The organism is Paenibacillus turpanensis, from assembly GCF_011421635.1.
GTDB lineage: Bacteria > Bacillota > Bacilli > Paenibacillales > YIM-B00363 > Paenibacillus_AK > Paenibacillus_AK turpanensis.
Window position 1 is genome coordinate 57,672 of sequence record NZ_WTLI01000018.1, and the last position, 57,671, is coordinate 115,342.

The 57,671-nt window shown below is 52.3% G+C and carries 45 protein-coding genes and 2 riboswitches (1 of these 47 only partly in view); of the genes, 28 read left to right on the forward strand and 17 right to left on the reverse strand.

Annotation, left to right across the window (positions count from 1 at the left end):
• On the reverse strand, positions 1-317 hold the 5' portion of the coding sequence (locus GQS10_RS16640) for a TetR/AcrR family transcriptional regulator (RefSeq protein ID WP_166244220.1). It extends 262 nt beyond the left edge of the window; 317 of the gene's 579 nt are visible here — the first part of the coding sequence; it begins with the start codon at positions 315-317; the stop codon falls past the left edge of the window.
• 282 nt (positions 318-599) lie between these two features.
• Here GQS10_RS16640 and ilvA point away from each other — a divergent pair, with 282 nt between their 5' ends.
• From ilvA to GQS10_RS16685, 9 genes are all read left to right on the forward strand, one after another.
• A complete protein-coding gene (ilvA, locus tag GQS10_RS16645) occupies positions 600-1,847 on the forward strand; it encodes a threonine ammonia-lyase IlvA (protein ID WP_166244222.1) in 1,248 nt (415 codons plus the stop codon).
• Positions 1,848-1,895: 48 nt separating this feature from the next.
• Positions 1,896-2,612, forward strand: a complete 717-nt coding sequence (gene rluF / locus GQS10_RS16650; protein WP_166244224.1) for a 23S rRNA pseudouridine(2604) synthase RluF — start codon at positions 1,896-1,898, stop codon at positions 2,610-2,612.
• Positions 2,613-2,636: 24 nt separating this feature from the next.
• Positions 2,637-3,593 carry an alpha/beta fold hydrolase gene (locus GQS10_RS16655; protein ID WP_243735225.1) on the forward strand — a complete coding sequence of 319 codons (957 nt, stop codon included), beginning with the start codon at positions 2,637-2,639 and terminating at the stop codon, positions 3,591-3,593.
• A 3-nt stretch (positions 3,594-3,596) separates the two neighbouring features.
• Positions 3,597-4,322 (forward strand): DsbA family protein, encoded by a 726-nt coding sequence (locus GQS10_RS16660; RefSeq protein ID WP_166244228.1) that lies wholly within the window; start codon positions 3,597-3,599, stop codon positions 4,320-4,322.
• Between the two features lie 163 nt (positions 4,323-4,485).
• Complete coding sequence (gene modA / locus GQS10_RS16665; protein WP_424991799.1) at positions 4,486-5,328, forward strand: molybdate ABC transporter substrate-binding protein; 843 nt, start codon at positions 4,486-4,488, stop codon at positions 5,326-5,328.
• An 11-nt stretch (positions 5,329-5,339) separates the two neighbouring features.
• Complete coding sequence (gene modB / locus GQS10_RS16670; RefSeq protein WP_166244230.1) at positions 5,340-6,002, forward strand: molybdate ABC transporter permease subunit; 663 nt, start codon at positions 5,340-5,342, stop codon at positions 6,000-6,002.
• Positions 6,003-6,118: 116 nt separating this feature from the next.
• Positions 6,119-6,209: riboswitch (cyclic di-GMP riboswitch) on the forward strand.
• Positions 6,210-6,300: 91 nt separating this feature from the next.
• Positions 6,301-7,851 (forward strand): S-layer homology domain-containing protein, encoded by a 1,551-nt coding sequence (locus GQS10_RS16675; protein ID WP_166244232.1) that lies wholly within the window; start codon positions 6,301-6,303, stop codon positions 7,849-7,851.
• Between the two features lie 197 nt (positions 7,852-8,048).
• The gene (locus tag GQS10_RS16680; RefSeq protein WP_166244233.1) at positions 8,049-8,825 is read left to right on the forward strand and encodes a TerC family protein; all 777 of its coding nucleotides are present in this window, start codon (positions 8,049-8,051) and stop codon (positions 8,823-8,825) included.
• A gap of 20 nt (positions 8,826-8,845) precedes the next feature.
• On the forward strand, positions 8,846-10,141 hold the full coding sequence (locus GQS10_RS16685) for a hemolysin family protein (RefSeq protein WP_166244235.1): 1,296 nt from the start codon (positions 8,846-8,848) through the stop codon (positions 10,139-10,141).
• 114 nt (positions 10,142-10,255) lie between these two features.
• Here the strand turns inward: GQS10_RS16685 and GQS10_RS16690 are convergent, their stop codons facing one another.
• From GQS10_RS16690 to motA, 5 genes are all read right to left on the reverse strand, one after another.
• The gene (locus tag GQS10_RS16690) at positions 10,256-10,477 is read right to left on the reverse strand and encodes a DUF2905 domain-containing protein (protein ID WP_166244237.1); all 222 of its coding nucleotides are present in this window, start codon (positions 10,475-10,477) and stop codon (positions 10,256-10,258) included.
• Between the two features lie 31 nt (positions 10,478-10,508).
• Complete coding sequence (locus GQS10_RS16695) at positions 10,509-11,729, reverse strand: AbrB family transcriptional regulator (protein ID WP_166244239.1); 1,221 nt, start codon at positions 11,727-11,729, stop codon at positions 10,509-10,511.
• Positions 11,730-11,756: 27 nt separating this feature from the next.
• Entirely contained in the window at positions 11,757-12,326 is a 570-nt protein-coding gene (locus GQS10_RS16700; RefSeq protein WP_166244241.1) for a carbonic anhydrase, read from the reverse strand.
• A 165-nt stretch (positions 12,327-12,491) separates the two neighbouring features.
• Complete coding sequence (gene motB, locus GQS10_RS16705) at positions 12,492-13,307, reverse strand: flagellar motor protein MotB (RefSeq protein WP_166244243.1); 816 nt, start codon at positions 13,305-13,307, stop codon at positions 12,492-12,494.
• The gene (gene motA / locus GQS10_RS16710; RefSeq protein WP_166244245.1) at positions 13,282-14,091 is read right to left on the reverse strand and encodes a flagellar motor stator protein MotA; all 810 of its coding nucleotides are present in this window, start codon (positions 14,089-14,091) and stop codon (positions 13,282-13,284) included. Before motA ends, motB begins: the two co-directional genes overlap by 26 nt.
• Before the next feature lie 240 nt (positions 14,092-14,331).
• Between motA and GQS10_RS16715 the strand changes: the two genes are divergently transcribed.
• Both GQS10_RS16715 and GQS10_RS16720 read left to right on the forward strand, forming a co-directional pair.
• Positions 14,332-15,522: an EAL domain-containing protein gene (locus GQS10_RS16715; RefSeq protein WP_166244247.1), complete on the forward strand. Its 1,191-nt coding sequence runs from the start codon at positions 14,332-14,334 to the stop codon at positions 15,520-15,522.
• A 14-nt stretch (positions 15,523-15,536) separates the two neighbouring features.
• Positions 15,537-15,830: a 4a-hydroxytetrahydrobiopterin dehydratase gene (locus GQS10_RS16720; RefSeq protein WP_166244249.1), complete on the forward strand. Its 294-nt coding sequence runs from the start codon at positions 15,537-15,539 to the stop codon at positions 15,828-15,830.
• Between the two features lie 19 nt (positions 15,831-15,849).
• On the opposite strand, the gene GQS10_RS16725 is transcribed toward GQS10_RS16720, so the two are convergent.
• Positions 15,850-18,399: a GGDEF and EAL domain-containing protein gene (locus GQS10_RS16725; protein WP_166244251.1), complete on the reverse strand. Its 2,550-nt coding sequence runs from the start codon at positions 18,397-18,399 to the stop codon at positions 15,850-15,852.
• A 98-nt stretch (positions 18,400-18,497) separates the two neighbouring features.
• Positions 18,498-18,998: a GNAT family N-acetyltransferase gene (locus GQS10_RS16730; protein WP_166244328.1), complete on the reverse strand. Its 501-nt coding sequence runs from the start codon at positions 18,996-18,998 to the stop codon at positions 18,498-18,500.
• A 91-nt stretch (positions 18,999-19,089) separates the two neighbouring features.
• Between GQS10_RS16730 and GQS10_RS16735 the strand changes: the two genes are divergently transcribed.
• The 3 genes from GQS10_RS16735 (at position 19,090) to GQS10_RS16745 (ending at position 23,687) form a co-directional block, all read left to right on the forward strand.
• Positions 19,090-19,923: a sulfurtransferase gene (locus tag GQS10_RS16735; protein WP_341805089.1), complete on the forward strand. Its 834-nt coding sequence runs from the start codon at positions 19,090-19,092 to the stop codon at positions 19,921-19,923.
• A 320-nt stretch (positions 19,924-20,243) separates the two neighbouring features.
• The gene (locus GQS10_RS16740; protein ID WP_166244253.1) at positions 20,244-21,983 is read left to right on the forward strand and encodes a methyl-accepting chemotaxis protein; all 1,740 of its coding nucleotides are present in this window, start codon (positions 20,244-20,246) and stop codon (positions 21,981-21,983) included.
• 249 nt (positions 21,984-22,232) lie between these two features.
• Entirely contained in the window at positions 22,233-23,687 is a 1,455-nt protein-coding gene (locus GQS10_RS16745) for a family 43 glycosylhydrolase (RefSeq protein ID WP_166244255.1), read from the forward strand.
• Positions 23,688-23,696: 9 nt separating this feature from the next.
• Here GQS10_RS16745 and glf read toward each other — a convergent pair whose 3' ends face one another.
• The gene (glf, locus tag GQS10_RS16750) at positions 23,697-24,797 is read right to left on the reverse strand and encodes a UDP-galactopyranose mutase (RefSeq protein ID WP_166244257.1); all 1,101 of its coding nucleotides are present in this window, start codon (positions 24,795-24,797) and stop codon (positions 23,697-23,699) included.
• Between the two features lie 154 nt (positions 24,798-24,951).
• On the opposite strand from glf, the gene GQS10_RS16755 reads away from it, so the two are divergent.
• The 6 genes from GQS10_RS16755 (at position 24,952) to GQS10_RS16780 (ending at position 35,811) form a co-directional block, all read left to right on the forward strand.
• On the forward strand, positions 24,952-25,833 hold the full coding sequence (locus GQS10_RS16755; RefSeq protein WP_166244259.1) for a LysR family transcriptional regulator: 882 nt from the start codon (positions 24,952-24,954) through the stop codon (positions 25,831-25,833).
• Between the two features lie 265 nt (positions 25,834-26,098).
• Positions 26,099-28,960 (forward strand): glycoside hydrolase family 3 protein, encoded by a 2,862-nt coding sequence (locus GQS10_RS16760; protein WP_166244261.1) that lies wholly within the window; start codon positions 26,099-26,101, stop codon positions 28,958-28,960.
• Positions 28,961-29,040: 80 nt separating this feature from the next.
• A complete protein-coding gene (locus tag GQS10_RS16765; protein WP_166244263.1) occupies positions 29,041-31,461 on the forward strand; it encodes a beta-glucosidase family protein in 2,421 nt (806 codons plus the stop codon).
• A gap of 34 nt (positions 31,462-31,495) precedes the next feature.
• A complete protein-coding gene (locus GQS10_RS16770) occupies positions 31,496-32,113 on the forward strand; it encodes a hypothetical protein (protein ID WP_243735222.1) in 618 nt (205 codons plus the stop codon).
• A gap of 13 nt (positions 32,114-32,126) precedes the next feature.
• Positions 32,127-33,143 carry a glycosyltransferase family 2 protein gene (locus tag GQS10_RS16775; protein ID WP_166244265.1) on the forward strand — a complete coding sequence of 339 codons (1,017 nt, stop codon included), beginning with the start codon at positions 32,127-32,129 and terminating at the stop codon, positions 33,141-33,143.
• Positions 33,144-33,375: 232 nt separating this feature from the next.
• The gene (locus GQS10_RS16780) at positions 33,376-35,811 is read left to right on the forward strand and encodes a beta-glucosidase family protein (RefSeq protein ID WP_166244267.1); all 2,436 of its coding nucleotides are present in this window, start codon (positions 33,376-33,378) and stop codon (positions 35,809-35,811) included.
• A 107-nt stretch (positions 35,812-35,918) separates the two neighbouring features.
• Here GQS10_RS16780 and GQS10_RS16785 read toward each other — a convergent pair whose 3' ends face one another.
• The 4 genes from GQS10_RS16785 to GQS10_RS16800 form a co-directional block, all read right to left on the reverse strand.
• A complete protein-coding gene (locus tag GQS10_RS16785) occupies positions 35,919-37,289 on the reverse strand; it encodes an FAD-binding domain-containing protein (RefSeq protein WP_166244334.1) in 1,371 nt (456 codons plus the stop codon).
• Between the two features lie 167 nt (positions 37,290-37,456).
• On the reverse strand, positions 37,457-37,936 hold the full coding sequence (locus GQS10_RS16790; protein ID WP_207952316.1) for a C40 family peptidase: 480 nt from the start codon (positions 37,934-37,936) through the stop codon (positions 37,457-37,459).
• 5 nt (positions 37,937-37,941) lie between these two features.
• Positions 37,942-38,075: riboswitch (cyclic di-AMP (ydaO/yuaA leader) on the reverse strand.
• A 407-nt stretch (positions 38,076-38,482) separates the two neighbouring features.
• Positions 38,483-39,295, reverse strand: coding sequence for a hypothetical protein (locus GQS10_RS16795; protein ID WP_166244270.1), 813 nt, complete (start codon positions 39,293-39,295; stop codon positions 38,483-38,485).
• A gap of 14 nt (positions 39,296-39,309) precedes the next feature.
• Complete coding sequence (locus GQS10_RS16800) at positions 39,310-41,394, reverse strand: M1 family metallopeptidase (protein ID WP_166244272.1); 2,085 nt, start codon at positions 41,392-41,394, stop codon at positions 39,310-39,312.
• Between the two features lie 145 nt (positions 41,395-41,539).
• Here GQS10_RS16800 and GQS10_RS16805 point away from each other — a divergent pair, with 145 nt between their 5' ends.
• Positions 41,540-42,046 (forward strand): YwhD family protein, encoded by a 507-nt coding sequence (locus GQS10_RS16805; RefSeq protein ID WP_166244274.1) that lies wholly within the window; start codon positions 41,540-41,542, stop codon positions 42,044-42,046.
• 206 nt (positions 42,047-42,252) lie between these two features.
• Here GQS10_RS16805 and GQS10_RS16810 read toward each other — a convergent pair whose 3' ends face one another.
• Positions 42,253-44,316: a transglycosylase domain-containing protein gene (locus tag GQS10_RS16810; RefSeq protein ID WP_166244275.1), complete on the reverse strand. Its 2,064-nt coding sequence runs from the start codon at positions 44,314-44,316 to the stop codon at positions 42,253-42,255.
• A 218-nt stretch (positions 44,317-44,534) separates the two neighbouring features.
• On the opposite strand from GQS10_RS16810, the gene speE reads away from it, so the two are divergent.
• Both speE and speB read left to right on the forward strand, forming a co-directional pair.
• Complete coding sequence (gene speE / locus GQS10_RS16815) at positions 44,535-45,368, forward strand: polyamine aminopropyltransferase (RefSeq protein ID WP_166244277.1); 834 nt, start codon at positions 44,535-44,537, stop codon at positions 45,366-45,368.
• 7 nt (positions 45,369-45,375) lie between these two features.
• A complete protein-coding gene (speB, locus tag GQS10_RS16820) occupies positions 45,376-46,245 on the forward strand; it encodes an agmatinase (RefSeq protein ID WP_166244279.1) in 870 nt (289 codons plus the stop codon).
• 133 nt (positions 46,246-46,378) lie between these two features.
• Here the strand turns inward: speB and GQS10_RS16825 are convergent, their stop codons facing one another.
• Positions 46,379-47,236, reverse strand: coding sequence for an AraC family transcriptional regulator (locus GQS10_RS16825; RefSeq protein ID WP_166244281.1), 858 nt, complete (start codon positions 47,234-47,236; stop codon positions 46,379-46,381).
• A 140-nt stretch (positions 47,237-47,376) separates the two neighbouring features.
• On the opposite strand from GQS10_RS16825, the gene GQS10_RS16830 reads away from it, so the two are divergent.
• The 3 genes from GQS10_RS16830 (at position 47,377) to argS (ending at position 53,390) form a co-directional block, all read left to right on the forward strand.
• Positions 47,377-49,401, forward strand: a complete 2,025-nt coding sequence (locus tag GQS10_RS16830) for a beta-galactosidase (RefSeq protein WP_166244283.1) — start codon at positions 47,377-47,379, stop codon at positions 49,399-49,401.
• 1,874 nt (positions 49,402-51,275) lie between these two features.
• Positions 51,276-51,695 carry a YwiB family protein gene (locus GQS10_RS16835; RefSeq protein ID WP_166244285.1) on the forward strand — a complete coding sequence of 140 codons (420 nt, stop codon included), beginning with the start codon at positions 51,276-51,278 and terminating at the stop codon, positions 51,693-51,695.
• 3 nt (positions 51,696-51,698) lie between these two features.
• A complete protein-coding gene (gene argS, locus GQS10_RS16840) occupies positions 51,699-53,390 on the forward strand; it encodes an arginine--tRNA ligase (RefSeq protein ID WP_166244287.1) in 1,692 nt (563 codons plus the stop codon).
• On the opposite strand, the gene GQS10_RS16845 is transcribed toward argS, so the two are convergent.
• Both GQS10_RS16845 and GQS10_RS16850 read right to left on the reverse strand, forming a co-directional pair.
• A complete protein-coding gene (locus GQS10_RS16845; protein ID WP_166244129.1) occupies positions 53,368-53,580 on the reverse strand; it encodes a hypothetical protein in 213 nt (70 codons plus the stop codon). The two genes, argS and GQS10_RS16845, sit on opposite strands and share 23 nt — an antisense overlap.
• Before the next feature lie 62 nt (positions 53,581-53,642).
• A complete protein-coding gene (locus GQS10_RS16850; protein WP_424991800.1) occupies positions 53,643-54,788 on the reverse strand; it encodes a S8 family peptidase in 1,146 nt (381 codons plus the stop codon).
• Positions 54,789-55,175: 387 nt separating this feature from the next.
• Between GQS10_RS16850 and rpoE the strand changes: the two genes are divergently transcribed.
• Both rpoE and GQS10_RS16860 read left to right on the forward strand, forming a co-directional pair.
• The gene (gene rpoE / locus GQS10_RS16855; protein ID WP_166244291.1) at positions 55,176-55,748 is read left to right on the forward strand and encodes a DNA-directed RNA polymerase subunit delta; all 573 of its coding nucleotides are present in this window, start codon (positions 55,176-55,178) and stop codon (positions 55,746-55,748) included.
• A gap of 281 nt (positions 55,749-56,029) precedes the next feature.
• Positions 56,030-57,652: a CTP synthase gene (locus GQS10_RS16860; RefSeq protein ID WP_166244293.1), complete on the forward strand. Its 1,623-nt coding sequence runs from the start codon at positions 56,030-56,032 to the stop codon at positions 57,650-57,652.
• The last annotated feature ends 19 nt before the right edge of the window (positions 57,653-57,671 follow it).

Sequence of the window (57,671 nt, forward strand, 5' to 3'; positions counted from 1 at the left end):
TGGAACATCGCGCGGGTCAGCACCCGGTTCCAGCTGTGCTGGGGGAACATATCCATCATCAGGGAGCGGAGGCGGGGTGTAATCGGTCCCGGTGTTTCGATCAGCTTGCCGATTTCGTGGGAGAAGAACAACCCTTGAATTTCAAAGAAAACCTGCTCTTTATTTTGAAAATAATTAAAAAACGTGCCTTTCGCCACACCGGCTTTATCGGTGATTTCGGAAACGGCCGTCTCTTCATATCCTTTTGTTTTAAACAATTCCTCAGCAGCCTCGATTAGGCGGCGCCTAGTCTCTTTCTTTTTCTCTTCGCGGGTCAACCGGCCCAACCTCCTGTCTATCCATAAAAAACCAAACACTCCGTTATGTATGATGATATCGTAGGGAAAAATCCATATATGTGATATTTCGCACGACGGTCGAAAGCTTTACGAGCCCTCAAAGTCTTTTACTAGTTTAACATAAAATTAATATCCGGTGATGGTCGTTCTTTATGAAAACGGTTGCTGCGGCATCGGCAGGTTCTCCCCGTTGTATCGGTGTCTTCTATTCGACAAAGTGTGATAAGATACGGAGATAGGAACTATATTGGGGGGCTGGAGATGGCTCGAATCGCAATAGAAGACATTTTGCATGCCGCGCGCATGTTAAATACAGTAGTTGAAAAAACACCGCTGCAGAAGAGCACTCTTTTGTCCAAAAAGTATCAATGCGAGCTTTATATTAAAAGAGAAGATTTGCAGGTTGTCCGTTCGTTCAAAATTCGCGGTGCGTACAACTGCATCAAGAGCCTTTCGCAGGAGGAGCTCGATCGCGGTGTCATTTGTGCAAGTGCGGGAAACCATGCGCAGGGGGTAGCGTATTCCTGCAAGTCGCTCGGCATCAAGGGGAAAATCTTTATGCCCAGCACGACGCCGCGGCAAAAAATTTCGCAGGTGGAGCTGTTTGGCGGAGAATGGATTGAAATTGTGCTGACGGGCGACACTTATGACGACTCATATCAGCAGGCTCGCAAGCATGCGGAAGAGTATGGCCTGACGTTTATTCACCCGTTTGACGACAAACGGACCATCGCCGGGCAGGGCACGGTCGGCTTGGAAATCATGAACGACATTCCAGGCAATCTCGATTACGTGTTTGCGTCCATCGGCGGTGGCGGGCTAGTTTCGGGGATCGGCTCTTATATCAAGTCCATCTCACCGGCTACAAAGCTGATCGGGGTGGAACCCGCAGGCGCTCCCGGCATGAAAACCTCGATTGAAGCAGGCAAGGTTTCGCCGCTGCAAACGATCGACGGCTTCGTAGACGGTGCGGCCGTGAAGCAGGTTGGGGAGCTGACCTTGGAGATTTGCCGCGAGGTGCTCGATGAAATTGCCATCGTGCCCGAAGGGAAAGCGTGCACGACGATTTTGGAGCTCTACAATAACAATGCGATCGTCGTCGAGCCGGCGGGGGCGCTGCCGATTGCCGCACTCGATTTTTATAAAGAGCAGCTGGTCGGCAAAACGGTCGTCTGTGTCATTAGCGGCGGCAACAACGATATTGACCGGATGCAGGATATTAAAGAGCGTTCGCTTATTTATGAAGGACTGAAGCATTATTTTATCGTCAATTTCCCGCAGCGGGCGGGAGCGCTTCGCGAATTTTTGGAGAAGGTGCTCGGCCCGAACGACGATATTACGCGTTTTGAATATACGAAGAAAAATAATCGCGATAACGGCCCGGCGTTGGTCGGCATCGAGCTGAAAAATCCGAACGATTATGAATCGCTGATCGAACGAATGGAGCAGTATCATTTTTCGTTTATCGAGATTAATAAGGACCCGAATCTTTTTAATTTGCTTATCTAAAAAGGGGACTGGTTAGGCGGCCCCTGAGTTTACGGAGGTGCACGATTCGTGCGGATCAATAAGTTTTTGGGCGAAACGGGAGCGTGCTCCCGGAGAGAAGCCGATCGGCTGGTGGAAGCGGGGCGCGTCACCATTAATGGCGTGAAGGCGGAAATCGGCATGCAGGTCGAGGAAGGCGATGACGTGCGGATCGACGGCAATCCGGTTGGACGCAAGGCGGAGTTCGTTTATATTATTCTGAATAAACCGGTTGGCATTGAGTGTACCACCGACCCGGAGAAAAAGGATAATATCGTTGATTTTGTCGGGCACAAGGAGCGGGTTTTTCCGATCGGCCGGCTCGATAAGGACTCCGAAGGGCTGATTATGCTGACAAGCGACGGCGATATTGTAAACAAGATTTTGCGCTCGGAGAATAATCATGAGAAAGAGTACATTGTTACGGTTGATAAGCCGGTAACGGATGCCTTCCTTCGGGGGATGGCGAGCGGGGTGAAAATTCTCGGAACGGTGACCAAGCGCTGCGAGGTTACGCGGGTTAACGAGTACACGTTCCGCATTGTGCTGACGCAGGGACTGAACCGGCAAATTCGACGGATGTGCAAGGCGTTTGGCTACCGTGTTTTTCGGCTGCAGCGCATTCGCATCATGAATATCCAACTGGGCACGCTGCCGAAGGGCAAATGGCGGGATGTGACCGAGGAGGAGCTGACGGAGCTGCTCCGGTTATGTGAAGGGAGCACGAAAACCGCCTCCCAAACGTAGAAAAGGGGGATTTTCTTGGCATCGATGAGAGAATCGCGATTCACGTTGGAGAGCCGGGGACCGAAGGTCGTCGGCTACCGCTGGGAGCCTGCCGCGCAGGACAGGGCGCCGAGGGCCGCCGTCCTGATTTCGCACGGCATGGCGGAGCATGCGGGGCGCTACCGGCGCTTCGGAGAGGCGCTTGCCGCCGAAGGCTATGCCGTGTACGCCCATGACCATCGGGGGCATGGGGAGACGGCGGGCAGCCTTACGGCGATGGGCGTGCTCGGCGAGGACGGCTTTGCCGGCATGGTCGACGACATGGCCCTGCTGAGCGGGCTGATTCGCCGGGAAACGGCGGATGCGCCGTTGTTTTTGTTCGCCCACAGTATGGGTACGATTGTGGGCCAGTGGTTTGCCCAGCAGCATGGCGAAGCGCTCGCTGGGGCGATTTTCTCCGGCGCGGTGGCGCATCCCGGGCGCATGCTCGCGCCGGGTCTTGCGCTTGCGCGGCTGGAGGAGGCGCTGCGGCCGCATAAGCCAAGCCGCATGATGACGGCGCTGACGTTCGGGCCGTACAATGCGGCCTTCCGGCCGGTGCGCACGCCGTTCGACTGGCTCACCCGGGATGAGGCCGAGGTGCGCCAGTTTATGGAGGACCCGCTGTGCGGCGTGGTGCTGCCGGCGGAGTTTTACGCGCGGATGCTCGAGGCCATCCGCACGGTTTACAGCGAGCAGGCGATGCGCAAGACGCCGCGGGAGCTGCCGATGCTTTTCGTCTCCGGCGACCGCGATCCGACCGGCGCCTTTGGCCGCGGCATCCAGCGGCTGGCGGAGCAGTACCGCCATGCCGGCGTGCGCTCGGTGGATGTGAAGCTGTACCCGGAGGCGCGGCATGAGCTGCTCAATGAGCTGAACCGGGAGGAAGTGACCCGGGACCTCATAGCATGGATGAATGCGAGACGTAATACGATAATGAATTGTGTCGAAATGGAGGGGTAATCCGTGAAAGTAGAAATTTGGTCGGACTTTGCTTGTCCGTTTTGTTATATCGGCAAACGCCGTTTTGAGGCTGCTCTAAAGCAGTTTCCTCAGGGCGAGGAGGTAGAGGTCGTTTATCGCAGCTTCGAGCTGGATCCGAACGCGCCCTTGAAGGTGGATTACGACGTCCACCAGATGCTTGCCGCCAAGTACGGCATGACTCGGGAACGGGCGATTGAAATGAACCAAAGCATGACGGACCAGGCCGCGGAGCTTGGGCTTACGTACAATATGGATACGCTCGTCGTGACGAATACGTTCGATGCGCATCGCTTGTCCCAATACGCCGCAGCGAAGGGCAAGCTCATCCCGATGACCGAGCGGCTGCTGAAGGCGTATTTCACGGACTCGCTGAACCTTGGCGACCGCGAAATACTTGCCGATCTTGCTGCGGAGGTAGGCCTTGAACGGGATGAAGCGGCTCAAATGCTGGAGAGCGATGCATTTTCGAATGACGTTCGTGACGATGAGCAGGAAGGGGCACAGCTTGGTATCCGCGGCGTCCCTTTCTTTGTCATCGACCGCAAATACGGCGTATCGGGAGCGCAGCCGAGTGAGGTGTTCCTTCAGGCGCTGCAGAAAGCGTGGGAAGAGTCTCGTCCGCTCACCATGCTGAATGAGGAGAATGGAGAGCTGGCGAACGAAGCTTGTGAAGACGGGGTGTGCCAACCTCCGGCGCGGAAACCATAGTCAGGGATCGAAGACCTGCTTGGCTGTAAAATGCCGGGCGGGTCTTTTTCTGTTTTGTCATCATTTTTTCAAATACAAGATTAGTTTTTTATATGACGGGTGAAGCGGGATATAGGTATAATGAGTACAACATATTACGACTCCATCTCAATCGTACGGAAAGGTGAAGCTTGTGCACAAAGATACCTATCGAGTGTTTGGGTTGTTCCTCCTAGCCATGGTTTTGCTGCTTTCCGGTTGCGGCTCGCAGCAGTCTCCTGAGCTATCCGAAAGGGCTCGCCCTGAATCGGCTGAAGCAGCAGCAGGGGAAACCGTGGAACTGACCATCTCAGCGGCAGCGAGCGTAACGGATGCACTGCTTGAGATCGAAAAAGCCTACGAATCCAAGAACCAACGGATTCAGTTAAATTTAAACTTCGGTGCCTCGGGTGCGCTGCAGCAGCAGATGGAGCAGGGAGCGCCGGTGGATGTGTTCTTGTCTGCCGCACCTAAAAATATGAAGGCTCTTGTGGATAAACAGCTGATCGATCCGAAGAACCAGGCTGCGTTATTGACCAATGAGTTGGTTGTCATTACACCGGCTGATGCGAAAACAGCGATCCGTGATCTCACGGAACTAACGAAAGCAGAATGGAAAAGAGTAGCCATTGGCATTCCGGAAAGCGTCCCCGCCGGCAGCTATGCGAAGGAAGCGCTCGTTAACGGTAAGCTTTGGGATGCATTGTCCTCCAAAATGGTTCAGGCGAAAGACGTGAGACAGGTTCTGCATTATGTCGAGACGGGCAACGCGGACATTGGATTTGTCTACAAGACCGACGCCTTAACCTCGAAGCGAGTGAACATCGCTTTTGCGGTTGATTCGGCAGCCTATACACCGGTTACGTACCCGCTCGGATTGGTAAAAGCGTCAAAGCATACAAAGGAAGCAGCGGAATTTTACAACTATCTTCAATCGAAAGAAGCAATGGATATTTTCATCAACCACGGCTTTTCCGCGGCAAAATAATGGGGACAACGATGAACTGGGACATGTACTGGGCTCCGATTCGGTTGTCGCTGCAGGTTGCGCTCGTATCCAGTATCTTGGCTGCCGCTATAGGGGTTGCCGCTGCATGGTGGATATCACGGAAGTCGTTTCGAGGAAAAACGATCGTTGAAACGGTGTTTATGCTGCCGCTCGTGCTTCCACCGACCGTCGTTGGTTTTTTGCTGCTGGTGGTGTTTGGACGCAAGAGCTGGATCGGGCGAATGATAGAAGGTATATTTAACGCGCCGATCATATTTTCCTGGTGGGCCGCTGTCGTCGCTTCCATTGTCGTAGCCTTTCCGCTCGTCTACCAGACCATGAAGGTAGGATTTGCGTCGGTGGACCGGGATTTAGAGGATGCGGGGCGGTCCATAGGGGCGGGCGAATGGCAGGTGTTTCGCTATATCAGCTTTCCTTTAGCGTTTTCGTCATTCGTGTCCGCCTACATCCTTGGCTTTGCCCGCAGCCTTGGCGAATTTGGCGCGACCTTAATGATCGCCGGCAATATCCCGGGGAAAACCCAAACGGTTCCAACCGCAATTTATGTTGCGGTGGACGCGGGGAACATGACCATGGCTTGGGCTTGGACGGTTTCGATGATCGTGATTTCATTTCTGCTGCTCTTGATTACGGGGCGGAGAACAAAGGGATAGATAAGGGTCATAATGCCTCTGATCTAAAGTTAGGCTCCATTGACGTTGGATGAATTTTACTTCCGCTTCGCGAACTCATCCACTATACTACACATAACAACAATATCATCCATGATTCGACTATTGGGCAAACCGGTTGAAAAGCCGGGACGCAAAGGCATGGGTCGTCGATTTCCATTGTGAAATACCGATTGCCAGTCTGCATGTTCATTTTGCGTCCCTCTGAAACCTCCTTGTACAAAGGCGGTTTTTATTTTTGTCCATTCGTCATCATGAGAAAACAGCGAGGATGAACAGCATGAAGAAATCAATGAAGGCTTTATTGCTACTGCAATCCGCAATTGTATTGGGGGCGACGGCGAGCTTTCCTGTACAGAAGGCTTATGCGGACCATGGAGGGCTGGATGTACCATTCGTGGACGTGAAGTCTCATTGGTCGGCGGACAGTGTCATGTGGGCGGTCGGCAAAAATATCGTCAGCGGCTATGAGGACGGTACGTTCAAGCCTGATCAGCTGGTGACGGAGGCCGAATTTTTGTCCATGCTTATTCACAGCTTTAAGCCCGAATTGAAAAACGGTTCAGCTTATTGGGCGGAGCCTTATTACAAGCTGTCTGCGTCCCTGAATTATCCAGTAGATGCGCAGGATTCGGGAATACATAGCGAGCCGCTTACTAGGCTTCGCGTGGCGGAATTGATCGCGTCGACGCAGGGCAAGCACTATGACGGGGAGGATTCCGTTCGCTTTATGTACAGCAAAGGTCTTGCGCAAGGAGAGGACGAACTGCCGACCATAGCTGGATTCAACGGCTCGAAGACGCTCACTCGCGCCGAGGCGGTGCAGTTTATTAAAAACTTGTCCGAGCAAGGGGGCGGCGAGCTTTTAGCGAGACCCGAGCAAGCATCAGATCCTGGTGAACTACCGTTATTTCCAAGCGGGAACACGAATGCTGAGGTTAGTACCGGACAAGCATATAATGGCTCCGCCGTACAGACGAATGCTTCCGTTGACGCCGCTGTACCTGTTTTAAAGCTGGATGATCAGCCTGTTGTCTTCCGTACGAAACCGGTTGTAATGGACGGAATGGCGTACTATCCGATTGAGGATGTATGTGCCGCATTTGGGATCGGGTACGAGGAAAATGGCGACGGCAGCGTCACGACAACCATTTTAGACGAAACGAATACGTTCCAAGCCGGAGATACCGAAAAGTTTGTTCATTATAATCCGGACGGGGGCATTCTCCAGGAGGAGGATATTCCTCTTGATGGAGAAAAGCCGATGAGGGGAATAAACGGCGTCTACATGATCCCGGCGGAGTCGCTAGATCATATTTGGTTTGCCGTGAAAAATGAAGCGACAAGGTTCGCCGATATGTTAGTCATCAACAACGGTCAAGTGGATGAAAGTGAAATCAATTATTATACGTATAAGCAGTTTACGCGAAGAGATACGGAAAATAAGGACGGCTCCAACAGGCAGCCGTTCGATAATGCCTCTTTAACCGCTGTCCCTAGTGAAATTGAGAGAGCAATCTGGGTCAAGCAATATCGTCTGCCGAGCCATGGAACCCTTGTGTATGCAACCTGGAGATGGAATTACCAAGACAGCGATTATTATAAATTCCAAGAGATCAAGTTTACCGGAAAAATAGTCGATGGGGTCGCTACGGGAGTGCTCCGATTTGAAGGTGATGTTACGTATTATCAAGAGAATGACCGGTTTGAGCAGTACGAGCCTGTGGAGCTCTACGACGTACAATTACCGTATGAAAACGTGGATCTGAAAATGACATGGAACGATGCATTCAACATGTTTGCCCAAAATCATATCGAGCTTCCGCAGTAAAGTGATGTTGAGCTGGGTTCCCGCGGGAACCTGGCTTTTTTTTATGGTTCACACGGATACACCAATCTTTGCTCGCGTCCACTCAGTAATGGGGGGACAATAGCACCTTAAAATGAAAAGGCCGGCGGATCGATTTTTGCATAAAAAGGGAGGGTAGGATAAACGATACAACGGAGAACAATTCAAGGAGGATATTTATGGACGCCGCATTACTTTTAGAATACGCATGGGTTCTGTTGGTGTTGATCGGGTTAGAAGGGATTCTTGCAGCGGATAATGCTTTAGTCATTGCGATTATGGTCAAGCATCTGCCCGATGCAGAACGGAAAAAGGCGTTATTTTATGGGCTTGCCGGCGCTTTTGTGTTCCGTTTTGGCTCTTTGTTCATTATTTCCTTTCTCGTCGATGTGTGGCAGGTTCAGGCTCTCGGCGCGGCGTACCTCTTGTTCATTTCGTTAAACCATATCGTGAAGAAGTTCGTGCTGCGGAAAGGCCATAACAAGGAGACGGGGAATGAAAAACAAGGCTCCGGACTTTGGCTTACCGTCTTAAAGGTGGAGCTGGCCGACCTTGCCTTCGCGGTGGATGCGATCTTAGCGGCTGTTGCTTTTGCGGTTACTCTCCCGGAAACACCACTGCCGCCCGTAGGGGGCTTGGATGGGGGACAATTCGGGGTCATTCTTGCCGGCGGGATTATCGGTCTCGTTATTATGCGGTTTGCAGCTTCCTTCTTCGTTGGATTGCTTCAGCGGAGACCGGGACTCGAGACAGCGGCGTTTCTGATTGTCGGTTGGGTTGGGGTCAAATTATCGGTTTACACGTTATCGCATCCTGAATTAGGGTATCTTCCGTACGGCTTCCCGAAGTCGGTTGCCTGGAAAGCGACGTTTTGGACTGTTCTTTTATTGATTGCTGTACTTGGGTGGTTCTTATCTAAGGAGAAGAACGTTACGGGTAATGCTGCACCCCATTAACGGCTTGGTGGTGAGTAACTTTGTTTGAATTGTTTGTGTTAATCGTTCTTATTTTTGTGAATGCGTTTTTTGCGGCATCGGAAATTGCGCTCATTTCGCTAAACGATGTCAAGGTAAAGGCGGAAGCAGAAGAAGGGGATCGGAAAGCCATATTGCTTTATGCGCTGCTGCAGGAGCCTAGTAAATTTCTTGCGACAATTCAGATCGGGATTACACTGGCCGGCTTCATGGCAAGTGCTTTTGCGGCAGACAGCTTCTCGGAGTCTTTGGCCGCTTTCGCAGCAGAGGCTGGAGTGCCGCTGCCGTTTGCCACGTTGGACGCAATTGCGGTTATTTTGATTACCCTGGTTCTATCCTATTTCACACTGGTCTTTGGAGAATTAGTTCCGAAGCGGCTGGCGATGAAAAAAGCGGAGCTCATTTCTTCGATTGCGGCTCGTCCGTTGACGATCTTATCGAGGGTCACGGCGCCTTTTGTAGCGCTGCTCACTGCCTCGACGAACCTTACGGTTCGGCTGTTCGGCGTTGACCCGGATGCGAATGAGGAAAAGGTGACGGAAGAAGAAATTCGGATGATGGTGGATATCGGGAAAGAGCGTGGAGCCATACAGGAAGCTGAAAAAATGATGATTGACAACATTTTTGAGTTTAACAATAAGGTTGCTTCCGATATTATGACTCATCGCATCAATATTGTGGCGATCCCGGTTGATATCTCGTTAGAAAAACTGGTTGCGCTCATGAACGAGGAACAGTTTACACGATATCCGGTTTACGATGGAGGATACGATCATATCATTGGCATTCTTCATGTGAAGTCTATGATGCCTTATTTAAATCATTGCGATGACGAGCCTTTTGATATCCGATCGCTTATTTATAAGCCTTATCATGTTCCTTCATCACGAAGAACAGATGAGTTGTTTCGAGAAATGCAGCAAAACAATGTACATATGGTTGTCGTTATCGATGAGTATGGCGGGACCGCAGGGATCGTTACCATCGAAGATTTGCTTGAGGAGATTGTCGGCAATATTTTTGACGAGTACGATGAAATCACGATGGAATTTGAGAAGGTGGATGATCATACGTACGTGATCGAGGGTACCGTAAGCTTGGAATTTGCCGGGAGATTGCTGCGGCTGAGTCTTCCGGTGGAAGCTTATGATACCTTAGGAGGCTTTATCGTTGGCGAAATAGGAAGATTACCTGTTGTGGGCGAGGAATTGGAATACGGCGGGGCGTTGTTCAAGGTTGCGGAAGTAGGCGAAAAAAGAATATCGCGGGTGAAAGTGCTGATCTCACAGAGTAAGTAAACCGCCGATCGTGCTAAGATGAGGAAGCCATGGCGGCTAGGGGAGGAAGCTCGTGCCCCTAGCCGCCATGGCTTCTTGTTGAAAGGAGATGGAGCTTTCCATCCCAAAAGGCTCTTATTTTCCGAAAAATCGGAACAAGTAGAGGATGAGAGAGCCGGCAATGCTTACGATGATGCAGGTTACGATGGGGAAGTAAAAGCGAACATTTTCTTTTTCGATTACGATATCACCGGGCAGCCTTCCCAGCTGCAGGAATCGGCCGCCGATTTGCCACAGCAATCCCGCAACAATAAGAACAACCCCTGCTATGATCAGAAACTTTGCAGTCGGATTCATCACCGACGAACCTCCTTGTACCGAATGGATGCTATATCGATTTTTCTTCTTGTGTTTCTCTAGGGTTGTCCGCACGATGTACGCCTGGGAGTCTCGGGAGCACCCAGCGAAGCAGCGGCGGAATGACGAGTAAGATAAAAAATAGCCGGAACGTTTGGAACGAGGTGACCAGCGGCAGGTCGGCGCCGACCGAGATTGCAGTCACGCCCATCTCGGTTAAGCCGCCGGGGGCGGTGCCGAGGAAGGCGGACATGAGGTCGCTGTGTGAGGCGACCGACACCAGCCATGCCGTCAGCAGCGATACAGCCAGCAGCGCTGCTGACGAGCCAAGCGCCCATGGCGTCAGCTTCCGCCAATTGGCGAGATGCTCCGGCTGGATGCGCATGGCGATATGGATGCCGAGGGCAAGCTGCGCGGCCATCGTCAGGCCGCCGGGCACGGGCGGCAGCGGCACGCCGGAGGCGGCGACAACGGCGGCGGCCAGCACGGGGCCCATGAACGAGGGCGTCGGCAGCCGCAGCCGCTTCGCCAGCATGGCCGCGCCGATGCAGCCGAGCAGGGCCAGCGCCAGCGTCCACGCCGGCAGGCTCGCCGCCGCAGCCGCCGCTTCGCCGGCCCCGGCCGACGGCACGGCCACGCCCGCAGCGCCGTCGGCGCTTGCGCTCAGCGCGGCTGCGCTGGCTGCCGGCGTGCTGACGCTCGCGGCCCCCGCCGCCGCAGTGCCCGCCAAGGCGCCGCCTTCCGGCGCAGCCGAGCCGATCCAGCCGTGCATGACCATGAACGGCACAAGGAAGACGACCGATATAAGCCGGATCGTCTGCAGCAGGGCAACCTCCGCGGTGTTGCTTTCCTTCAGCTCGCTGCTGAGCAGCACCATTTGCGAAAGCCCGCCGGGGATACTGCCGATGACGCCGCTGTAGGGGTGGATGCGGCACGCTTTCGCCAGCAGCAGGCCGGAGCCGATGCTGAACACCATAACAAGCGCGGTTACCGCCGCCATCAACGGCAAATCGCCGGCCATCGCCGCCAGCGTCTCCGCGGTAAACGACCGCCCCAACGCATAGCCGACGATCAGAATCGCCAAACGGCTGAGCGGGTCGAATTCGTACCCTTTTCTTGAGGCGAAATTCCATACGGCCGCGCCGGTCAGAGAACCCAGCATCCAGGATAAAGGGATGTTCAGCAGTGTAAAAAGCCCGCCGCCGGCAGCTGCCGCGGCGAGCGTTGCAATAAATTTAAAGGGATTATTCAAAACGAACCTCCGGTGTAAGTACCGACTTTAGTTGCCTTCCTGATATCCGTCCACAATGATATCCAGTTTGCCTGTCTCCGGATCGACGACAAGCCCGTGAACGCGCACGTCAGACGGGAGCAGCGGGTGGTTGCGGATCATTTTCACATTTTCGGATACCGCCTCCTCCACACAGGCAAAGCCGTGCAGCCATTGCGTCAGATCGATGCCGGCGTTCTCCAGCATATTGATGCGGTCCTCCGGAATGCCGCGATCAACCATACGGCTCATCGTCGTCTTCGGGTCAATGCTCGCCATGCCGCAGCCGTGGTGGCCAATCAGGCAAACTTCTTCAGCGCCAAGCTCATACACAGCAACCATAATGCTGCGCATAACCGAGCCGAACGGATGCGAGATGACACCGCCGGCGATTTTAATAATTTTTGCGTCGCCGTTTTTTAAGTTGAGGGCTCGGGGCAAGAGCTCCGTTAAGCGTGTGTCCATACAGGAGACAATAACAAGCTTTTTATCTGGGAATTTATCCGTTTGAAACTGCTTATAAGCGCCGCTAACGACGAAGTTTTGGTTATGCTCCATGATTTGCTGTAATGTATTCACTCTCGTACCCTCCCGTGTTAAGAAAAATGTTTTTCTATTTATCATATCAAAAAATTCAACGAGTTCTGCTCTTCTGGTAAAAAAAATAAAAAAAGCTCTACGGAGACAATGAAAAAAAGTCTCCGTCCACCTTTCGGGAACAGAGACTTTATGAGCGATGAAATGTTATTGTGCCGCACCAGCGGAACCGAGCTCCGTAAATTTCCGAAGGATGGATACTTCCACCCGGCGGTTTTTCGAGCGTCCCAGCTCCGTGTCATTCGTATCCATCGGGCGGAATTCCGCGTATCCGACGGCACTGAGCATTTTTTCATCAATCTTGTCGTTGGTGAGAAGCACCTTCATAAAGCTGAGGGCACGTGCCGCGCTTAGATCCCAGTTGGAATCAAACTGCGCTGTTTTGATCGGGACATTATCGGTATGTCCGGCCACAACGACCTCGTACTGGTTATACTCACCGAGCAGATCGCCTACCGTCACCGCAATTTGCTGTGATTCCGGGCGAAGGGTCGCGCTTCCGGAAGCGAACAGCGCATTGTCGCTGATCACAAGCTTCAGCTCTCTGTCGTTCATCTCCGTGCGAAGCTGTGTCGTGAGGCCGTTTTTCTCGATATAGCCGTCGATTTTTTCCTTCAGGTTTTCAAGCTCCCGCTTTTCCTGCTGCATTCTCTTTTCCAGTTCGTCCAGCTCGGCTTGGCTGAGCTTTCGCTTCTTGATCTCGCTGTCAGAACTGTCCTTTGTTTTAACGCCTACGTTATCCTGGGATGGAGCGGGGGTGTGGTTTTCAAAAAAGCCGGTCCCGCCGTTCAATGCGCTGTTAAAGGATTGCTTCAGTTCCTCGAATTTTTTAGCATCCACCTGGCTGGTGGCAAACAATACGATGAACAAGGCCAGCAGCAGCGTCAGCAAGTCTGCGTAGGGAATCAGCCATGATTCATCCATGTGTTCATCATGATCATGCGCTTTGTGCTTTTTGCTCACCGGTAGCTTCCCCCTCTTTTTGCTCCGCATTGCGTTCGGTCGGAGTCAAGAAGACGGACAGCTTCTGACTGATTGCGACGGTCGAAACGCCGGATTGGATCGATAATAAACCTTCAACCATCATCAGTTTGATTTCCATTTCTTTCTTAGACATACGCTTCAGCTTGTTAGCTATAGGGTGCCATAACACGTATCCGGTAAAAATCCCGTATAGTGTCGCGATAAAAGCTGCGGAAATGGAAGCGCCGAGCGCGTTGATGTCGCTTAAGTTACCGAGTGCGGCGATCAAGCCGATAACGGCGCCGAGTACGCCGAGGGTTGGCGCGTATGTGCCGGCCTGGGTAAAGATCAATGCGCCGGCCTTATGGCGATCTTCCGTCGCGTGAATGTCTTCCATAAGCACATCGCGCACAAAATCGTGATCATTGCCGTCAATGATCATCCGCATTCCGCCCTTCAGGAACGAATCGTCGATTTCGTCCACCTTGCTTTCCAATGCGAGCAGACCTTCACGGCGTGTAATGGAAGCCCATTCCGTAAACATGCGGATGACTTCTTGCTTCGAAATCAGGGTTTGTCCTTTAAAAACGATGCCGAACAGCTTGCCGATTTTGCTGATTTCCGCCATCGGAAACGCAATAAAAAGCGATGCTGCCGTACCTACCATGATAATTACGATCGCGGCAGGATTTACTAGTGCGGCAATCGGCGCATGCTTGAGCACCATCCCGCCGACAACGGCGACAATACCCAATACAATACCTATAATTGATGACTTTTCCAAAAGCTGTGCACTCCTCTCCCATAATGACGCGGCTTCTGTAACGGATGTGGACCGTTCGCAGAAACGAAAATTCGATACCTACATATTTCGACAAAAACCTGCATTCCTCCTTTTTTATATCGGTGGGATTGAAATGAAAGTTTAGAAAGGAATTGCAAGAAAACACAATATCCCATACAATGGCGATAAGACGTGATGTTAGGAAACCTAACACAATATCAAGGGATGGGGGCACATTGGATGGGCAGAGGCACAAAAACCCGGAAGAAACATGACGTGATCCCCTTTTTTCAACCGATCGTATCGATTCGAACGCAGCAAATCTTTGGATACGAGACGTTAGGGAGAGGTGTGACCGAGGGGCGGATGTACAGTCTCGGTCCTTTTTTCAAGGACCCTTCGGTTTCGGATGAACGGCATATTGAGGTGGACCGGCAGCTCAGGGCGAAGGCGATGCGTGCCCTCGTGCAGAGCGGCAGCGAGAGCAAGCTCTTTATTAATATTAAGCCGGCGTGGATTTTTAAGGCTTGGCAGGAGACGGGGATCCTACAGACACTTGAGCTTGCAAAGCAGGCCGGCTTTGATCCATCGCGGCTTGTCATTGAAATCACCGAGGAGGAGTTTCACGGGAGATTATATGAGCTGACGGAGATTGTAGAGGTGTATCGGCAGGCTGGATGCACGATCGCCGTTGACGATGTGGGCAGCGGGTTCAGCAATTTTGACCGTATCGCCGTGCTGCAGCCGAAAATTTTGAAGGTGGATTTGAATATCCTGAAAAAAAGCGCAAGCCATCAAGGGTACCGGGCGCTGCTCAAATCCTTCTCCATACTCGCCTCGCAAATGGGCTCGGCTCTGCTGGTCGAAGGGGTGGAGCGTCCGGATGATTTGCAAAATGCGCTGCATGCCGGAGCCCGTTATGTCCAAGGCTATATGGTGGGACGCGCCGCGCCGGCTCTTCTCGATGAAGGAGCGTTTACCGAGCAGCTCAAGGTGGAAATTGATCGGTTCAGCGCCATGCAGTTTGAAAAGTTTGACCGGATGTTTGAATTTGAACAGCGCTTAAATAAACGCTTTGTCCGGCATGCGGCGCTGCTGTCCGCCGATGAGGCTGACGAATGGATTCAGCTGATCCTGCCGGATCTGCCGGATTACTGCTTGCGTGCGTACATTTGCTGCGGGAACGGGGAGCAGGTATCGTCAAATTTCAGCAATACAAAAGCGGGCGGTTGGCTGAGGGACGGCTCGTTTCGCGGATCGAATTGGCTGTGGAGGCCGTATTTTATTCCCAACGTCGTTATGATGAGCAGGGAAGCAAAAGGGATTTTGTCGGCGGAATACACGGATCTGGAAACCTCAAAGCCGATTCAGACGTATTCCTGTCCGATTGGTGATAATTGCTATTTGTTTTTGGATATGCATGCACAATAAGAAGGAGCAGGGAAATGAAGCTTTCGGAAAAGGAGATCGACACGCGTCTCGCGGAGCTCGCGCATTGGGGCCGGACGGATGGCAAGTGGATCGAGAGAAAATACCGTTTCGCCGAATTCATGGATAGCATCCGTTTTACGAACCGTGTTGCGGAAGAGGCGGAGCGATTGAATCATCATCCGATGATCGCCATCGATTTTCGAATGGTTACGCTGCGGCTGACGAGCTGGAGCGCCGGGGGGCTGACTGCGCTCGATTTTGAGGCCGCGCAGCACTTTGAAGCCGTTTATGCTTCAATGGAGAAATAGGCAGAGCCTGTGGCCCTGCCTATTTTTTGTACAGCCATTGGCGCACGTCATGGGCGGAGACCGGTTTGCTGTAATAGTAACCCTGCACGGTGTTCACGCCCATGCTTTTAATGAATTGAAGCTGCTCTTCGCTTTCCACTCCCTCTGCGACCACCCGCATGCGGAAGCTGCGGGCCATCATGACGATCGCTTCGGTTAACGCCATGCTTTTGGTGGAATCGGGGATTTCTTTGACGAAGGAACGGTCAATTTTGAGAGTGTCGATCGGAAAATGCTGAAGATAGCTGAGCGACGAGAAGCCGGTGCCGAAATCGTCAATCGAAATTGATACGCCGAGCGATTTCAGCTCCATCAGCAGAGACGTCGACAGCTCAACATTGCTCATAATGCCGCTTTCGGTCAATTCGAGCTCCAGCAAGGCCGCGTCGAGCCCGGTTTCCTCCAGCACGGCCTTGACCGAATCGCGGAAGCCGCTTTGCTGCACTTGGCGGAACGAGATGTTCACGCTCACCGGCACCGGTGCATACCCTTCCAGCTGCCATTGTCGCATTTGCCTGCAGGCGGTGAGCAGCACCCAATCTCCGATTGCGCCGATCAGTCCGTTTTCTTCGGCAATGGGGATGAACAGGGCGGGGGAGACAAAGCCCAGCTCGGGCGATTTCCATCTTACCAGTGCCTCCATCCCCGACATTACGCCGTCCCGCACATTAAATTTCGGCTGGTATTCAATAAAAAATTCGTTGCGCTCAATGGCGCCGCGTATGCTGCTGACGATTTGCATCCGTTCCGTCATTTGTACGCGGAGCGCCGGCGAGAACAGGCGGCATTGATTCCGGCCGGATTCTTTGGCCTGATGAAGCGCCATGTTCGCGCTCTTCATCAAGGTTTCGGCGTCGGTGCCGTCTTCCGGATAAAGACAGACCCCGGCAGAGGCGCCGACGATTACCTCCTGCAGCCCAATTTGATGCGAGCCGGTCAGCTTGCGAATGATGCGATTGCAGGCTTCGAGCGCTTCGTTGGCGGCTTCGGCATCCTGGAGCAGGACGACAAATTCGTCTCCTCCGAAACGGGCGGCGATATTGTGGGGCCCTATGGCCGTAAGGAGCTCTTGTCCAACCTTGCGAAGCACGGCGTCGCCGACGAGATGCCCCAGTGTATCGTTAATCAGCTTGAAGCGATCCAGGTCGAAGACGGCAACGGCGAAGCTGCGGAGGTCGAGCTTCGCCGAAGCGATCACTTCCTGCAGCTTCTCGCGAAACTGAATACGATTCGGCAGGTTCGTGATCGCATCATAATTGGCCAGGTAGGAGATATGCTCCTGAGCGGCCTTCCGTTCGGTAATATCGATCACGGTGCCAAAGAGCATTTCGGCTTGTCCCGCATGGCTTCCAGCCGGCCGGCAGCGCACCCGGATGTGCTTGGAGTCGCCCTGCGGGGTAATGATTTCGACTTCTTCCTCCTGCGGCTTTCCTCTTAATGCTCCGCGCAAAAAACGGAAGACGCGAGGATGCTGCTCGCTTGGGATGGCTTCCAGCAGACGAGGCAGGAGCTCGCCGGGTTTGCCCTCTTCGAAGCCGAAGATGGCCGGGGTTTCCTCGGACCATGTAATCACACGTGACTGAATGTGAAATTCCCAGTTGCCTACATGAACAAGCTTTTGGGTTTCATTTAAGCGGGACTCCTGCAGCTTAAGCAGCTCTTGCGCCGCTTGGCGGTCGGATACGTCACGAGACGACGTCAAATAACCGATTCGCTGTCCGTTTTCCGAACGCAGCGGCTTGGCGGTCGTTTCCACCCAAGTGTACTCGCCGCTTTTTTTGCGAATCCGATATTGAAGCGTGATCACGCCGGGTCCTGCGGAGCCGCTTTGGATTTCATTGCGCACTCTTGAGAAATCCTCCGGGTGGATCCAGTAGTACGCGCTGCTCCGAATCAATTCTTCCGGCGTATAACCAAGCAGCTCGGTGATGGAGGGTGAAACGTAATGGATCGTGCCGTCTACTCCGTGCAGGCACACTAAGTCGGTCATGTGCTCGGTAATGAGCCGATGAAGGGTCGGTTGGTCATGAGCAATTCCCATGAGCTGTAAATAGGAGGGAAGGGATAGGAACGCTTCCCGATCCGGTACGGTGGAAAGGGTGCCGACGACGAGATCACACGGCTGTTCGGGATCCTCGATGGATTCCGCCCTTAGCATCGCCGGACGGATGGAGCCGTCCTGGCAGTACAGAGCAGCGTCTTCGCCGGAAAGCGAACGCAGTGAAAAGTGGCCGCGCAGCGAAGGCGGCGCCGACAGCTTGGCGCTAAAGGTGCCAAGAAACGAACACGGCTTGCCGATCAGTTTGCTGCGCTCGAAGCCGGTCAAGTTCACGAGCGTCTGATTCACATAGAGAATAGGCAGATGCGGTTTGTGAGCGTCGCAAAGGAAGACCCCAAACGGCAGTAGATCGGGATCGAAGCCGGACCAAGGAGTTCCATTGAAAGCCTTCGTCAGGAGGCGCTGACACTGCCCGTTGCTTAGCGGCGAAAAAGCACGCACAGAATAATCGGATTTCATCGCTTCAGACAAGATGGCCCCTCCTTTATGCGAATATCATTTTGTCTAGAACCCATTTTCCCCATCTTATCACGTAAGGAAGCGGTTTCACAACATTTTTTGGAAACGCTTTAAAGGGGCGCTTCCAAGACCATGCAATGGACCTCGACTTCTCCTTGAAGAGTTGGCTTCATATACGTATCGGTGATGTGAAACCCGACTTTTTGATACACGCGAATCGCTCTTTCATTCCAAATATGAACCTCGAGATCGATTTCGTCCGTCGGATGCTGTTCCCTGGCGTAGGCCACAGCCTGTACAATGAATTCGGCACCCCAGCCCAGCCCGCAGTATTCGGGACGCAGTCCAAAGCCGAGACGGGTGACGCCTACCAGCGGAAACAGCTGTAGAAACCCTGCGAGGCTCCCGTCTTGGAGAAGCACAGTGCGCAGCTGCTGCTCGCGAATGAGCGGGTCGGCGGCCATTTCATGGTAATAGCAAAGCTCTTCCCAGCTCCTCCAATTAAAAACATGGTAAGGTTCGGGGTAGCGCCAGGAGCAAATGTGGATCGCGTGCTGTTCTGTCATGGGCACAATGTCGAAACGGCTTGGCAGATGTTGTGGAATCAGCATGAATATCACCCGGAATAAAGGATTTATTTCCCTCTTTGTCGAAAAGAATAGGAAATTAAATAGCTCGTGAAAAAGGAAAGGATGTGTCCAAGTGCGGACGATTGTTAGTATGAAATGGCTCGCTTCCCAGCTTGAACAGCAGGATGTAACCGTGATTGATTGTCGTTTTGTCCTTGGATCCCCAGAGGCGGGCCGCGAGGCGTACCGCCAAGGTCATATTCCGGGCGCTTATTACTTCCATCTGGAAGAAGATTTGTCCGGACCCAAGGAAGAGCATGGCGGACGCCATCCTTTGCCGGATTTTGAGGCGCTGGCGGCCAAGCTGGCATCAACGGGAATCAAGCCGGGCGGTACAATCGTAGCTTATGATGATCAAGGCGGAGCGATGTCATCCCGTTTATGGTGGCTCCTTAAATATATCGGCATCGAGGCGTCTATTTTTGTAATGGATGAAGGATTTACGAAATGGAAAGAGGCAGGGTACCCGGTAACGGAAGAAATCCCGCCGTCGCGTCCGGGAGAAGTGACGGTAAACCTGCAGCCCCAGCTGCTTGCTTCTATGGAGGATGTGAAGCAGCGGATCGGCCGCGAGGGTGTCGTGCTGATCGATTCCCGTGAGGAGCCGCGATTCCGCGGGCTCGCGGAGCATATTGATCCGGTTGCAGGACATATTCCGAGCGCAATCAACCTGTTCTGGAAGGCAAACCTGGACGCGGAGGGCCGCTGGAAGCCGATTAAGGAGCAGCAGGCCCGGTTCGAGAAGCTTCAGGGCGCCAAGGAGCTGATCGTGTACTGCGGTTCCGGCGTGACGGCATGCCCGAATGTGCTGGCACTGGAGGAAGCCGGCTTCACGAACGTGAAGCTGTACGCAGGAAGCTGGAGCGACTGGATCACCTACCCGGACAACCCGGTGGCGAAGGCGTAACCAATGTTCACCCGCTTTGAGGAGTTATGCAGCATCGAACCCTCATGTTATAGCGCTACATACATACGAAGCATCTTTTCCCAAGAATCAACGTTACCTCATTTGATAAGAAAATGTAAGCAGTCTGCCGGCAAGATCGGAGCAGGCTGCTTTTTTTATCGACGAATAAACGACAATATACAACAATTTCCACGCCTGTTGGAAGAAAAAATTGTATTTAGTTGTAGAATTTTATGATATTATTTTGGATGAAAATGTCGGAAAATATCGTTTTTACACAGATCAGCTAGGCAGGGAACAGAAAATTAGGGGGAACTTTCATGAAACGTAGTTTGAGGCTTTCTTTGTTCAGCAATTTAAAAATCGTACATTCACTAATTATTTTAGTGGTCGTGGCTCTACTTGGCTTAGGAATCGTTTTCTTTAATGGGCTAAACGGGATGTACTTTGCTAAAAAGCAGCAGGAAAAGCTCTACGACGATTATTACGCTGGAACAACGAAGATGCTGGAGATTAAGGCTTCTTTCTACAACATGAGAGGGAATTACATAAAAATGCTGGACGGCTCTGTTAGCGACGGGGCCTATGAGAGTGTTCAGAAGGATCGCAAACGCATTTCCGAGGGCTTGGCCTCATACATGAATTTTCCGATGGGTGAGCAGGAAGCGGCAGCTGCGAAGGAGCTGAATGCGAAGCTGGAGGCATACTTCCAGGACACCGACAAAATGCTCATGATCAAAAAGGAAACAGGTAAATATGACAAGGCGGAGCGGGACCGTATTAATAAAAACAGCACCGCGATCGTGGATGGGGTGCAGGACCTTGTTGCGCAAAATCAAGAGCAGTCTAAGCAGCTTTTTGAAGGGACAAACAATGAGATCCAGCGTTTGATTACACAGGCTTCGATTTTATCGGTCGTTACCTTGCTCATTTTGCTGGTCATTGCTGTGATTTCGATCCGTAAGCTGCGGATGAAGCTGAAGATGATTGCGGCGCATTCCGAGAAAATAACGAACGGCGAATTAAACAGCGCATTTTCGGAGCGAATGCTGGATTCCAAGGATGAACTCAGCGGTATTGCACGGCATGTTCAGCTGATGACGGAATCGTTTGCCGAGCTTGTAAAGGGCATGGTTGGAGAATCGAAGACGCTTCGTGATGTTTCGGAAGAAGCCAAGAAGAAGATGGCGGAGCTCAACGAGCGTGTGGTTGAAGTGGCCAGCACGAGCGAGCAGCTCTCGGCCGGCATGCAGCAAACGGCGGCGACGACGGAGAGCATGGCGGAAGCAGCCGGGGAAATGGAGACCGCCATTGGCACCATCGCGAATAAGGCTCAGGAAGGTGCTTTTACAGCATCGGAGATCAGTAAGCGTGCGGCGGAGTTAAAGGCCTCGGCCTCGGAGTCGATTTCCAAGACACAAGTGGTTTACAAGTCGACGAATGAAAAGCTGCGTCAAGCGATTCAAGATTCGAAGGCAGTAGATCAAATTAAGGTGCTGACGGACTCCATTCTGGAAATTACGGCGCAAACCAACCTGCTTTCTTTGAATGCTGCTATTGAAGCAGCGAGAGCAGGGGAATCGGGAAGAGGCTTCGCTGTCGTGGCGGATGAGATCCGCAAGCTCTCGGTCAGCTCGCAGAATACTCTTGCGGAAATTCAGAATGTGACGGGCACAGTTACCAATTCCGTGAATCGTCTTTCGGCCAGCTCCGATGAGCTGTTAAAGTTTTTGAACGAACGCGTGCTTGAGGATTACGAGATTCTTCTCAAAACCTCGGAGCAATACTATAAGGATGCGGAGTCGTTTGACGATATGACGCAGGATTTCAGTGCAACCTCGCAGGAGCTGATGGCTTCGATGCAAACGGTGGTGCAGGGCATCCGCGAGCTGTCGCAGGCGAATCAAGAATCGGCGATCGGCACGCAAAATATTGCAGAGCGCACCTCGGATACGCTGGAAATGGCCTCGCAGGTCGTCGAGCAGACGAATGCTGTAAAAGAAAGCTCGGAAAGACTGGAAACATTAACAGGCCGCTACAAGCTGGAAGAGGAAAAGTAATTCGTCGAATATTTGCAGAACGTAACAAGGCAGGCAGCGTAAGCTGCTTGTCTTTTTTTATAAATTTACCCGCCCCCAGCAACTAAAAGTTTACTCCGCTAACTTTTGGTTGATATCGATCTCCCCGAGTATTCGTTACACTAAAAAAAGAACGAGATCCGTTCAGTTCATTCACCACCGCATTTTTGAAAGCGCTTGGAATGTGTCCGTTCTCAAGCTGAAACTATTGCTAAAGGAAAGATCCTAGTCATGCCAAAGCAGGCGTTCAATCCGTATTTGCCAAGCTACGAATATATTCCGGACGGCGAGCCTTATGTTTTTGGCGACAGATTGTACGTTTACGGTTCCCATGACCGGTTTAACGGCAAGCTGTTTTGCCTGAACGATTATGTTTGCTGGTCTGCGCCCGTCGACGACCTGTCCGATTGGAGATACGAAGGGGTTATTTATCGAAAGACCCAGGACCCGATGAATACATGGGGCTGGTATCAGATGTTCGCTCCAGATGTCGCCAAAGGAACCGACGGGCGGTACTACCTTTACTATACGCTTTCGTTTCGAAGCGTCATGGCGATCGCCGTTTGCGATACACCGGCAGGCAAGTATGAGTTTTACGGGTATGTGAGCCGCCCGAATGGGGAGCTGTTATGGAATAAAAGCGGCGACCCGTTCTTGTTTGATCCGGGTGTGCTTGTTGACGAGGATGGGAGCGTTTACTTGTATTCGGGCTTTGCCCCGAAGAAAGAGGTGCCCTCCTTCCTGACAGGAGGGAAAAGACGGACCTGCAAGGGCGGTTATGTCATTCAGCTGCAGCCGGATATGAAAACAGTAATCGGTGAACCGGAGCTGATCCTTCCTAAGGCAGGAGAGGCCGCAGGTACCGGATTCGAGGGGCATGAATTCTTTGAGGCCAGCTCGATTCGGAAAATAAAGGATATCTATTACTTTATTTATTCCTCGATTAACGGCCATGAATTATGCTATGCCACCAGCAAACGCCCGACAGGCGGGTTTGTGTTCGGCGGAACGATCATCAGCAACGGGGATCTTTATTTAAACGGCCACAGCTCGGATCAAAGAGCATTAAACTACATAGGGAACAATCATGGAAGTATTGTTCAGGTTGGGGATCAGTGGTACGTGTTTCACCATAGGCAGACGAATCGGCATCACTACTCCAGGCAGGGACTGGCTGAGCCCATCGAAATAAATGAGGATGGCTCGATCCCGCAGGTGGAGCTGACCAGCTGCGGCTTAAACAATGAGCCATTGCTGGGCAGAGGAGAGTATGAGGCGCGCATTGCCTGCCATCTGATGTCATGGGAAGGCGCAGGGCGGTACGGTGTATATTTTGGGAATATTCCATTTCGGAAGCACCCGTATTTCACCCAAAGCGGCAAGGATCGGGAAAGCAGCCCTGACCAGTATATTGCGAATATGCGGCATGGAGCGGTGGCAGGCTTCAAATATTTCTTGATAGAGGATTTGCAAGAGATTGCAGTGTGCGTTCGCGGCCGTGCATCCGGTTACATGCTGATTTCCACCGGGCTGCACGAAGGACCGATTGCCAAAATTCCCGTTCACCCCAGCAAAGAATTCGTATATTTTCGAACCAAGGTGAACATGGAAAACGGCAAGCAGGCCTTATATTTTACCTATGAGGGGTCGGGCAAGCTGGACTTTCGATCCTTTGTACTGAACTAACGGTGCAAGCTACTCGCCGAATTCCTTATGGACAACGGTCAAGGCTTCCCCGATCACCTGATGCATGTCGTAATATTTGTACGAAGCTAACCGGCCGCCAAAAATGACATTCGGTTCGTTGTCGGCCAGCTCTTTATATTTTTTGTATACACTATTGTTTTTGGCATCATTGATCGGGTAATACGGCTCCAGTCCAGGCTTCCATTCGAGCGGATATTCTTCGGTTACGACCGTCTTTTCCTGCGTGCCGAACTCAAAGTGCTTATGCTCAAGGATTCTCGTATAAGGCGTTTCCCGATCCGTGAAGTTGACGACGGCATTTCCTTGGTAGTTATCTGTATCTAAAATCTTTGTTTCAAAATGCAGGCTTCGATATTCTAAAACGCCATGCTTGAAGCCGAAGTATTGATCTATCATCCCTGTAAAAACGACCTTGCCTGCAAGAGCAGCCAGCTGTTCGCGATGCTCAAAGAAATCAACGTTCAACCGGACATCAATACCCTCGAGCATTTTCTCGATAATTTTACTGTAGCCGCCGATCGGAATGCCTTGGTATTGATCGTTGAAATAGTTGTTATCATAAGTGAATCGAACCGGCAGACGCTTAATGATAAAGCTTGGCAGCTCGGATGCCGGACGGCCCCATTGCTTTTCGGAGTAGCCTTTAATTAATTTTTCATAAATATCGCTTCCGACTAAGGAAATCGCCTGCTCTTCCAGGTTCCGTGGCTCTGTAATGCCGGCTGCGCGTTTCTGCTCTTCAATTTTTTGTTTTGCCTCGTCCGGTGTTACAACGCCCCATAAACGGTTGAATGTATTCATATTAAACGGAAGGTTGTAGATTTCGCCTTTATAATTGGCTACCGGAGAGTTGGTATACCGGTTGAATTCCGCGAAGCGGTTTACATAATCCCATATATTCTTGTTATTGGTGTGGAAAATATGCGCACCATATTTATGAACCTGGATTCCTTCGACTTCTTCGGTATAGACGTTTCCGCCAAGGTGATCTCTCTTATCGATCACCAGGCAGCGTTTGCCTCTCTGTTTGGCTTCGTAGGCAAATACGGAACCGAATAAGCCGGCGCCAACGATCAAATAATCGTACATGATGGTTCTCCCTTTGGTTAACGAGTGCTGTAATGTCAAATCAAAGATACGAGCTTCAATTATTCTACTATGGTGTAAAGATGTCCATTCGAACGGGAACAATCTATGCTATACTAAGATACTATTATGCCCGCAACCCACGAAAGGAAGCAACATGAATATAGAGGCATTAGAGTACTTCATCAAAGTGTACGAGAAAAAAAGCGTCAGTGCTGCCGCCAAGGATTTATATATAACGCCTCAAGGAATCAGTAAGACGATCAAGCAGCTGGAGATGGAGCTCGAGGCGGAGCTGTTCTATCGCGGTCCCCGCGGTATGGAGGCTACGGAAGCCGGTGAGCTGCTGCATGCCCGGGCGAAGCATATTCGTTATTTGATGGAGGACATCAAAAAGGAAATCAGCATCATCAGCGGGAAAAGAGGCGGCCTTCATATCGTTGTCTCGTTTTCCGCGGCATCGGAAGTGCCTGTGGATTATTTGTACGGCTTTACGAGGCTGTATCCGGACATTCAGGTAAAGCTCAAGGAATCACCGGATGAATGTCCGATTGGCGAGCTGCTGCAGGATGAAGCGGACATTGGCTTGGTGCTTGGACCCGATGAATTTGAAAATTGCGATGTTGAATTGATTACCGCAGGGGAAGTTGTCGCTGTTGTATCGAAGGATCATCCGTTGGCAGGCAGAGATGTCATCTCGATCGCCGAATTGGAGCATGAAGCCTTAGTGGTCAAGTCTACGGGAAAAGGGAAAGACCACGGGTTTGTCGAAAAATGCTTGGAGCAGGGCTTTACGCCTAATGTGATGCATCAATACGGCAGTGTCCAAACGGCGCATAGGCTGTGTGAGTTGAGTGGATTTGTCGCTATTTCCGTCGATTTTATGGAAGAAGCCTGCCGTAATGAGAAAGTGAAGATCATTCGGTTAGAGGAAAAAATCCCGCAAAATATATATTTGGTCGCGAGGAAAAACGGCTTTCAGGCAACGGCCGTCTCGTTATTCCGCAATTATGTCAAAGATAAAAACAGATCGTTATGATGTGATCGAGCGTTCCGTCATAGGGGTCTGTTTTTTTTGTGCCCGAAACTAAAAGTTACACCCCGTTAACTTTTCGTTGATTCTGCTTTTAGGACTTATGGAGTAAGCTTACAGAGCAATGAAAATTACGCGCTGACGCGCTGCATTTTATTTTCAAGCATGAAAGCGTTTGAAATGTTCTAGGGAGGGAAGGCACGAAGCAAGGCTAGAGAGATCGAACCGCAACAAGGCAAACACATATTGCTACTTAGGGGGTTACACAAAGATGGCAGGGAAAAGCAAGAAGAAATTCCGCATTATTATGAGCTCGTTGTTGTCCCTTGTTCTGCTTGCAGGGGTCGGAGCAAACGTTGCGATGTACTATTACGCGGATGTTATTACCTCATATTTTTCAAAAATTGATATCACGACCGCGGAAGCCAAGGAAGCACGGGCGGAATCGGAGGTCGTTGCCGAGAAAATTTCGGATGAAGGCATTGTCCTTCTGAAAAACACGGAAAACATGCTTCCGATGAAGATGAATAAAAAAGTAAACGTTTTCGGGTGGAGCTTTACATCGCCTGTATACTTAGGATCCGGTTCTGGCGAAGCAGACGCGTCGACAGCCGTGACACCGAAAGAAGGACTGGAAGCAGCGGGCTTCGAGATCAACGAACAGCTGTATAACGATTATGTTGCAACTGGAATCAAGAGACCGGTATCCGGGATCGAGGGTTACGACTGGACGATTCCGGAGCCGGTAGCGTCCGAGTTCTATACCGAGGAAAGAATGAAGCAAGCAAAGGCTTTCTCGGATACGGCGATCCTCTTTATTGCCCGTGCGGGCGGGGAAGGGAAAGACCTTCCGGCGGTTTTGGACGGCCCGGATACGTATGACCCGAAAGGAAGCTCGATGGGTCCTAGCGGAGAACGCTTCGGTAACCCGGACGACCTTGACCCGAACAAGCATTACTTGGAGTTAAGCAATCGCGAGCTAGGCATGATTGACGCGGTTATGAAGAACTTCGATAAGGTTGTACTCGTGATGAACGGCGCCAATACCTTTGAACTGGACTGGGTTAACAACTACAGCCAAATCAAGAGCATTGTGACTGTTGCCGGTCCGGGACAAAGAGGGTTCGCATCCCTTGGTAAGGTGTTGTCCGGACAGATCAATCCATCCGGTAAAACCGTGGACTTATTCGCAGTGGATGTTCTCGACGCCCCTGCAATGGCGAACTTCGGTGACTATAAATACGTAGTCGATAATGGTAACGGCACGTATTCCGTAGCTGTGGATAAAAACAAGGTTCCATTAACGTATGTGAATTATACTGAGGGGATCTATGTCGGCTACCGCTATTATGAAACGGCTGCAGCTGACGGAGCCATTAACTATGACGAAAAGGTCATGTTCCCGTTCGGTCATGGTCTAAGCTATACCACGTTCACTCAAGAAGTTGTGCCGAACAGCTTGGCTTGGAACGACAAAGAGATTTCAGTGGATGTGAAAGTAACGAACACCGGCTCGATGGACGGAAAAGAGTTGGTTCAGCTTTACTATTCCGCGCCATACACCGGGAAGATTGAAAAATCCTCCATTGAGCTTGCTGCATTTGCAAAAACCGGCGTCATTAAAGCAGGTCAATCGGAAACGGTAAAACTCAAGTTTAACGTCGAAGATATGGCATCGTACGATTACGCGAAGGTATTTAGCAGCACCGGCTCCTACGTGCTTGAGCAAGGTGAATACAAGCTCATGCTGATGAAGAACTCGCATGAAAAAATTGCCGATGTAGGCTCCAAAACGCTTGCACAAGTCGTTTACGATAAGGCAGGACGTTCTTCCGATCTTCAAGTGGCGGTGAACCAATTCGATGACGAAGTCACCGGCCAAGGAAGCATTAAAACGTATTTATCCCGCGCGAACGGCTTTGCCAACCGCGATGTCCTGAATACGAACAAAATCTTTAAAGTGACAACGGCTGAAGGTGCATCCGAAGAAGTAAGAGGTACGCTTGTCGATACCGCATTCGTCGATTACATCAACAGCAAGAGATATGACGTCCCTGCGGATACACGAGACAAGCCTCCTGTGACGGGAGCTAAGAACGGTAAAACGTTAGAGGAATACGTTGGTGTGGATTACAACGATGAAAGCTGGAACCAACTGCTCGACCAGCTGACGGTTTCCGAACTGGTTTCCGCAGGAACGCTTGGCGGTTACCGTACGGTGGAATTGGCATCGGTAGGCAAGCCGGCTACAGTTGACTACGACGGTCCGGCAGGCATTAGCGCACTACTTTCCAAAAACCCGATGTCGGGTATCGGCTTCCCTTCGGAGACGATGCTTGCACAATCCTGGAACCTGCAGCTTGCCGATGAAATGGGCAAAGCGGTAGCAAAGGAAGCAATGGCTTACAACGTTAACGGCTGGTACGCACCAGGCATCAACATCCACCGTACTGCTTTCGGAGGAAGAAACTTTGAATACTACTCCGAAGATGCTTACCTTTCCGGTAAGATGGGATCGGCCGTTACCCAAGGCTACCAAAGCCGCGGCGGATTCGTCTTTATGAAGCACTTTGCTTTAAACGATCAGGAAATCAATCGTGTCAAAGGTATGCTGACTTGGAGCAACGAGCAAGCGATGCGTGAGATTTACTTGAAAGCATTCGAGTATGCGGTTAAAGAAGGCGACGCTCATGGTGCGATGTCCGCATTCAACAGCATCGGCAACACCTGGGCTGGCGCAAGCTCGGCACTTCTCAAAGATGTGCTTCGCAACGAATGGGGCTTTAAAGGAATCGTGAATACAGACTTCTTCATTAATGTTTCGTATCCTTACATGAATGCCGAGCTTGCCTTCCGCAGCGGTAACGATATCCTGCTGACTGGGGTTGCGCCGCACGGTGTACCGACAGTAAATACGAAGAGCAATGACACGTTATGGGCGCTGAGAGATTCGGCACATAACATTCTATACACCGTGGCCAACAGCAACGGAATGGAAAGAGGCATGAGCACAGACTTGCCGCAATGGGCAATCATTACGATCATTGTTGACATCCTTCTGGCATTGGCGATTGTACTCGGTTTCTATTTTGTGTTCCGTAAGCGTAAGCCTGCAATCGGAGAAGCGGCTTAAGTCAACGTAAATAGGTGGAAAAAATGATATGGCGGTACTCCTTAGGGGGTACCGCCATAATAAAAAAAGAGGACCATACGATGAAATACAAAGAGCTTATTAAGAAAATGACGTTGGAAGAAAAGGCGTCTTTAATGTCAGGTAAAGATTTCTGGCAAACGCAGGATCTTCCGCAGCATGGCATTAACAGCATATTTCTTGCGGACGGCCCTCACGGGATTCGAAAGCAGGCGGAGGCGGCGGATCATCTTGGCCTGAACGAGAGTATTCCGGCCACATGTTTTCCGACGGCCGCTACCGTGGCGAACAGCTGGAGTGTGGAATTGGCAGAAAAGATCGGAGATTATCTTGGGATTGAGGCTGTTGCCCAGAAAGTGAATGTATTGCTGGGACCCGGAATCAATATGAAGCGAAATCCGCTGGCTGGCCGAAACTTCGAATATTTCAGCGAGGACCCGTATCTGGCCGGCAAGCTGGCGGCAGGTATGATCCGGGGCATCCAATCCCATGGCATTTCCGCGTGCGTAAAGCATTATGCGGTGAACAATCAAGAAGAAAGACGTATGGTGATCGATACGATCGTCGACGAGAGAACCCTTCGCGAGATTTACTTAACGGCTTTTGAAATTGCGATTAAGGAAGGGCAAACCAAGGCGGTCATGTCGGCTTACAATATGCTGAATGGCGTTCATACGAATGAAAATATGCATATTATGCAGGACATCCTGCGCAAGGAATGGGGCTATGACGGCGTCGTTGTCACGGATTGGGGCGGCAGCAACGATCGCGTAGCAGGCTTATTGGCCGGAAATGAGCTGGAAATGCCGACCACGGCAGGGGAAACGAATCAAGAGATTATTCAGGCGATTCGGAGCGGGAAGCTTCAAGAAGAAGTGCTGGATGAATGTGTAGACCGAATGCTTGATCTTATTTTTACGACAGAAGAAGTGTATGCGAAGCCTTATAAGCAGCAGTTCGACGTAGATGAGCATCACCGCGCAGCCCAGAAGGCGGCGGAAGAATCGATTGTGCTTTTGAAAAATGAAGGAAACATATTACCGCTTAAGCAAGGGGTAAAAGTAGCAGTCATCGGCGATTTCGCCAACGAAGCGCGCTATCAAGGCGCAGGATCTTCTATTGTAAACCCGACAAAATTGGATCAGCCATGGAATGGGTTGAAGGAATCGGGCTTTGTGACAATCGGCTATGAACCGGGCTTTGAACGTTATGGAAAAAAGAGCAGGAAGAGAATAGAAAAAGCATGTGCATTGGCGAAAAATGCGGATGTGGTTCTTTTATATATTGGTTTAGATGAAGCGACGGAAGCGGAAGGCCTCGATCGGCACGACATGAGGATTCCACAAAACCAGATCGATTTGCTGGACGCATTGTATCAAGTCAATCCGAATATTGTAGCGATCCTTTCCTGCGGCGCGGCGGTGGAAATGCCGTGGATCGGTAAAGTAAAGGGGCTGCTGCACGGGTATTTGAGCGGTCAAGCGGGAGCGAAAGCGATGCTGCGGATCTTATCCGGTGAGGTGAACCCTTCCGGAAAGCTGGCCGAAACGTATCCGCTTCAGTATGAAGATACCCCTTCCTATCGTTATTTTCCGGGGAAGGAAGTCAGCGTAGAGTATCGGGAAGGGCCATTTATCGGCTACCGCTATTTCGATACGGCGAACGTAGAGGTTCGGTTTCCGTTCGGGTTCGGTCTCAGCTATACCACGTTCGAGTACTCCGATCTACAGGTCGATCGGGATGGCGTTACGTTCAGCATCACCAATACAGGCTCCATGGCAGGCATGGAGGTAGCGCAGCTTTATGTAGGCTGCGAATCCGGTTTGATTTTTAGACCGGACAAGGAATTAAAGGGCTTTGTGAAGGTGCATTTGAACGCGGGCGAAACCAAGCGTGTCACCATCGCTTTTGATGATAAAACGTTCCGTTATTTCAATGTAAAAACCGATCGGTGGGAAATCGAGGAAGCCGATTATAAGATGATGATCGGGGCCTCCAGCGCGGATATCCGATTGCAAGACCGTCTGTTCGTGGAAGGGACAGAAGCGCCAATTCCTTACGAGAAAGAGAAGCTTCCGACCTATTATTCGGGAAAAACCAATGACGTCAGCGTGGAAGAGTTTGAAGCTTTAATCGGGCGAAAGGTGCCGGTTTCGAAATGGGACCGCACAAGACCTCTTGGGTATAACGACACCATTGCACAGTGTCAGTATGCCAAGGGCGGACTTGCTAGATTTGCCTTTTGGCTCATTTCATTCTCCTACTGGTTCTTACGGAAGATCGGTAAACGCAGCACGGCGAACATTATCATGATGTCGATCTACCATATGCCGTTCAGGGGGATCTCCCGTATGACGGGCGGCGTAATTAATATGCCGATGCTCGATGGAATTCTCATGATTGCCAACGGGCAGCTGCTAAAGGGAGCCGGCCATTTGTTAAGAGAACGTAAAAAACTGGTAAAAGGCGCCAAAGGCTTGTAATAACACTAGCCATAATGGCGGAAGGAGGGTTAATATGAGTAATAGAAGCGTAAGTATGAAAAAGATCGTTTCAGGACCTGTAGGTCTTTGGACAAAATATAAGGAAAAGCACCCGACAACTGCGGAATTCATCGTATTTTTTATGCTTAGCAACGGGATCACCGTGCTTCAGCTCGTCCTCATGCCTCTATTTAAAAGTATATTTGCCAAGACGGCGCTCGTCAGCACCAACTTCCAGGTCTGGCAGCTGGGCAGCAACTTTGACGGAAGCCCTTATTACGTATTCGATTATGCCGGCGGTTCTTTAGCGGATGGCGGCGGCGGGGGGCTCGCCTATTTCCTTGCCGTACAAATCACGATTGCGATCGCGCAAATCATCAATTTCTTCGCCCAGCGCAGCATCACGTTTAAATCGAGCGGGAACATATGGAAAGCGGCATTTTGGTATGTGATTGCTTACATTTTGATCACACTGGGTGCTGCGGCCGCACAGGGCTTCTATAAAGCCCCGATCTATGACCTGTTCATGAACACTTGGGGCTGGGGTTCTGTTGGTGAAACGACCGCAGACGTAATTACGATGGTTATTAACAGCGCGATCGCGTTCTGGATCTTCTTCCCGATTTTAAAGGTCATCTTCAAGCAAAAGTAAAGGTTGTGTAAGGATGAAGTTATTATCCGTAGTAATCCCTTGCTATAATTCTCAACATTATATGAGAGATTGCATCGAATCCCTTCTTCCCGGCCGGGAAGAAGTGGAGCTCATCATTGTCAACGATGGATCCGTGGATCAAACGGCAGAAATTGCGGATAGCTATGCGAAGCAATATCCGGCGATCGTTAAAGTGGTTCATCAAGAGAACGGCGGACATGGAGAAGCGGTCAATGCAGGGATACGAAATGCAACCGGGTTATTTTTCAAAGTCGTAGACAGTGATGACTGGGTGGATATGAAGGGTTATTTTAAGATATTGAACACCCTGCGTTCTTTTGTTGAACAGAAGAAAACAGTCGATATGATGATCAGCAATTTTGTGTTCGAAAAGGAAGGCGCAAAGTATAAGAAAGTGATGAAATACGACAGCGTGCTTCCGGAAGGCACGATCTTCGGATGGGACGACATGAAGCACTTTGGCAAAGGCCAGTACCTGATGATGCATTCGATCATTTACCGTACGCAGCTGCTCAGAGACTGCGGTTTAGAGCTTCCGAAGCATACCTTCTATGTCGACAATATATATGTTTATAAGCCGCTTGCGCACGTGGAGAACATTTACTACTTAAATGTAGACTTCTATCGATATTTTATTGGCCGGAATGATCAATCGGTAAATGAGCAGCTCATGATCAAAAGAATCGATCAGCAAATCAAAATAAATAAGCTCATGATTGAAGATGTGCGGTTGAACGAACTGCCAAATGCCAAGCTTAAAAGCTACATGTTCCACCATTTGGAGATCGTCACCGTAATCTCTACGATTTTGTTAATCCGATCCGGAACGGAAGAAAACCTGCAAAAGAAAAAAGCGTTGTGGAAGTACATTAAAGAAACCGATTTGGAGCTGTACCACAGCCTACGATACGGCCTGTTCGGACATATCATTAACCTCCCTGGACGAATCGGACGGAGCATTTCGGTGGGAGCATACAAGGTTTCGCAAAAATTAGTCGGCTTTAATTAATAGACTCATAATCAAAAAGTAGAGGGAGAGTGAGTCATTCGCTCTCGCTGCAGAATTAAACAGGAAACTCCTATGGTTTCCTGTTTTCTTTTATCGGCCCTAGAGATTCCTATTAGTAAATATAGCGGTTCTATTGTAGAATGTTTCATGTGTTCATCATTGCAAGCCATCATCCCTACTGACATCAAATTTCCGGAGTACCGCCGGGGTACCCGAAAAGAGGATTTAACAGATGAAATATAAAGACCTAATCGAGAACATGACGCTGGAAGAAAAGGCGTACTTAATGTCCGGTAAAAATATATGGCAAACGCAGGAGATTGAACGTTTAGGCATCCGCAGCATCTTTTTTGCGGATGGTCCGCACGGAATCCGGAAACAGGCTGCAGCTGCAGACAAGCTGGGCCTGAATGCCGGGCTTCCGGCAACCTGTTATCCGACAGCGGCGACCGTCGCAAATAGCTGGAATACCGAGCTAGCGGAAAAAGTAGGGCAGTATCTTGGGGACGAGGCAATCTCACATAAGGTAAATGTTCTGCTTGGACCCGGTGTGAATATGAAGCGAAACCCTCTGTGCGGGCGTAATTTTGAGTATTACAGCGAAGATCCGTATTTAGCCGGTAAGATGGCTGCGAGCACGATCAGAGGCATTCAGTCGCGCGGCATTTCCGCTTGTGTAAAGCATTTTGCCGCCAATAATCAAGAGAAAAGACGGATGTCGATCGACTCGGTCATCGATGAGAGAACGCTGCGGGAAATTTATTTGACCGCGTTTGAAATGGCCGTTAAAGAAGGCAAGACGAAATCGATCATGACCTCCTACAACCGCTTGAACGGAAGCTACACCACGGAAAACATGCATCTGATGCGGGATATTTTGCGGGAAGAATGGGGTTACGAAGGCACCGTAGTTACCGACTGGGGCGGCAGCAATGATCGTGTGGCCGGTTTGCTTGCAGGTAATGAGCTGGAGATGCCGACCTCCAGAGGAGAAACCAATGAGGAAATTATCGAGGCGATTCGCAGCGGCACATTGAAGGAAGAAGTGCTGGATGAGTGTGTCGACCGCCTGCTGGATCTCATTTTTACGACGGAAGAAACCTTTGCGAAGCCGCATTTGGAATTTCATGTGGAACGCCATCACCGGGTGTCCCAGAAGGTTGCCGAAGAGTCGATCGTGCTGCTTAAAAATGACGACCACATCCTGCCTCTGAAATTCGGCCGCAAGGTTGCCGTTATCGGAGACTTTGCCCAAAATGCGAGATATCAGGGCGCAGGTTCATCCCTTGTCAACCCGACGATCCTCGATCATACCTTGAACTGCTTTGAGGAATCCGGGATTGTCAGCATCGGCTTTGAACCCGGGTTTGAACGTTATGGAAAGAAGAACGAGGAAAAAATAAAGAAGGCATGCGCGCTGGCCGAGCAAGCGGATGTTATTCTTCTCTATATCGGTTTGGATGAAGATACGGAAGCGGAAGGACTCGATCGGCAGAGCATGCGAATCCCGCAAAACCAAATTGACTTGCTCGATGCACTTTATAAGGTGAACCCGAATATTGTCGCGATTCTTTCCTGTGGGTCGGCCGTGGAAATGCCGTGGATTCACAAGGTCAAGGGGCTGCTGCATGGCTATTTAGGCGGACAGGCAGGGGCGAGATCGATCCTGAGGGTGTTATCCGGAGATGTGAATCCTTCCGGCAAATTGTCGGAGACGTATCCGCTTCGTTATGAGGATACGCCGTCTTATCGTTATTTTCCGGGAAATGAAGCGAGCGTAGAGTATCGGGAAGGGTTATATATTGGGTACCGTTATTACGATACGGCGAGTGTTGAGGTACTGTTCCCTTTTGGCTATGGGCTTAGCTATACGACATTTGAATATTCCGATGTTCAAGTGGAGAAGGACCGCGTCACGTTCACCCTCTCGAATACAGGAAAGGTTGCCGGGATGGAGGTGGCTCAGCTGTACGTGGGCTGCCCATCCGGCAACATTTTCAGACCAAAGAAGGAATTGAAGGGCTTTAAAAAGGTGTTTATCAACGCAGGGGAAACGAAGAGGGTAACGATTCCTTTTGACGATAAAACGTTCCGGTATTTCAATGTGAAGACGAACCGGTGGGAAATAGAAGAAGCTGACTATGAAATCATGATCGGTGCGTCCTGTGCGGATATTCGCTTGAAGGCCGAGCTTTTCGTGGAAGGGACCGGAGCACCGCTTCCCTATGACAAGCAGAAGCTCCCCTCGTATTATTCCGGCAAAATTGACGCTGTCCCCGTGGATGAATTTGAAGGCCTGCTTGGGCGGAAGGTACCGGTGTCCACATGGGATCGGGAAAAGCCGCTTGGATATACGGACACGATTGAGCAGTGCCAATACGCCAAGGGCTTTGCTGGAAGATTCGCGTTTCACGCTGTGGTGTTTGCGCATTGGTTCCTACGAAGAATCGGGAAGAGGAGCACCGCCAATCTCATTATGATGACGGTTTACCACTTGCCGTTCAGAGGGATTGCCAGAATGACAGGCGGCGCCATTAACATGGCTATGGTGGATGGAATGTTAATGATGGTGAATGGGCGGTTTTGGAAGGGCTTGTTTCACTTGTTGACAGAAACGAGGAAGAAGCGAAGCAGCCGTGCCTGGAATACGCTTCGCAGCGAACGGTAAGAGATTTATGGTGACGATATAAGCATGGAAAAAGGGTGCCTCCAGAGGGCTTGTACCGGTAAACGGTGCAATTCTGGAGGTACCCTTTTTGAGTGACGGGATGCGGATTATTCGAGCGGAAGAGTCGATTTGCTTCCAAGGATGCTGCGGTACACCGCGATGGCATGCTCGCGCGATTGCGCCAGATCGACGATCGCGTTCGGCTGCGGCCGGTGGATCGCTTTGCCGCTGAGGGCTCGCAGCTGCGGAAGCCAGCGCCGAATATATTCGCCGTCCGGATCGTATCGCTCCGATTGGGCGACCGGGTTCATGATGCGGAAGTAGGGGGACGCATCATAACCGAGCGAGGCGCTCCACAGCCAGCCGCCGCGATTCAGGATGTTGTCGTAGTCCGCCAGCTTGCGGCGGAAAAGCTGCTCCCCTAACGGAAACGGGCAGAGCAGATTCTTCGTGAGGAACATCGCGGTAATCATCCGCAGCCGATTCGGCATGACGCCCGTTTCTAGGAGCTGGGTCATGGCGGCGTCGATGATCGGGATACCGGTCCGCGCTTCCGCCCAGGCCTCGAAATGCAGGTCGCTCAGCCCGGAAAGGTCGAACAACGACTCGTAACGGAAGAACGCCGGGCTGCAAGCCGCCTGAATGTAGTAAAAATCGCGCCAGGCCAGCTGTCTGCGCCATGGCTCGGCGGCGACGGTATCCGGCAGCGCTTCGTAAATCTCGCGGATCGAGATTGCCCCCGTGTTAATGTACACGCTGAGCCCGCTCGTCCCTTCCCCGGCGTAGAAATCACGCCGCGCTGCGTATTCGTCGATGCCGCTTTCTAGGAAGCGGCGCAGAACCTCGCGGGGCACGGCTTCCGCCCATGTGGATGAGGCGTAAGCCTCCAGCGGAAACGGCAGCGCAAATGACTCCGCAATGGCTGGAGCTAGCTCCTCGGCTGTCACCTCCAGCTCCGGCAGTCCCGCCGCCGATGACGGACGGTAATGGACGGAAAGATATTCCGACCATTTCCGATAGAACGGCGTAAACACCTTGTACGGCTCCTTGCGGCCGCCGTATGCCTGCAATTCCACCCCGTCGACCAGCGTCCCGTCTTCGATGGCGGTCCACGCCGTTCCGCGGCTTTCCGCCAGCAGGCGGAGCACGTGATCCCTCGCCGCCGCATAAGGAGTATGCTCGCGCTGAACGACGACCTCCTCGACCGGGTGCAGGTCAAGGAGCCGCGACAGCACCTTGCGCGGCTCGCCGTATACGATCTGCAGCTGCTTTCCGTGGCGGCGGTACTCCTCGCCGAGCGCCTGCAGACGCCCCAAAAAAGCGCGTCCGCTGTGTTCCTGCTCCCGTCCTCCATTCAGCAGAGCCGGATCAAGGATAAAGACGTGCAGGCTGGGCCGGTTTCGGGCCGCAATATAATCGAACGCCCGCAGATCCTGCGTGCGTAGATCTTTACGATGGATGAAAACAATGAGGCCGATGGCCGTTCACCTCCGCAAGTATTCGTAACCTATTCAAGGACAATTCATTCCATAGCTTCTCATAAATCTTCGCTGCAAACCAGCCGACAGAGCCGCTGCACACAAAAAAAGCCCTCCAAACGGGGCACTTGTCCACCGTCTGAAGAGCTTTTGTCGGTTGAAAATGATTATTGCTGCGCCGGAGGCTCAGTTGTTACTTGTGCATACTGCTCATCGGATAAAATACGGCGAGCGGTTACGTACCGCTTAGCATAATAGGATTGGTCCATGCTGTCGATGACGATTCCTTCATTCGTTGCGGAATGAGCGAATTTACCATCGCCAACATAAATGCCTACATGGGAAATGCCTTTGCCGCTGGTGTTGAAAAAGACGAGATCTCCCGGAATCAGCTCGCTTTTCTCAACCTTCGTGCCGTGCTTCGCTTGCCCGGCCGATTGGTGAGGAAGCTCAATTCCGAATTGCGCAAAAATGTACATCGTAAATCCGGAGCAGTCAAAGCCCTCTTTCGTCGTGCCGGCCCATTTGTAAGGGCTTCCCATGACGGAGTTAACTGCGCTGTTGAGAGGCGTTTCAGCCAATGCGCTGCCTGTTCCAAAGAACAGGGTTGCAGCAAGGCATAACGCTGCCAATGCTGTCTTTTTCAATTGATTAATACTCCTTCCGCTGCCGACGAGGTTAGCTGTAGGGTTCGGTCGAAGGTGCCCTATGATTCTTTCAAGCAGAATCAATTCACCCAAGATGGTTCCCCCGTTTCCGTTTGACGGAATTAGGCAAAATTTGAGTAGTAATGATTAACAACCCTAAAAAGGATTCGCCAAAATTCTGCGGAATCCTTCTTCTCCTAGCAAAATATTCAAATAAAAATGAAAGGTTCAGAGTTTGCGAGAAAAGGGGCGAAACGGAAAGAAGATCACGTTTTCAATAGAGGCTGATGTTCAAGAAAAATAGAGGCGCACATCGGAAATTGGCGAAACGGGGACGTGAAGCGCCGACAGGAGATGGTGAAAGCTGGAGGGGCACAGCGCGAATAAAAGCGAATGGAAGCATATGGAACCGAATGGTAGCGCGCAAAAAACCAGCCTTCACCGCGATTTGCACCGCAGAGAAGGCTGGTTGGTGTTGAAGGGAGAGGGGCTCGGAGGAGCCCTGCATCCTTCAGGTGTACGATCTTTCTATACTATTTAAAAATGCTACCTCGACTTCACCGTCCAAAGCTGATACTGCGCGGCGATTCCCCACATTTTAAAGAAGCTTTGGAAGAAATAGAACGCTTGGTGAACGAGCACCGCCGCAAAGCCTGCCCACCATAAGGTGGAGCCGACAGCCGTTAAGGCAATGGCGCCGGTGATCAGCGCTAGGATCAGCGCCAGCCCGCATACGGGCAGCAGGGAGCGGAAGAAGGTCAGAAGCGCATTCACCACCCCGTATTTCGCGACGCGGCCGAATTGAATGTACATGAACATCAGCTCGATCAAGCCGGCGTACAGCATCCAGCCGATGACCCATGGGGCGAGAGACAGCAGCATTTGCTCATAATTCCCCACCAGGAAAACCGCTTCCTTCAGATGAGGGTAGATCCAAATCAGCGGCAGCACGGTCAGCGCAGTTTGCAGCGCGTAATACACGATGAACGGCTTTGCCATCCGTTTCATACCTCGGAAAAAAGCGGTGCCGACCGGTTGATCCTGGTGATGCAGCGCGTAAAACAAGCCGCCGCTTAGCAGCGGAGTGGCAAGCATGCGGATCGCGAACAGGCCGAGCAGCGTCCAAAGGTACGGATTCGCAAGGTCCGTTTTGAACAGCTGGAACTGTCCTTCAATCAGAAACAAGCGGACGGCCGCGGGGGGCAGATCCCCCGCAGGATAGCGATGCATTAACGGAACGATAATTGATTTCACGTATTGATACAAAGTGATGCCCCAGCCTATGCGGTACAGGAAAAGCACGAGTACGATAAAGAGCTGCTTCCACGTTATGCGCAGGCCTGATTTCAAATAATCCATCATGCGTGATCACCTCACCATGCCACCCAGCTGAGCAGCGTCTCAATCAATTTCACCGTGCCTACGTTCAGGCGAACCTTCCATTTTTCATCCACTTCGGTCTTCATAAAGTTGTTAATATGCTTGTTCTCGAGTACGATTTCATAGCTGGGGTCGAGCATGGCCCATTTCAGTTTCTGCGGATGGACAATTTTCACCTTGCTGCGGTCCTCGGTCTGGTTGATCGTCTGGTCTGCATACGAGCCGTCGGCAAAATGCAGCCGCATCTTTATCGGTGTATAGTCTCCGCCCAATCGACGTACGGTAATTTCATGCTGGTAGCCTGCCGGCTGACCGTTTTCGCCGCCTGAAGGAGTGGATACAATCGACTCGATTGCGTAATCGGCCATTAAGCCGTTGTAGATGTATTGATCGAAAAATGGCTTCCACGACTGGCCGGTAACCTTTTCCACAACGGTCTGGAAGTCCTTCGTGGATGGATGGCGGAATTTCCACTGCTGATAATACGTCTTGAGCACCTGCTTCATCTGCTTTTCACCGATCTGCTGTTCCATTGCGGTTAGTACAAGCTTGGCCCGGGTGTACACATTTTCGGCGTAAGTGTTATGGTTATGGTATTTCCATGCGTTGAGCGTGAGCGGCTCCGGCGCGGTGATGTAGCTGGCTTCAATGAGGCGGCTAGGCTTGGAGCCGTATTCAGTTTCCATCAACTTATCCTCGGTATAAGAGGTAAAGCCTTCGTCCAGCCATGCTTCCTCGAATTCGTTGCTCGCGACCATACCGTACCAATACTGGTGCCCGATCTCATGAACGACGACTCGCTCAAGCTCCAGCCCCGGTGTTTCTTCGGCTGCTCCCCAAGCGGTGATGAGCGTCGGATATTCCATACCCCCGGCGCCGTTCGCTTCGGCTGGCGGCACGACGACGGACAGGGTCGAATACGGATAAGCCCCGTACCACTCGCTGTATCGCGCCAGCGATTTTTTCGTCGCCTGCAGGTAGCGTTCTTTCAGATGCTCATGCTTCGGATCAAGGTAGAGCTTAATTTTCATGCCGGGAATATGATCGGTGGAGAAGGGCTCCTCGTGATAAACGAAGTGCGGCGAAGCGGCCCAAGCAAAATCATGCACATCGTCGGCGTAAAAATGATACGTTTTGGTTCCATTGCCCGTCTTGGCGACGGGAGTCGTCGGGAACCCGGTCGCGGCGACGGTGTAGGTGTCCGGCACTTCAAGCATTACGTTATAAATGCCGAAGTCCGAGTAAAATTCCGAGTTGCCGTGGTATTGGTGCGTGTTCCAGCCGTCCTCGGTACGGCCTCGAGTTCCTGCCGGCTCATAAACGGCAACCTTCGGGAACCACTGGCCCGCCATGACGAAGTCTTCGGAATAGCCCATCCGCGCAAAGACGGAAGGCAGCTTCACGGTAAACTGGAGCTGCAGCGTCGTTTGCTGTCCGGGCAGCACCGGAACAGGCAGCTTCAGCATGGCAAGCGTTCGATCGTTCGAGTTGTCGTCATCCGGCTGAACGAATTCAAGGCGTTCGTCTAAGGAGGATCCATCGGACGCTTTAAGCGAATCGATGGTCATGCCGCCATAGCTGTTTGCCTTCGCGCTGTCCTCGCGGTGCTTTCCGCCCGACTCGCGCATAAAGGTCGATTTATCCGAAGCAAAGGCGTTCGGATATAAATGGAAGTAAAGCTCGCTGACCGCCTTCGTGCCCGGATTGGTCCAGGTGACGGTCTGATTGCCGTAAATCGTTTTGGTTTCCGCATCCAGCTTGGCGCTCATGTGATACTGCACGACACGTTTGCTGAGCGGATCCGGCTTTTTCGGGACGACGGCATCGCTGGTGCCTTCCTGCGGAGCGGGAGCGGGCGCCGGCGCATTCGGCGCAGGGGCCGGAGCAGGCTGCTGCGCTTCCGGACCCGAAAGGGCGATGTGGCTGTTTGGCATCGCAGCTGCAGGAGAATTGCCGTTCTTCGGGTCATCGGCCATATACAAGGAAGTAAATTTGCTGTACACGAGCATCGCTACGAAAGCGGCTACCAAGGTGTACACGGTAATCGATTGCAGTTTCGATTTCGGACGCTTCATCATCTTCACCCCGTTGACAAGCTTCTAGAGCATGTATATGTAAGGGCTCGGGCGATCATGTCCACGAATTTGGACACGGGTGTGGAAAACACTACTGCATTTTCGATACAATAATGTAGATAACTTTTCGAACAAGGGGGACATCCATTTGGATTCCAATGAGAATGAGGGCAAAAAACCGCTGCGGTCGCTGAACGTGGTCAGCAGTAAAGAACATAAAGGCTTTGGCGCAGGCTCCATCGATCTCAGCAATTTGTCGTCGGTCATTATCGATGGCGAAGAGGCGTACATCGATATCGGTGCGCTGCACGCCAAGAGCAAGGTGGAGCGCGGCATTAAGTTCACGGTGAACCAAGAGGAAGTGCCGAACGGGCGCAAATGCTGGATCGTGTGGGTGGCGGTTGACCGCAGGCCGGAGGGAGGCTCCTATTACGCCGGGGTGACGGCCTGCGAAATGTCCGTCGATCCGGAGGCGAAGAAGGGCTGGAAAATTCTCGCCGACCACGTCAATAAGATGGATTATGCGCTGAAAAGACGCATCATTTTGGACGGTCTGAACGAGACGGAAAAAGCGGCTTTAAAGCGCTGCCTGCAGGAAAATAACGCGGAATGGTGGGATAATTCCCTGGAGCAATTGAAGCAGGGGCTGGCGTAACGCAGCAGCTTTTCGCGGCAAATTTTGACCTGTGACGAATCTGTGTCATCCGTTGTCACAGGACACGCTACCGATTACAATAAGCGATAGTATATTGAACGATATACTAGGACAACAAAGAGGCAGACCGTCTACGCAAACGGTCTGCCTCTTTGTGTTGTATAGGGAAAGCGTCGAAGACAGGCCCACCCGGCGAGGGACGGGGGCTACTCCGTCCACCACCGCTTCAGATCGCTCCACCAGGAGTGCTCCTTCTTCTTCGTCTCAGGCGTCTCCGGAGCCGCGGGCTTCGAGCCGTGCTCGCTGCAGTACGTCGTCGGCTCCGTTCCGGCGACGAACGTCTCGAGCCTTGAGCCCTCGCACTCGCTGGTCGCGAGCAGCCCGGTTTTCGGGTCGATATAAGCGCTGACGACCCCTTCCGGCATCGCGAACAGCTTCGGCGGCACCGCCTCGAGCGCCCCTTCGGTAAACTTGGCGAAGATCGGCGCAGCCTGGTGCGATTCCACCGAGCTGATATTTCGCCCCTTGTCATAGCCGACCCAGACGGCGGTGGCGAGCTCGGGCGTATACCCGACCATCCAGGCGTCGGTATTGGTTGTCCCGGTTTTGCCGGCGACGGGACGCTTAATTTCAGCCGCCACCCGGCTGCCGGTGCCGCCTGCGTCAAATACGCTCTCCATCAGCTCGGTGAGCACATACGCATGCGCCGCGTCGAAGACGCGCTCCGTCTGCGGCTCCGCTTCGTAGAGCACCGTCCCGTCGGCGTCCTCGATCCGCAGCACGGCAGTCGGCTCGATGCGTACGCCGCCTCCGGCGATTGTCGCGAACGCCGACGCCATCTCGAACGGCGACACCGGGAACGTGCCGAGCGCAAGCGACGGGAGCGGGTCCATGGCGCTGGTCACGCCGAGCTTCCGCGCCATGTCGATGACCTTGTCGGCGCCGACCTCCATAATCGTGTTCACCGCGTAGATGTTATCCGAACGCGCAATCGCCTCGCGCATATCGATTTCTCCGAAATACTTATTGCCGAAATTAGAAGGCGCATACGACTGTCTTCCCTTATCGAAGGTGAAGGTCGTCGGCTCGCTGACGAACTTCTTCAGCGGCGTAAAGCCCTCGGTTTGCAGCGCCGTCAAGTACAGGATAGCCTTAAAGGAGGAGCCCGGCTGCCGGGTTGTGGAAAACACCCGGTTGTATTGGTTTTCTCCGTAATCCGTGCCGCCGACCATGGCGCGAATATAGCCGGTTCTTGGATCGATCGCCACGAGCGCCGCCTCTAGCTCTGTGGAACCCGGGCGAAGCGTCTCGCGAATCGCTTTTTCCGCTTCTTCCTGCTGCTTGATATCGAGCGTCGTATAAATTTTGAGGCCGCCCGATTCATAAAGCTCCTCGTCAAGACCGAGCCGGTTCACCACTACGCTGCGCACGTAATCCTGAAAATACGGGGCAATGGACGGGGTGCTTTTTTTCAAAGGAAGCAGGTTTAATTGCTCCGCCGAAGCGGCCTTCGCCTGCGCTATCGTGACTAGGCCCTGATCGGCCATCGCCTGCAAAATAGTCCTCTGCCGCGCTTTCGCCTTATCCCAATCCATATAAGGAGAGTAATACTTCCAGCTCTTCGGCACGCCGGCCAGCATGGCGCTTTCCGCCAGCGTCAGCTCGGATGCGTTTTTGCCATAGTAGAGCTTGGCTGCTGCCTCTACCCCGTACGCGCCGTGACCGAGGTAAATTTGGTTCAAATACATGGCGAGTATTTCTTTTTTGCTGTACTGGAGCTCCAGCTGTACCGCATACAATGCTTCCTTCAGCTTCCGCGTCCAGGTTCGTTCATGGGTCAAATATAAATTCCGGGCAAGCTGCTGGGTCAGCGTACTGGCCCCGTGCCTCATTGATAACGTTTTGGCGTCGATGTAGAGCGCTCTGGCAATGCCCACCGGGTCCAGCCCGAAATGGCTGAAGAAACGCTTGTCCTCGATTGCGACCGTGGCGTTAATTAAATGAGGGGAGATCTTCTCGAGCGGTACAATTTCCCGGTTTTCTCCGGAATGAAAGGCGTCGATCAAATTGCCGTGCAGATCGTACATGCTGGATGTCTGCGAGACGGAAACCGCCGGGAGCGCATCCGAACGTAAATAAAGTGCAAGCACGATGATTCCTGCGGCCGAAATTAAAGTACTAACCATCATAAATGAGAAAAAGAAGCGAATCCGGCGAAGCCATCTGGGGGAGCCCTCGTTTCCCCGTAATCGGGCTTGGGAGTTATTCATCCTGCATCCTCCTTCCGAACGGAATCCGTAAACCGAGCTTGGTTTTGGTCCATATTACCATTATGGAATTCCGGGAAGCGGGATATTCGTGCAAAGCAGCAGTTTATGAAATTTTCTTCACGCGGCCCCTGCTTATTGCATTTTCACCGCGTTACACTATAATACAATTTGTGTGTCGTGGCACACTAAACGGGAATATAAGGAAAGAAGGCGATCCCATGGAGCTTTGGTATACCGAGAAGCAAACCGAAAACTTCGGAATAACGGCTAAAATCACCGAGACCCTCGTTAACGAGCAGACGGAATTTCAGCATCTGGCTATTATTGATACGGTAGAGTTTGGACGCATGCTGGTTTTGGACGGCATGGTTATGACAACCGTGAAGGACGAATTCGTTTATCACGAAATGGTGGCGCATCCGGCGCTGTTTACCCATCCGAATCCGGAGCAGGTGCTTGTTGTCGGCGGCGGTGACGGCGGAGTTATTCGCGAGGTGCTGAAGCATCCGAAGGTGAAAAAAGCCGTTCTCGTTGAAATCGACGGCAAGGTTGTAGAATATTGCAAAAAGTATATCCCCGAAACGGCGGGAGAGCTGGACAACCCTCGGGTAGAGGTTATTATCAATGACGGCTACATGCATATTCATGACCATAAAAATACATACGATGTGATCATGGTTGATTCGACCGAGCCTGTTGGTCCGGCGGTTCAGCTGTTCTCGCAAGGCTTTTATAAAGGGATTTATGATGCGTTGAAGGAAGACGGCATTTTCGTCGCGCAAACCGATAACCCTTGGTTTAAGGCGGATCTGATCCGTACGGTTAACCGCGATGTGAAGGAGATCTTCCCGATCGTTCGTGTGTACGTTGCGAACATTCCGACGTACCCAAGCGGACTTTGGACGTTCACGATGGGCAGCAAAAAGCATGATCCGCTGCAGGTGGACACCGACGCGATTCCAGAGCTGGATACGAAGTACTACACGCCGCGCCTGCATAAGGCCGCTTTCGCACTTCCAAGAATCGTTGAAGATTTGGTAAAAGGGGAGTAGGCCGCGCATGCGTTTGGATCAAAAATATTCCGGTAACGTGTTTATTTTGAGCAGTGACGATTACGCCGCTTCCCAAGCGGTTATTTACGGGATGCCGATGGATTATACCGTCAGCTTCCGTCCGGGCTCGCGCTTCGGTCCGGCCCGCATCCGCGAGGTTTCGATCGGGCTGGAGGAGTACAGCCCGTATTTGGACCGCTCGCTCGAAGAGGTTAACTACTTCGACGCAGGCGATCTGCTGCTGCCGTTCGGTAACGCGGCGCGCAGCTTGGAAATTATCGGCGAGTACGTAAGCGGTCTGCTGGCGGACGGCAAGTTCCCGTTCGGTCTGGGCGGCGAGCATCTCGTATCGTGGCCGGTCATTCAAGAGGTCTATAAGAAGTACCCGGACCTCGCAATCATCCATATCGACGCTCACGCGGACCTGCGCGAGCAGTATGAGGGCGAGCCGTTGTCGCACTCAACGCCGATCCGCAAAGCAGCCGAAATGATCGGCGGCAAGAACGTGTATCAGTTCGGCATCCGCTCCGGCTCCCGCGAGGAGTTCGAGTACGGACGCAAGAACGTCAACTTCTTCCCGTTCGACGTAGAGGAGCCGCTTCGCAAGGTGCTTCCGGAGCTGGCAGGACGTCCGGTTTACGTGACGATCGACATCGACGTGCTCGATCCGTCGACTGCGCCGGGAACCGGCACTGCGGAAGCGGGCGGTATCACCTCGAAGGAGCTGCTGGCTGCCGTGCACGCGATTGCACGCTCCGATGCTCGCGTCGTAGGCGCGGACGTTGTGGAAGTAGCGCCGGTGTACGACTCGTCGGAAATGACGCAAATCGTTGCGTCCAAGCTGATTCGTGAGATGATTCTGGGCTTCGTGAAGTAAGCCGGAGAACAATAGCAAAACGCCTGATTGGCAAGGGAGGGAAACCTTTGCCGATCAGGCGTTTTTTTGTGGTTTGGGGCCCTACGGTACGGAGTGAAGTGGACTGCTGATCCCGCTGGGAATCGGCCCTTGCCTACTCTTCCGCCGGATATTGCAGATGAATATGCCGGAATGTCGTCGGGGTCATGCCTTCATGCTCGCGAAATATCTTAATAAAGTAGCTCGGATGCTCGTACCCGCAGGCCTCGGCAATGTCCCGCACCCGGCGCTCCGGCTCGGCCAGCAGCAGCTCCTTGGCCGCACGCAGGCGGTAGCTCGTAATATATTCAAAAGGCCGCATGCCCATCGCCTGCTGGAACAGCGTGCACAAATACTGCGGGCTGACCTCGATGCAAGCGGCCAACTCCGGCAGGCTAAGCGGCTCGCAGTAATGCTGCTCGATATGCCGCAGCACCGGGGCGATGTGCTCGATCCGCTGCTGCTTGGAGCGGGCTTCCGCCTCTGACGAGTACCGCAGCAGGTCAATCAGGAGCTCGTACATCAGCGAAGAGCCTTCATAGCTGCGCAGCGGATCGCCAGAGACGATCGTTTCATGCGCTTCGTGCATTTTTACGAGCATTCCGCCGGGGTTGGACAGGGTCAGCACCTTCGATTCCGTCAAAGCCATCCGCTGCAGCAGCTCCCGGGCCAGCCCGCCGTTAAAGGTAAGCCAGCGTACGCCCCAAGGCTCCGAAGCGGCGTAATACGTATGCGGCTCATCGGGATAAAGCAGCATCCCTTGTCCGGGCAGAACGGTGTAGGTGTTCCCGCTGAGTTCAAGCCGGCCTTCGCCCGAATAGACTTGAAGCCAGTGGAAATCGGGGAACCCGCTTTCGCGAACAATTCGTTCTTGATTGGACCAGCCGCCCGACGAGGTGATGTAGAGAGGTAATCTTCGCTCATGCTCGGTTAGCACAGCGAAGGAGCTTTTATTCAGCAAGATCGAGGACATGCGCGGTTCTCCATCCTTTTTTCAATGCAGGTATTTTCCAATATGAATATTGTTATATTAGCAAGAAAATGCTTTCATTGATACCGTTTTCTTTACGGGATATGATTCTCATATGATGATATGGGAAAGGGTGTTGACTAATGGCGGGATGGAGAACAGAGAAGCTGCAGGGCTTTTGTTATGGCGGGGATTATAACCCGGAGCAGTGGCCGGAAGAGGTTTGGCTGGAGGATATGCGACTGATGAAAAAAGCCGGGGTAAACCTGGTCAGCGTGGGCATATTCAGCTGGGCGGTACTGCAGCCGGGCGCGGACAATTATGATTTTGCATGGCTTGACCGGCTGATGGACCTGCTGGCGAAGCACGGCATTTATGCTGACCTTGCGACGGCCACAGCATCTCCGCCCGCGTGGATGGCAGTGAATCACCCGGACACATTACCTGTGGATAAGCGTGGAAGCAGGTACCGTCACGGGTCGCGGCAGCATTACTGCCCGAATTCACACGTATACCGCGATTACGCCGCACGTCTGGTGCGCCGGCTTGCGGAACGTTATAAGGATCACCCGGGATTGGCCATGTGGCATGTGAACAATGAGTACGGCTGTCATATATCCGAATGTTATTGCTCCTCCTGCGAACATGCGTTTCGAGTGTGGCTGGAGAAGCGTTACGGCACGATTGATGAGCTGAATGCTCGGTGGGGAACAAACTTTTGGAGTCAAAAATATTACCGTTGGGACGAAATCGGCCTGCCCGCGCATACGCCGACCTTTGCAAATCCTGGGCAGCAGCTGGACTACCGCCGGTTTATGTCGGACAGCTTGCTCGATTGTTATTTGAATGAAGCGAATATTTTGCGGGAAGTAACTCCGGGCGTTCCGGTTATGACGAACTTTATGGGCAGCTTCAAGCCGCTCGATTATTTCAAATGGGCGCAGCATATCGATGTGGTCAACTGGGATAGCTATCCGGAGCCGACTTCAGGGACAGGGCAGGAGTATGCCGCTTTGAATCACGACCTGCTGCGGAGTATGAAGGGCGGTCAGCCGTTTTTGCTGATGGAGCAGGTGACGAGTCAAGTGAATTGGCGTCAGCATAATCCACTGAAGCGTCCCGGCGTGATGCGGCTGTGGAGTCTTCAGACCGTCGCGCGCGGCGGTGACGGTGTGCTGTTTTTCCAGTGGCGGCAGTCACGTGCGGGTGCGGAGAAGTTTCACGGCGCCATGGTGAGCCACATGGGGGATGAGCACAGCCGCGTGTACCGCGAGGTTGAGCAGCTCGGAGGTGACCTCCAGCGCATCGAGGAAATTGCCGATGCGCGGATTACCGCCAAAGTGGCGATTGTATTCGATTACGATAACTGGTGGGCGCTGGAACTGGATTCAAAGCCAAGCGCAGACGTGCGTTACATGAAATCGATTGAAACGTATCACCGGGCGCTCTACCGCGCGAATATCGCCGTGGATTTTGTAACGCCGGAGCAGGATTTGTCGGCTTACGCATTGGTGATCGCGCCGACACTTTATATGGTGAAGCCAGGGGTTCAGGATAACCTGGAGCGATACGTGTCTACGGGGGGCAGTCTGGTGCTGACCTACTTCAGCGGCATGGTGGACGAAAATGACCGGATTCATCTTGGAGAATATCCGGCTCCCTTCCGCAAGCTGCTTGGATTGTGCGTGGAGGAGTTTGATCCGATGCTGCCGGAGCAGCGCAACCGCATCAAAACGGCGGATGGCGGTTCGTATGAGTGCAGCCTGTGGGCGGATATAATCCGGTTAGACGGTGCGGAGGCGATTGCGCATTTTGAGTCGGATTTTTATGCCGGGGGAGCGGCGGTGACGCGCCATTCGTTTGGTCAGGGAAAGGCGTACTATGTAGGGACGCAGCCGAACGATGTTTATGTGGCGAAGCTTCTCGGTACGCTTTGCGAGGAAGCGGGCATCGTGCCGCCGATTGCTGCGCCGGCAGGAGTAGAGGTATCCGTGCGGGAGCATGCGGATGGCCGCGCGTATGTATTTGTGCTCAACCATAACGCCGAGCCGGTCCGTGTGGAGCTGCCGCCGGGCGAGTATGCAAATGTGCTCGACGGCTCGGCCAAGCAAGGGGAGATTGAGCTACCTGTGGCGGGCGTGGCGATTTTGAAGCGAAACGCAGAGTAGGCGGGGCGGTTGCACCCGCATCCCACGGGCAGCGGCACTGGCACTCGCGCCCGAATCTGAGCCGGCTCCCGCACCTGCACCCGCATCCGAACCGGCAGTGGCACCGGCACTCGCGTCGAACCCGCACTTGCAGCGTCATCTGCAGCAGCACCGGGCACCCGCACCTGCATTCGCATCCGACCCGTACCCGCACTGCACCCGACAGAAGCGCTATATCACACATTTGAGCCGGCACCCGCATCGGTCGACAGAATAGCTATGCCACACACTTGAGACGTCCCCTTAATACAAATAAGTTGTACTATTTTTGAGTGGAGCTTGAAATACGACTCAACAATACAAATTATTTGTATACTTTAGCGTGATTCTTTGGGGGGAGGGCTCCGAGCGGGAAACAATACAAATTACTTGTATAAGTTCGAGCAAAATGGAGCTTTTTGAGCAAACAATACAAATAATTTGGTTTAGTGGTGCTCTGGCTATCTCTTGCTAGGGATCTGTTTAAGATCTTCCGCAAAGACTACCCTGCTTGGTTGGGGGCTTCGAAACTTCTGGTAGATGGGGCGAGCACCGGATTTATATGGTTATGGGATACGTTTATCACCGGATGTGTTCAGTTTCTGAAAAATCGGGCTCGGTTCGGTATGGGCGATGACAAGAATGGTGTACCGTTCTCGAGTTCTCGGCGGGCATTTCATGTATCGGTTGACACCTAAATTGTTATGCGGGAAAGAAAATGGTTTGTTGAAATATAAAGTCGGAGCCTATTCTTCCAAGGTGGGCTCTGACTTTTCTTTTTTGGCGAATGTTCATAACTTGAATAGGTGTTCGTTATATGGCGAGGGGTTCAATAGCTGTATGAATGCGAGTTACTCGTTGGGACGGGTGTTCATTATTTGAGTATGTGTTCTTGATTGTGTCGAGGCGTTCATTAGTTGAGTGAATGCGAGTTACTCGTTGGGACGGGTGTTCATTATTTGAGTATGTGTTCTTGATTGTGTCGAGGCGTTCATTAGTTGAGTGAATGCGAGTTACTCGTTGGGACGGGTGTTCATTATTTGAGTATGTGTTCTTGATTGTGTCGAGGCGTTCATTAGTTGAGTGAATGCGAGTTACTCGTTGGGACGGGTGTTCATTATTTGAGTATGTGTTCTTGATTGTGTCGAGGCGTTCATTAGTTGAGTGAATGCGAGTTACTCGTTGGGACGGGTGTTCATTATTTGAGTATGTGTTCTTGATTGTGTCGAGGCGTTCATTAGTTGAGTGAATGCGAGTTACTCGTTGGGACGGGTGTTCATTATTTGAGTATGTGTTCTTGATTGTGTCGAGGCGTTCATTAGTTGAGTGAATGCGAGTTACTCGTTGGGACGGGTGTTCATTATTTGAGTATGTGTTCTTGATTGTGTCGAGGCGTTCATTAGTTGAGTGAATGCGAGTTACTCGTTGGGACAGATGTTCATTACTTGAGTATGTGTTCGTCATTTGGCGAGGGTTCATTAGCTGTATGAATGAGTGTTACTCGTTGGGACGGATGTTATTACTTGAGTGCTCGCCATCTGGACAGGTATTCATATTCAGTACCTAAAAGTGTTGATGTATCTAATTAAGTGTGCACCATGAATAGAATGCGAAAAAGCCCGCAGTATTTATGGGTCAGAAGAAATATGAAATGTACGAAAGCCCAGTCTCCTCCACAGTAAATCGATCAGATCCGGGTCACCCTCCTCATCCCTTATTCCAACCACAAATTGTTCGGAAGAAGTCCCGTTCTCCACCATTCTCCGGCCCAAGACCACTTTCTGCGTTGAATTTACGCGCCGATTAAGATATGCTTGTAGCAAAATTTTTCTTTTCAAAAAAGGATTGAGCGCGGCATGTCCATCCTGAAAAAACAAATCAAAATCCGCATCGAAGCCGATCATGGCGACGGAGGGCGGGTCGTACGGACCGTAAGAGGCGAATGGTACGGCAAGGAAGGTGCGGAATATATCCGCTATCACGAGCCGGAGCCGGACATGGGCAACACCACGGCCACCATTCGGCTGACGAATGAGGAAGTGCGGGTGATCCGGCACGGGGATTTTCGTTCGGAGCAGGCGTTTGCCGAGGGGCGCGCGGATACGGGGTATTTTGAGACTCCGCAGGGCCGCATGGTTATTGAAAACCGGACGCTCCGGTTCGACAACCGATCCGAGCAAGGGAACGGAACAGTGGAATGGAAGTACGAGATGATTGCCGGCGGAGAAGCCGTTGGAACGTATACGTTAAAAATGACAATGCAGGAGGAAAAATAAACGATGGCGCAGTATGTGCTGGAACAAGTGAAGCAAAACCTGAAAGCGGAAATTGAAAATGCGCTGCACGCAGCGGGACTTTTAGAAGGAATTGAACCGGCAGCGGTGCCTGCGATTTTGCTCGATGTCCCAAGAGAAAAGGCGCACGGCGATTTTGCATCGAACATTGCCATGCAGCTGACGCGGCTTGCCAAGAAAAACCCGCGCCAGATCGCGGAAGCGATTGTGGAAAAGCTGGACACTGCGAAGGCGAAGGTCAGTAAGGTAGAAATTGCGGGCCCGGGCTTTATTAACTTTCATATGGATAAAACGTACCTGCTCGACGTGATCGGACAAGCGCTTCAGCTCGGCGACAGCTACGGAAGCATTAACGACGGAGCGGGACAGCGCGTCCAAGTCGAGTTCGTCAGCGCGAACCCGACGGGCAGCCTGCATCTAGGCCACGCGCGCGGCGCGGCAGTCGGCGATGCGCTGTGCAGCCTGCTGTCGTTCGCGGGCTACGACGTGAGCCGCGAATACTACATAAACGACGCGGGCAACCAAATCGCTAATCTCGCGCGTTCGCTTGAAGCGAGATACCTACAGGCGCTTGGCCGCGACGCGGAAATGCCGGAGGACGGCTACCACGGCCAAGATATTATTGATTTCGCGGCGGAGCTCGCCAAGCAGGAGGGCGACCGCTTAACGACGTTGTCTGAAGAAGAGCGGTTCGCTTATTTCCGCCGTTACGGCCTCGACAAGGAAATGGCGAAGCTGAAGCGGGATCTGGAACGGTTCCGCGTGAACTTTGACGTTTGGTACAGCGAGACCTCGCTCTACGAGAATGGCAAAGTTGTTGAAGCGTTGAACGAGCTTCGCGCTAAAGGCCATGTCTATGACGAGGAAGGCGCAGTATGGCTGCGCACCACTCCGCTTGGAGACGACAAGGACCGTGTGCTTGTCAAAAACGACGGCTCCTACACCTACCTGACGCCGGACATCGCATATCACCGCGATAAGTTCGAGCGAGGGTTTGATCGGCTGATCAACATCTGGGGAGCCGATCACCATGGCTACATTCCACGGATGAAGGCGGCGATGACCGCCCTTGGCTACGACGCCGAACGTCTGATGGTGCTCGTCGTGCAGATGGTCAGCCTGTTCCAGAACGGCGAAAAAGTAAAAATGTCCAAGCGTACGGGCAAAGCCGTGACGATGGAGGACCTCATGGACGAGGTCGGTATTGATGCGACCCGCTATTTCTTCACGATGCGGGGACTCGACACGCATCTTGATTTTGATATGGACTTGGCCGTTTCCAAGTCCAATGAGAACCCGGTGTACTACGTGCAGTATGCGCACGCGCGCATCTGCAGCGTATTCCGCCAGGCGGAGGAGCAGGGCATTGCGATCCCGCAGAGCACCGACAACCTGCAGCTGTCGCTGCTTAACTCAGAAGCAACTTACGATCTGCTTCTGAAGCTGGGCCAGCTGCCGGAGGAAGTTCGCATCGCTGCAGGAGAACATGCGCCGCATCGCATGATCCGGTATGTATATGAACTGGCGTCCCAGTTCCACAGCTATTACCGGGCGGAGCGCGTCATCACCGAAGACGCCGCCGCCACAGCTGCGCGCCTCGCCGTGCTTGGCGCGGTCAAAACCGCCATCGCCAACGTGCTGCGCATCGTCGGCGTCAGCGCGCCGGAGCAAATGTAGCTCCGGCCCGCGCAAACACCCGCGCCGCCGCCAGCTCCGGCCCGCACCAACACCTGCGCCGCCGCCAGCTCCGGCCCGCGCAAACACCTGCGCCGCCGCCAGCTCCGGCCCGCGCAACACCTGCGCCGCCGCCAGCTCCGGCTCGCGCAAACACCCGCGCGCCGCCGCCAGCTCCGGCCCGCGCAAACACCCGCGCCGCCGCCAGCTCCGGCTCGCGCAAACACCCGCGCCGCCGGCAGCTCCGGCCGCGCGCTACCCCTTCCGCGCCACGCGCGGGCCGCTCGCCAGCTTCAGCAGGCGCGGCGCGTCAAGCCGCCCGGGTCCCCGCTTGCCGCGGCGGACCGGCTTGACGACCGCCCGCTTTAGCAGCGCGCGAATCTGCGCCGGCTTAAGCCCGGGCTTCGCCGCAAGCGTAAGCGCGATCATGCCCGACACATGCGCGGTCGCCATCGATGTGCCGCTCATGGCGTTATACTTGCCGCGCAGCCAAGTCGAATAAATCTTGTCGCCGGGAGCATACACGTCGACACCCTTACCGCGATTGCTGAATGAAGCAATGCGGTTTTTTTTGTCGGTGGCGCCGACGGCGATCGTGGAAGGAAAGCGGGCGGGGTAATCCAGCTCGGCTTTCTTGCCGTCGTTACCCGACGACGTAATAATCAGCACCCCGGCCCGTTCGGCGCTCTGCACCGCGGCCAGCAAAGAATCGCTGCGTTTTTTCATGCCGAAGCTCATGTTAATAATGTGCATGCCGTTACGCACACACCAGTCGATGCCGTGAATAATATCCGACACGTAGGCCGTACCGTTGTAATCAAAGGCTTTTACCGGGAAAATTTTCGCCATCGGGGCGATTCCGGTGATGCCGTCGTTATGCCCGCATGCCGCAATCGTCCCGGCAATGTGTGTGCCGTGTCCATTGTCGTCGATGGGCAAAATACGCGGGTTCAGCATATTGATGCCTCTAGAAAGCACCGGCTGTAAATCGGGATGCGAATAATCCACACCCGTATCGATCACCCCGATGCGGATGCCGGCTCCTTGGGAAATGGGCCAGACATAAGGGGCGCGTACCTGCTTTACGCCCCAAGGGATAAAGCTTTGCAGCTCTGCCTTGGCCAGGCTGTGCACCCGAATTTTCGGGTTCGCCTCCACATGAATGCTGCTGCCGAAAGCCTGCAAAATTCGCACGGAGCGAAGCGGGCATGCAATGCCTCGAATCAATGAAATGGGAAGAAGGGAGCTGGGGACCCCTTTCTCCTTTTTTAATTCACGAAGCTGCTTAACGAATCGTTTGTATAAAGCTGGATTCCGAAACCGGATAATATAGGACCTGTCGTCCTTCCGGGAGGTTTCGGCTTCCCGGAGCAGTCGATCGAGTAATTGATTTGTATTGATCATGCCCTTACCTCCATAGCCGCATATCGTAGTGCATCGATTCCTCATCAAGCCCCAAACGCTATGCTCCATCGTATGAAGGGGAAAGGCGCTTCGCATAAGCCTTGTGCCCGTTTTCATATAATTAGGCGGCTTTGGGTGTCAAAGGGGAATTGTCGACATAGGATGGTAGGAGGGTTCTTAAGGGCTCTTCGAAAAAGGTACCGCGAAACGTGTGTAAACGCGTCCAGCGGGCGGATACAGTCAGGGCGGGGGGCGACCCCCGCTTTTCCCGTTTTCATGCAGTTGCTTTTTTATAAAAAATAAGGTTTACTATAGGTTGATAATGGAAACATAATAGGTAGGAATCATCGTTGGTGCCGAAACTGCTGGAAGGGATGTGCCGTAGTGAGCAGCCTCGAATTATTGAATTTATCGAAAGAGGAAGCTAGAGAACTGCCAATGGTCGACTTGGCGTTCATGATTTTAAAGTTAAAGAATGAACCGATGTATTACCGCGACCTCATGCAGGAAGTGGCTAAAATTAAAGGGTTTGCCGAAGAAGAAATGCTGCGGGTGATTGCGCAGCTTTACACCGAGATTAACATCGACGGACGTTTTGCTTGCGTAGGGAACAACCTGTGGGGACTCATCCGCTGGTATCCGGTCGAGAAGGCCGACGAGAAGGGTGGCGCGCGTCCGCGTATTATCAACGACGTCGACGACGATCTGGACGACGAGGATCTTTACCAGGAAGAGGAAGAAGAAGATTATCTGGCTGAGGGAGAAGATTACGACACGATCGATGAGGATCGCGACGAAATCTTTGAGGAGGAAGAAGAAGCTGAAGAGGATATCGGAGAAATCGACGAGGATGCTGACGACGACGAGGACTCGGATGACGAATTAGAAGGCGACTCGGATGATGATGAAGACGAGGAAGACGAAGGCGATTTTGACGATGATGAAGACGATAAATAAGTGAGAACCAACCCGTCCATAAGGGCGGGTTTTTTGCTTGACAAGCTTTTATCATCAGAGTAGACTATTGCATGGGCTTTACAATATATTTACCAAGAAAACCAAAGTGCCCCGAAGCTTTTCGGGGTCACTTTCTTTTTTTTAATGAGAAAGTAAGCCGTTTTTTCATGGTTCTGCCGTTGTTTCGGCATCCTAATCAGGACGGTAGTTTTCGTATGGCAATGGGTTCGTTTCGTGCTCGGAATCAATTTTCTTAATGATAAAGCTGAGGGAGAATGGTAATGGCAAAATATATTTTCGTGACAGGCGGGGTTGTATCTTCTCTGGGCAAAGGAATCACCGCAGCGTCGATCGGACGTCTGCTGAAAAACAGGGGGCTAAAAGTAACAATTCAGAAGTTTGATCCGTACATTAACGTCGATCCGGGCACAATGAGCCCATATCAGCACGGTGAAGTATTCGTTACTGACGACGGAGCGGAGACAGACCTCGATTTAGGGCATTACGAGCGTTTTATTGATATTAATCTATCCAAGAACAGCAACGTGACGACGGGCAAGATTTATCAATCCGTCATTACCAAGGAGCGCCGCGGGGAATATCTCGGGGGTACGGTCCAAGTCATTCCTCATATTACGAATGAAATTAAAGAGCGGGTGTTCCGTGCAGGCCGTGAAATGGGCTCGGACGTCGTTATTACGGAAATTGGCGGAACCGTCGGGGATATTGAAAGCCTCCCGTTCCTCGAAGCGATTCGTCAAATCCGCAGCGATATCGGCCGCGATAACGTGATGTACATACACGTTACTTTGATCCCGTATCTGAAGGCGGCCGGCGAAGTGAAAACGAAGCCGACCCAGCACAGCGTAAAAGAGCTGCGCAGCATCGGCATACAGCCGCATGTCATCGTATGCCGGACGGAGCATCCGCTGCAGGAAGACATGAAACGTAAAATCGCGCAGTTTTGCGATGTAGATAAAGACGCGGTTATTGAATGCGCAGACGCGGATACGTTGTATGAAGTGCCGCTCATGCTTCGCGAGCAATCTCTCGACGATATCGTGGTGCGTCATTTGAAGCTGAATGCCCCGCTTGCGGAGCCGGATATGACGGAGTGGACGCAGCTGGTGCAGAAGGTCAAATCGCTCAGCGCCAAAACGGAAATTGCCATTGTCGGCAAATATGTTGCATTGCATGATGCTTATTTGAGCATTGTCGAAGCGCTCGGTCATGCCGGAATCGACTGCAATACGGAAGTGGAAATCCGCTGGGTCAATGCGGAAGAAGTCACTGACGAGAATGTGGACGAGCTTCTTGGCGGCGTACAAGGGATTCTCGTGCCGGGAGGCTTTGGCGACCGCGGCATCGAGGGTAAGGTTTGTGCGATAAAGTATGCCCGCGAGCAGAAGATCCCGTTCTTCGGCATCTGCCTTGGTATGCAGGTTGCCGTTGTAGAATACGCGCGTACGGTAGCGGGTCTTGCTGGAGCAAACTCCTCCGAAATTAACCCGACTACACCGTATCCGGTTATTGATTTGCTGCCGGAGCAGCGCGATATCGAGGATCTTGGCGGCACGATGCGCCTTGGATTGTATCCGTGCAAGCTCGTTCCAGGGTCGCTTGCGATGGAGTGCTACGAGGATGAGCTTGTGTACGAGCGCCATCGCCATCGGTATGAATATAACAACGAATACCGTGATGTGATCGAGGCGGCAGGCTTGAAGGTGTCAGGCACCTCGCCGGACGGCCGTTTGGTTGAAATTGTGGAGATGCCGGATCATCCGTGGTTCCTCGCGGTACAGTTCCATCCAGAGTTTACGTCTCGCCCGAACCGCCCGCAGCCGCTGTTTAAGCAATTTGTGCGTGCGGCTTATGCGCAAAAGCATGAGGGGATTCTAAATTAATTATCATAAATTAGAAGGA

Coding starts and splice junctions, on each gene's coding strand:
- ilvA (WP_166244222.1), top strand. CDS start 600: ATGGCTCGAATCGCAATAGAAGACATTTTGCATGCCGCGCGCATGTTA.
- GQS10_RS16655 (WP_243735225.1), top strand. CDS start 2,637: ATGAGAGAATCGCGATTCACGTTGGAGAGCCGGGGACCGAAGGTCGTC.
- modB (WP_166244230.1), top strand. CDS start 5,340: ATGAACTGGGACATGTACTGGGCTCCGATTCGGTTGTCGCTGCAGGTT.
- GQS10_RS16675 (WP_166244232.1), top strand. CDS start 6,301: ATGAAGAAATCAATGAAGGCTTTATTGCTACTGCAATCCGCAATTGTA.
- GQS10_RS16680 (WP_166244233.1), top strand. CDS start 8,049: ATGGACGCCGCATTACTTTTAGAATACGCATGGGTTCTGTTGGTGTTG.
- GQS10_RS16690 (WP_166244237.1), bottom strand. CDS start 10,477: ATGAATCCGACTGCAAAGTTTCTGATCATAGCAGGGGTTGTTCTTATT.
- GQS10_RS16715 (WP_166244247.1), top strand. CDS start 14,332: ATGGGCAGAGGCACAAAAACCCGGAAGAAACATGACGTGATCCCCTTT.
- GQS10_RS16720 (WP_166244249.1), top strand. CDS start 15,537: ATGAAGCTTTCGGAAAAGGAGATCGACACGCGTCTCGCGGAGCTCGCG.
- GQS10_RS16730 (WP_166244328.1), bottom strand. CDS start 18,998: ATGCTGATTCCACAACATCTGCCAAGCCGTTTCGACATTGTGCCCATG.
- GQS10_RS16740 (WP_166244253.1), top strand. CDS start 20,244: ATGAAACGTAGTTTGAGGCTTTCTTTGTTCAGCAATTTAAAAATCGTA.
- GQS10_RS16745 (WP_166244255.1), top strand. CDS start 22,233: ATGCCAAAGCAGGCGTTCAATCCGTATTTGCCAAGCTACGAATATATT.
- glf (WP_166244257.1), bottom strand. CDS start 24,797: ATGTACGATTATTTGATCGTTGGCGCCGGCTTATTCGGTTCCGTATTT.
- GQS10_RS16755 (WP_166244259.1), top strand. CDS start 24,952: ATGAATATAGAGGCATTAGAGTACTTCATCAAAGTGTACGAGAAAAAA.
- GQS10_RS16760 (WP_166244261.1), top strand. CDS start 26,099: ATGGCAGGGAAAAGCAAGAAGAAATTCCGCATTATTATGAGCTCGTTG.
- GQS10_RS16765 (WP_166244263.1), top strand. CDS start 29,041: ATGAAATACAAAGAGCTTATTAAGAAAATGACGTTGGAAGAAAAGGCG.
- GQS10_RS16770 (WP_243735222.1), top strand. CDS start 31,496: ATGAGTAATAGAAGCGTAAGTATGAAAAAGATCGTTTCAGGACCTGTA.
- GQS10_RS16775 (WP_166244265.1), top strand. CDS start 32,127: ATGAAGTTATTATCCGTAGTAATCCCTTGCTATAATTCTCAACATTAT.
- GQS10_RS16780 (WP_166244267.1), top strand. CDS start 33,376: ATGAAATATAAAGACCTAATCGAGAACATGACGCTGGAAGAAAAGGCG.
- GQS10_RS16795 (WP_166244270.1), bottom strand. CDS start 39,295: ATGGATTATTTGAAATCAGGCCTGCGCATAACGTGGAAGCAGCTCTTT.
- GQS10_RS16800 (WP_166244272.1), bottom strand. CDS start 41,394: ATGATGAAGCGTCCGAAATCGAAACTGCAATCGATTACCGTGTACACC.
- GQS10_RS16810 (WP_166244275.1), bottom strand. CDS start 44,316: ATGAATAACTCCCAAGCCCGATTACGGGGAAACGAGGGCTCCCCCAGA.
- speE (WP_166244277.1), top strand. CDS start 44,535: ATGGAGCTTTGGTATACCGAGAAGCAAACCGAAAACTTCGGAATAACG.
- speB (WP_166244279.1), top strand. CDS start 45,376: ATGCGTTTGGATCAAAAATATTCCGGTAACGTGTTTATTTTGAGCAGT.
- GQS10_RS16825 (WP_166244281.1), bottom strand. CDS start 47,236: ATGTCCTCGATCTTGCTGAATAAAAGCTCCTTCGCTGTGCTAACCGAG.
- GQS10_RS16830 (WP_166244283.1), top strand. CDS start 47,377: ATGGCGGGATGGAGAACAGAGAAGCTGCAGGGCTTTTGTTATGGCGGG.
- GQS10_RS16835 (WP_166244285.1), top strand. CDS start 51,276: ATGTCCATCCTGAAAAAACAAATCAAAATCCGCATCGAAGCCGATCAT.
- argS (WP_166244287.1), top strand. CDS start 51,699: ATGGCGCAGTATGTGCTGGAACAAGTGAAGCAAAACCTGAAAGCGGAA.
- GQS10_RS16860 (WP_166244293.1), top strand. CDS start 56,030: ATGGCAAAATATATTTTCGTGACAGGCGGGGTTGTATCTTCTCTGGGC.